Raw genomic sequence first — 56,296 nt, forward strand, 5'->3', positions numbered from 1 at the left:
CAACCCCGCCCCTGCTAAAGCCCGCCGCATGACGACGCCCCTCGACCACATCCGCAATTTCTCCATCGTCGCCCATATCGACCATGGCAAATCCACGCTTGCCGACCGGCTGATCCAGCTCACCGGCACGCTGGAGGAGCGCGATATGAAGGAGCAGGTGCTGGACTCGATGGATATCGAGCGCGAGCGCGGCATCACCATCAAGGCCCAGACCGTCAGGCTCAACTACCGCGCCAAGAACGGCGAGGACTATGTGCTGAACCTGATCGACACGCCCGGTCATGTCGACTTCGCCTATGAAGTGTCGCGTTCGCTGGCCGCCTGCGAGGGCTCGCTGCTGGTGGTCGACGCTTCCCAGGGCGTCGAGGCGCAGACGCTGGCCAATGTCTACCAGGCCATCGACAACAACCACGAGATCGTCGTGGTGCTGAACAAGGTCGACCTGCCGGCGGCCGAGCCCGAGCGCATCCGCGAGCAGGTGGAGGAGGTGATCGGCCTCGATGCCTCCAACGCCGTGCTGATCTCGGCCAAGACGGGCCTTGGCGTGCCCGACGTGCTGGAGGCGATCGTCCACCAGCTGCCGCCGCCGCGCGAGGGCGACATCGCGGCGCCCCTGAAGGCGATGCTGGTCGACAGCTGGTACGACGCCTATCTCGGCGTCATCGTGCTGGTGCGCATCATCGACGGCGTCATGAAGAAGGGCCAGACCATCCGCATGATGGGCACCGGCGCAAAGTATCTCGTCGAGAGGACGGGCGTGTTCAAGCCGGCCCGCGTCAATGTCGACGAGCTCGGCCCCGGCGAGTTCGGCTTCTTCACCGGCTCGATCAAGGAAGTGGCCGACACCCGCGTCGGCGACACCATCACCGAGGACCGCCGCCCGACGCAAAAGGCGCTGCCCGGCTTCAAGCCGGCGCAGCCGGTGGTGTTCTGCGGCCTGTTCCCGGTCGACGCCGCCGATTTCGAGGATTTGCGCGCCGCCGTCGGCAAATTGCGCCTCAACGACGCCAGCTTTTCCTATGAGATGGAAACCAGCGCCGCGCTCGGCTTCGGCTATCGCTGCGGCTTCCTGGGCCTGCTGCATCTGGAGATCATCCAGGAGCGGCTGGAGCGCGAGTTCAACCTTGATCTCATCGCCACGGCGCCCTCCGTCGTCTACCGCCTGAACCTCAATGACGGCTCGGTGAAGGAACTGCACAATCCGGCCGACATGCCCGACGTGGTCAAGATCGCCTCGATCGAGGAGCCGTGGATCCGCGCCACCATCCTGACCCCCGACGATTATCTCGGCGGCATCCTGAAACTCTGCCAGGACAGGCGCGGCATCCAGGCCGATCTCTCCTATGTCGGCAAACGCGCCATGCTCACCTACGACCTGCCGCTCAACGAGGTGGTCTTCGATTTCTACGACCGGCTGAAGTCGATCTCCAAGGGCTACGCCTCCTTCGACTATCACCTGACCGACTATCGCGAGGGCGACCTGGTGAAGATGTCGATCCTGGTCAATGAGGAGCCGGTCGACGCGCTGTCCATGCTGGTGCACCGCACGGCGGCGGAAAAGCGCGGCCGCGCCATGTGCGAGAAGCTGAAGGAGCTGATCCCGCACCACCTGTTCAAGATCCCGATTCAGGCCGCGATCGGCGGCAAGGTCATCGCCCGCGAAACCATCTCGGCGCTGCGCAAGGACGTCACCGCCAAATGCTATGGCGGCGACGTGACCCGCAAGCGCAAGCTGCTCGACAAGCAGAAAGAGGGCAAGAAGCGGATGCGCCAGTTCGGCAAGGTGGATATCCCGCAGGAGGCGTTTATCCAGGCGCTGAAGATGGGCGATTGAGGAGATTTGCATCCGCTCAATCCAACCTTAAGCGGTTAGACCCCCATCTGTTAGCGAGTGTACGAACGAGTGAACTGTGCCTCAAACGAGGGGCCGATTAGCTTTCCGTCATTCAACGCAGAAGCTACATCGTCTCGACTACGGTATTTGTTTCCCGTAGCGAGGGCTATACCGAAGGATTTCAGCGCATCCTTCAGCTCCAAGAGCTTCACGCTGTCGATCACGCGGAAATTCGCTGCGGGGGAAGCCTCTTGCCCGAATTTAAATTTAGGATGGATGATTATCGGAGTAGCAGTGTTTGCAGGCGGATAGTTTTGATTAAACCAGGAAACCGAGCCAAGCAGTTGGTTGCAATCCGCCTTGGAGATCGTCTCAGACACCACCGCACCGCTCTTGCATTCAATTATAAAATATCGGTGGGCCCCCACACCCCAAAGGTTGTCTGGTCCTTTTCCAGTCTCAAGCTCGGGCCGCTGCGATGAAAAGCCGAGTATCTGCCCCACATTGTCTATGGCAGCCTCAAAGCGCTTGGTTGTATGTAGGTCCCAGTCGAGATCATCCAACAAAGCATTGACCCAAAGGACGAGGTCGTTGCCATCAGGAAAGCGCTCCAGGAACTTGTGTGCGTTCAAAACCTGATCCTCTGGCGTCCCCAATTTTTTGTATTCAATGCCCTCGATTGGTTTAACAACCCGATTGTTGAGGGCAACTGCCGAGATCAGCGTTTTCTGTGCCTCCGTTCGATCAACATAATGCATGTATTCAGCAAGCTGTTGTTTAATATATCCTTTCACGCTATCCTCGGTTGAGTTATTGACTGCATTCTGCATAAAATCCACCGAGCGTTTATATTGCCGTATCCGAGCGCCGTCGAAAGACGCCCGTTGGTCACCTACATAACCTTCCATGTAAAAATAGTTGGTGTCGGGTGCATGCACGATGGCTTCCTTCGAGACCCGAACCCATGAAGCGTCCTTGTTGAAGGAATACTCCAATATTGGCAGTAAGTCGCTCATCGACTTCAAGTCGATCTGTCTCGCCAGCTGTCGAGCCACTCGTAACTGAGCCTTAGTAATTTCAGTGAAAAACTTGGCAGTTTCGTAATAATTGATCGCCTTTGTCAGATTTGCTCCCCAAAGTAGTACAACACATTGATCCTCGCTGGATCGAACGCCTCTGCCCATACCTTGTTCAATCCTTTGAACAAGATCGATGTTTGATCCTATTGTCCCTTCTAGGGCGGCAGCATTAACACGGGATATTAAGCTCGAATAGCCGGGTACGCCATCGAGGATGAGCATCTCGCATGCCGTACCAGGTAGGTCGACGCCATCGTATTTGTTAATCAAAACGGCAATCCCCACATGCCCATTCTTTAACTTTTCGACGCCCTCATGGATGTTGTCCTTGTCCAGTGTCAGACTCGCGACGTCTTTCCAATTGGAAGCCTGGTTCTTCGAAGGAACGATGACAACTACATTCCGTTTGCTCGCCACGCCGGCGCAGAACTTTTTCAGGTCATCGAATTTGATATCGCGGTTTAACTCCTGGGGGGCGATGATCATTCGATCACCCATATCACCAGCACCTTTGGGCTTTATGGGTTTTGATATCGCAGCGGGATCAGCCTTAAAGTGCGAAACCAGAATGCCGTCGTTGGCGAGCGTGGCGGTCATGAACACTTTCCGCTTTGCCCGGCTCAGCGCTGGAATTACATCGATAGGAATGCACCGGGGCGCTATTTCAATGCGCTTGGCGGAGATCACGCATTGGCAGAGGTCCACGACATCGATCAGCAAGTCGCGTTTAAATAGGAGCTCCTCCAGGTCCTTATGTTTCATCATTAGGGAAACGATATCTGCGGACCTGTCTTTCCATATCCAAAACGGGAGTTCAAATATCACCGTTGGGTCACCGCTCATGAGCCTAGCGTGGTCCATCGCGTTGTATTGGCGTATTGGTTCGGACAAAAGTGCCCAAAGGTCCTTATAAAGTGGAGATGCCGGGGTAGTTTCGATTCTGAATTGCTCCTCGATGCTTTGCAAGCATGCGTGAGCGTCGTCAATTACAACAGACTCGAGCGGTATCTTTACTTCCTTGACACCAAAGACGGATCGTCCATTTACAATCTTTCTTATGTTAGTGACGAGTATTTTCTCGCCCCTCATGAAACCCGCGTCATCCTCGGAGTCAGTAACCGGGATACCTAGGTCGCGCGCTTCCGCTATGACCTGCGAGGTTAGATATTTATCCGGCGTAATATAGACAGCAGGGCGTAAGCCTTCATTGAGACTGCTTTGTAACAAAAGTAGGCCGACCAGAGTTTTGCCAGAGCCCGTGTTCATTTTGACGGTAAGGTCGTTCTCGGCTCGTCTGGCGAACCATCCATCGAGCACCTCGCCCTGCTCGTCAGATGGGCGCTTAAATCGCGGAGCTCGAGTTAGGGTCGTGAAAATCTTTCGTGGTTCGAGGATGGTGCTGTCATTGCCACCAGATTTAAATAGGTCGAAGTTAATCACGGTTGCCCCTGCTAGGTTGCCATTTGCTCACAGATGGATAGGACGAAATAAGACTTAGAGCAATTGATACATGACCGCCGGATACGATCGTCGACGGCCACACCCGCGACCATGTCTGTGAAGGTGCAGCATTGCATGCGGTGGCATGCAGTAACCGAGGCGCCCGATGCCATTGACGGCTTTGCAGCGGACACTTGGCGACTCCTAAACTATTGGACAAACCACAGCTGCGGCGTATCCTCTCCTCGGCTTGGGGAGACATCACATGCGCTCCACCTTGGACACCGTCGCCGCGATCGGTCTCGCCATCGGCGGCGCTTTTGGCTTGGCGGGCACTTTCGTTGCGAGCGACGCGCTGCGCGAAACGGTCTGGACCATCGACGGCGTCGGCATCGTCGTCGCCACGGCGCTACTCGTGGTGAAATACCAGCGGCTGGGCAATGATCTCGTCGCGGCCGGCTTCCTTACGTTCCTTGCCGGCGAAAGCCTGCTTCTGGCCGGCAATGCGGCGGGGCTGCAGGCCAGCGTGCCGTCCTATGCCGGCGGCATCGCGCTCTGGGCGGCGGGGCTAGTGATGGTCAGCGCGCAAGCCACTTTCGCGCTGTGGATGCGGCTCACGGCGTCCGTCGCCGCTGTGCTGTTCACCGTTTCGGCCCTCATGATCCTGTGGGGCGCGCCGCTCTTGCCCACCTCGGCGCCGCTGCCGGCGCTCGGCTATCCGTTCCTGGTGCTGACCTTCATCGGCTGGATCTGGACTTTGCTGAAGCCGGAGCGTTGAGTGCAAGGGCGATGCCCGCGCCGCTCGAAATCCGTAACAGCCCGTCGGGAAAGATCCTGCCCGCCGTCGGGCCGTTCCTGCTCGGCGGCATTTTCGGCTTCGGCGCGCTACAGGGCGTGGCCTCGGGCGCGAACAGCGGGCATGTGCTGTGGATCGCGCTGCTCGGCGCCGCCTGCCTGGGGCTCGGCGTTTTCATCGCCCGCGGCGCCTTCGACGCTTCGGTCAAGGTGACGCTGGACAGCCACGGCTTCCGCGATGCTCGCGCCGGCGACGTGCTGGTGCCATGGAGCAAGGTGATAAGCGTGCGCCTCGCCGCCGGCGGCAAGGGCGCGGCGATGCTCAATTTCGAGCTCACCGAGGAGCCGCCCGCCGCAATCCGCTATTCCTCCGCCAACGCCTTCGGCCTGATGCCTTTCGGCCGGAACATTGTGCATATGGAAATCTCCTCGCTCGACGTGCGGGGAGAGGAGATGGTGGACGCAGTGAAGACATTCGCGCCGCATGTGGCGGTGAGGCGCTGATCTCCCCCCTCGAGGGGAGATGTCGCCGAAGGCGACAGAGGGGGTCACCGCGCGTGAAGTGCCCGCGCCCTGCGCGACAAGAAAGAGCGGCGGCACTCTAGGTGAGACGACCCCCTCTGGCCTGCCGCCGTAAAATGGAGGCTGGCGCTCCACGCGCGGCGACCCCCTCTGGCCGCTTTGCGGCCATCTCCCCCTCGAGGGGGAGATTACCGGCGCCACCCGTGCTCTACTTGCCCCGGGGGACCTCGCCATGATTCGCGCTCTGCTCGCCTTCCTTCTGCTCACCTCGCCGGCCTTGGCCGCGGACATGTCGGTCTTCGTGCGCAACCAGCGTTCGGACGGGGTCGCGGTCGAGCTGTTCAGCCGCGATAGCCAAAAAGTCTGGCCGGGCGACGACAAGGTGTTCCTCATCCGCCCGAAGGCACGAAAATCCGTGCCGATCTCCTGCGAGCCGGGCGAGCACATCTGCTGGGGCGCCTGGGTGAACGGCAATGACAAGGTCACCGCCGGCGTCGGCCCCGACAATGACCAGCCCTGCGACACCTGCTGCTTCATCTGCACCGAGCATTCCACCGAGACGGTGGATCTGGCGGAGTAGCGGGGCGCTTTCCCTTCTCCCCTTGTGGGAGAAGGTGGCTCGGCGCGCAGCGCCGAGACGGATGAGGGGTGCTCCAGCGGAGTGAGGCGCCGGATATTTGAGCGATCAGAAAAACCGGCTAATCTTCCGCCATGCCGCACCAGCCCATAACCGGCCAAACGCAATTTCGCCCGGTCGATGCGCCGCGAGCCGACAGAGGCGGAAGACCGCTTATGGCACGAATTGCGCGGCCGGCGACTGGACAATATCAAGTTCAAGCGGCAAGTGCCGATTGGTCGGTTCGTAGCGGATTTCCTTTGCGCCGAAGCAAAACTCATCGTCGAAATCGACGGCAGCCAGCATGCGGAGTCGCTCCGTGATCTGGAGCGCGACGCCGCATTGAAGGCGAGAGGCTTTCGCGTGCTGCGGTTCTGGAACGGTGATGTGCTGAAAGAGCTGGATGCGGTCTGCGATACCATTATTGCGTATGTGAAAGATAAGAGTTTGCAGCCCTGGCGGTAGCGGGGCGCACGCGTTCTTGCCAAGCTGGAACACCCCTCATCCGTCTCGGCGCTGCGCGCCGAGCCACCTTCTCCCACAAGGGGAGAAGGGGAAGTCGCGCCATTCCCCCAAATTGCGTCAGCCATTTTCGCCGCCGCCCCTTTGGCATACGCGCCGGTCATGTCATCATCCCGCGATCGGCCGTGGGGGCCGATTCTACCTCGGGGGTTCTCATGTCTTCCACCTTCGCGCGCCGCGTGGCCGCCGCGCTTTCGCTTGCCGTCCTCATCGCGCCCGCCGCCCGTGCCGGCGACGTCACCTTCCAGATCAAGAATGGCCATCCCAACGCCATGCGTGTCGAGCTCTACAGCCAGGACCGCGACTATGTCTGGCCGGGCGAGGGCAAGGACTTCTATCTCGACGACGGCGAGACCAAGCAATTGCCGATCTCGTGCAATGAGGGGGAGAAGATCTGCTATGGCGCCTGGGTCGACGGCGACGAGCAGACCTATTGGGGCGTCGGCCCCAACAACAAGGAGACTTGCGAGGACTGCTGCTACACCTGCAGCGGCGGCCAGACCGAGGAGATCGACCTGGAGGAGTAGGGGTGGGCCCCCGAAGCTGCTGATCTCCCCCCTTGTGGGGGAGATGCCTGGCAAGGCAGAGGGGGGCGCTGTCCCGCCAGCATCTCAACCCGCTAAAAGCTCCTGCCTTGGGAAACTTCTGCACATTCGAAAAGCGGTGGGCCGCGATCCTTCGCGCCCCCCTCTGTCCTGCCGGACATCTCCCCCACGAGGGGGGAGATTGGCCGTCACGCGGCCCTTCGCCAATCTCCAGCGAACTTACACAAGGGGAGAAGGGGAAGTAGTCATCCGGCCAGCTTGACGCCCCTCTCGCCCCCGCCCTAGCCTTGCCTCAACCCAACAGGAGACTCCCACCCAAATGGCAAGCACGGTCGAAGGCGAGAAGATCGACGTTTCTTTCAGCGGCAAGCGCTGCATCCATTCGCGCAATTGCGTGCTTGGCAACCCGCATGTCTTCGTGCCCAACGCGCCGGGCGAGTGGATCCATCCTGAAGCAGCCAGCGTCGAGCAGGTGGTGGCGCTGGCGGAAAACTGCCCGTCGGGCGCCATCACCTACAGCCGCAAGGATGGCGGCCCGCAGGAGAGGCCGCCGGTGGTCAACACCGTGCGGTTGAGGGAAAACGGCCCGCTGGCGGTGCATGCCGAGATCGTGCTCGGCGAGGACACTTTCTTCCGCGCCACGCTCTGCCGCTGCGGGCTGTCGCAGAACAAGCCGTTCTGCGACAACAGCCACATCAAGGCCGGTTTTTCCGCCACCGGCGAGCCGGCGCTGAAGGAAGCGCAGGTGCTGGAGGCGCGCGATGGCCCGCTCAATGTGACGCCGACCGTCAACGGCCCGCTTAAGGTCGAAGGCAATGCCGAGATCGTCACCGGCACCGGGCATACCATCGCCCGCACCACCAAGGTGTTCCTCTGCCGCTGCGGTCACTCGGCCAACAAGCCGTTTTGCGACGGGTCGCATAAAAGAGTGGGGTTCGTAGCATGACAAGCGCTGCGCCCGCCTTAGTTTTGGGGTGAGAACTCTCAGGAGGAATCCACCATGCGCACCATGCTCACCCTTGCCTTGCTTGCCGTCGCAATACCCGCCTTCGCCGCAAACCATGCGGTTGAGATCAAGGACATGAAATTCCACCCGGCCAAGATCAGTGTCGCCGTCGGCGACACCGTGACCTTCACCAACGCCGATTCCAAGACGCACACCGCCACGGCGGATGACGGCTCCTTCGATACCGGCCAACTCGCCAAGGGCAAGCGCGCCAAGGTCAAGATATCGGCCGCCGGCGCGCATCCGTTCCATTGTGCGATCCACAGCTCGATGACGGGCACCGTCACGGCGAAATAGGCGGCGACCGCGGAGCCGCCAATCTCCCCGTTGCCCGCACCACCAAGGTGTTCCTCTGCCGCTGCGGCCTTCGGCGAACAAGCGGTTCTGTGATGGGAGCCATAAGAGGGTGGGGTTCGTGGGGCAGGCAATCGCGAACGTTGGCGCGAGGCACCCCCCTCTGGCCTGCCGGCCATCTCCCCCGCAAGGGGGGAGATTAGCAGTTCGGGTGCCGGCGCCTCCTGCAAATATCGGCGATTGGCGAAGGCCGGTGCGACATCTGATCTCCCCCCTTGCGGGGAGATGTCCGGCAGGACAGAGGGGGGTGCTGTCCCGCCAGCATCTCAGCAAGCCGCGCCCTCCTCCCCCTTGGCCCACCTCTCCCGCCTTTATCCGCCAGCCGGTATCGGCTAAGGGCTTCGCAACAAGCCCTCTCGCCCCGGACTGCCTGCACGATGACCGCCAAGCCTCACCCTCTCTTCCTCGGCATCGACACCGGCGGCACCTACACCGATGCGGTGCTGTGGTCGGAGGAGGGCGGTCCTAAGGGCAAGGTTCTCGCCAAGGCCAAATCGCTGACCACGCGCCACGATCTCGCGGTCGGGATTTCCGGCGCGGTGGACGCGGTGCTTCAGGATTCCGCCACCGATCCGGCCGCCATCAAGCTGGTTTCGATGTCGACGACCTTGGCCACCAACGCGCTGGTCGAGGGCCAGGGCGGGCGCGTGGCGCTGGTGATGATCGGCTTTTCCGAGGCCGACCTGGCGCGTGACGGGTTGAAGACGGCTTTAGGCACCGATCCGGTGGTGTTCTGCCCAGGCGGCCATGACGTGCATGGCAATGCGGCAAAACTCGAGCTTTCCGGGCTCGAGGCGGCGCTGCCCGAGCTTGGGCGTTCGGTGTCGGGCTTTGCCGTCTGCGCCTATTTCGCCACCCGCAACCCGGCGCATGAGCTGGCGGCCCGCGACCTGATCCGCGACAAGACCGGCCTGCCGGTCACCGCCAGCCATGAGCTTTCGGCCAAGCTCGGCGGTCCGCGCCGGGCGCTTACCACCTTGCTCAATGCTCGTCTGATCTCGATGATCGACCGGCTGGTCGCGGCGACCGAAGGCTTTCTGGCCAAACGCGGCATCGCAGCACCCCTGATGGTGGTGCGCGGCGACGGCGCGCTCGTGTCGGCGGCGTTTGCCCGCCAGCGGCCGATCGAGACGATTCTGTCCGGCCCCGCAGCCAGCCTTGTCGGCGCTCGCCACATGACCGGGCTGGACGACGCCATGGTCTCGGATATCGGCGGCACCACCACCGATGTCGCGGTGCTCGATGGCGGCCGCCCGCGGCTTGACCCGGAAGGCGCTACCGTTGGCGGCTTCCGGACCATGGTCGAAGCCGTCGCCATGCGCACCTTCGGCCTTGGCGGCGACTCGGAAGTGACGCTGGAAGACGGCGCGCTCGACCCGAAGATCCTGCTTGGGCCGCGCCGCCTGGTGCCGCTGGCGCTGTCCGGCATGGTGCATGGCGAGGCGGTGACTGTCGAACTGGAAAGACAGCTCCGCGCGCCGAACACCGGCCGCATGGACGGGCGCTTCGCCCTGCGCACCGGCGTGCCGGACCGGCTCGCCGCCGGCCTCACCGCGCCGGAAGCGAAGCTCTACGAGACGATCGGCGCCACCCCACTGGCGCTCGACAGGCTGCTCGCTTCGAACGCGCAGAACGCCACGCTGAACCGGCTGGTCGCGCGCGGGCTGGTGCATATCTCAGGCTTCACGCCGTCGGATGCCGCCCATGTGCTGGGCAAGCAGGCCAATTGGGACGCCGCCACCGCCCGGCTCGGCGCCGAGCTTTTCGCCCGCCGCCGCGACGGCCGCGGCCAGACCATCGCGGCGACGCCGGAGGAGATTTCGCAGCGCGTGCTGGTGACGCTGACCCGCTGGTCGGCCGAATACATTCTCGAAACCGCCTTCGCCGAGGACGGGCTGGACGGCGCCGCCACCGTCGCGCACGCGCTGGTGCAGCGCGCCGTCGACGCGCATCCCGGCATCGCCCGCTTCACCGTCGCGCTCGACCGCCCCGTCATCGGGCTCGGCGCTTCCGCGCCGCTGCACTATGCCGGTCTGCCGCCGCTGATCGGCAATGGCTGCATCGTGCCGGAAGACACCGATGTCGCCAACGCGCTCGGCGCCGTGGTCGGCCAGGTGCGCGTCTCGGCCGAAGCCCGCGTCAGCCAGCCCAAGGAAGGCTTGTTTAGGCTGGCGTCAGGCCAGACGGTGCGCGATTTCACCGACGAGGACAAGGCGGTCGCGGCGGCTGAGGCCGATGTGCGGGCGTTCGCGGCCGATCGCGCTAAGGATGCCGGCACCGACAGCGCCGAGATCCACGTTTCCACCGAGTTCAAGGTCTCGACCATCGAGGGCCAGCGCATGTTCATCGAGGCGCATGTGGTCGCGGTGGCGTCGGGACGACCGCGGATTGCGGTGTGAGGGAGAGCGTAATCTCCCCCCTTGTGGGGGAGATGGCCGGCAGGCCAGAGGGGGGCGCTGTCCCGCCAGGGTCTCCGTTCTTCCGCCGCCCCGACGGCCCGTCTGGGTGACATTGCACGGGCAGAAAGCGACAAGGGTGGCGTTCCTTCGCGCCCCCCTCTGCCCTGCCGGGCATCTCCCCCACGAGGGGGGAGATCAGCAGCTTCGCCGCCCGGCCTAAATCACCCCTACACCCTAAGCCGAATTGACCCCGCAACCCCAAACATGCCAAAGGCCCGGCAAGCCACCTATCTGGAGACGTGCAGATGACCGACCGCATCGAGATCGCCGGGTTGCAGATTGCCCGGGAGCTCCATGATTTCGTCGCCGAGGAGGCCACGCCCGGCACCGGCATCGATCCGGAAAAATTCTGGACCGGCTTTTCGGCCATCGTCCACGACCTCGCGCCGAAGAACCGCGCGCTGCTCGCCAAGCGCGACGCCATGCAGGAGAAGCTCGACGGCTGGTATCGTGAGAACGGCGCGCCGATCGACATGGAGGCCTACAAGACTTTCCTGAAGCAGATCGGCTACCTCGTGCCGGAAGGGCCGGCCTTCAGCGTCAGCACGGAACATGTCGATCCCGAAATCGCGGTCGTTGCCGGGCCGCAGCTCGTCGTGCCGGTGATGAATGCGCGCTATGCTCTCAACGCTGCCAATGCGCGCTGGGGCTCGCTCTATGATGCGCTCTACGGCACCGACGCGATTCCCGAGACCGGCGGCGCCGAAAAGGGCAAGGGCTTCAATCCGGCGCGCGGCGCCAAGGTGATCGCCTGGGCGAAGGATTTCCTCGACCAGTCCGTTCCGCTGACCACAGGCAAATGGGCCGGCGTCAACGGGCTGTCGGTGGCGAATGGCGCGCTTAAAGCCGGCGAAGGCGCCGGCGCCACCACGCTGGCCGATCCAAGGCAGTTCGTCGGCTATCGTGGCGATGCCGCCACGCCGGAAGCCGTGCTTCTGGTCAAGAACGGGCTGCATATCGAAATTACAATCGACCGCGCCAACCAGATCGGCCGGACCGATCCGGCCGGCATCGCCGACGTCATCCTGGAATCGGCACTCACGACCATCCAGGACTGCGAGGATTCGGTCGCCGCCGTGGATGCCGAGGACAAGGTCGTCGTCTACCGCAACTGGCTTGGCCTGATGAAGGGCGATCTGGCGGAAGAGATCACCAAGGGCGGCAAGACTTTTGTCCGCAAGCTCAACCCCGACCGCCGCTACACGGCGCCCAATGGCGGCCAGCTTCTGCTACCCGGACGCTCGCTGATGCTGGTTCGCAACGTCGGCCACCTGATGACCAATCCGGCGGTCACCGACCGCGACGGCCATGAGGTACCGGAAGGCATCATGGATGCGGCCATCACCGCGCTGATCGCGCTGCACGATGTCGGCGACAACGGCCGCCGCGCCAATTCCCGCGCCGGCTCGATGTATGTGGTGAAGCCGAAGATGCACGGGCCCGACGAGGTCGCCTTCGCCGTCGAGATCTTCGATCGCGTCGAGGCGCTGCTCGGCATGGCGAAGAACACCATCAAGATGGGCATCATGGACGAGGAGCGGCGCACCACCGTCAACCTCAAGGAAGCGATCCGCGCCGCAAGAGAGCGCGTGGTGTTCATCAACACCGGCTTCCTCGACCGCACCGGCGACGAGATCCACACCTCGATGGAAGCCGGCCCGATGATCCGCAAAGGCGACATGAAGCAGGCCGCCTGGATTTCCGCCTATGAGGCCTGGAATGTCGATACCGGCCTGGAATGCGGGCTCGCCGGCCGCGCCCAGATCGGCAAAGGCATGTGGGCGATGCCGGATCTGATGGCGGCGATGCTGGTTGAGAAGATCGCCCATCCCAAGGCCGGCGCCAACACCGCCTGGGTGCCGTCGCCCACGGCCGCCACGCTGCACGCCACGCACTACCACAAGGTCGACGTGCACGCCGTGCAGGCGGCGCTGAAGAACCGGCCGAAGGCGAAGCTCGACGATATCCTGTCGGTGCCGGTCGCAAGCCGGCCGAACTGGACGCCGGACGAGATCCAGCGCGAGCTCGACAACAATGCGCAGGGCATTTTGGGCTATGTCGTGCGCTGGATCGACCAGGGCGTCGGCTGCTCGAAAGTGCCCGATATCAACGATGTCGGCCTGATGGAGGACCGCGCCACGCTGCGCATCTCCTCGCAGCACATCGCCAACTGGCTGCGCCACAAGGTGTGCTCGGAAATCCAGGTGAGGGACTCGCTGCAGCGCATGGCGGCCATCGTGGACCGCCAGAATGTCGGCGACCCGCTCTACCGCCCGATGGCGCCGGACTTCGACAATTCCATCGCCTTCCAGGCCGCCTGCGACCTGGTGTTCAAGGGTACGGTGCAGCCGAATGGCTATACCGAGCCGGTGCTGCATAAGCGGCGACTGGAGCTGAAGGCGCGCGAGCAGTAGCGCGGCGCAAGCGGGCGCCGATCACGTAAACGAGATATCGAGGTGATCGGCGACCGGCCCGCAAGGCATTGACGATTTTCAATCTACCTACTAGTTGGTAGGCAAATGAATGAAAGGAACCTTCATGCCTGCACGAATGAACCATGCCCAGTCCTCAAACGGCTGGCTCAAAAGCTACTATTTTCTGCGGTTTGCCGTGTCGGCGGCCTGGGTCGCGGTAGCCTTCACCGTCGCGAAGTCGGTTCCGACGCTCGCCGCGGTCATGCTGGTTGCCTATCCCCTCTGGGACGCGCTCGCGAACTATATCGACGCGCAGCGCAGCGGCGGCTTGGGCCGCAACAAGTCGCAGCTCCTCAATTTCGCCGTCAGCATCGTCACCGCAATCGCGGTCGCCATCGCGCTTGGCCGCAGCATGAACGCGGTGCTCGCGGTCTATGGGGTCTGGGCGGTCGTCTCCGGCGCGTTTCAGCTTCTCACCGCGGCGCGTCGCTGGAAGAGTAACGGCGCCCAATGGGCGATGATCCTGAGTGGCGCGCAATCAGCGCTGGCCGGCCTCTTCTTCGTCAAGATGGCAGGCGGCGCCGAGGCCATCGGCATCGCCAATGTCGCGCCCTATGCCGCTTTCGGCGCCTTCTACTTCCTCGTGTCCGCCGTGTGGCTGTCGGTCAGCGATATCCTTCGCAAGTCGCCGCAGGCCGTGCGTTGAGATTTCCTCCGCCGGAGGTTAGGCATGTCCATGGACAAGCCCTCGAACACCGCCGATGACATACTGGCCGCCGCGCGAAGCTTCATCGTCGCCGGCGGCTATAACGGGTTCAGCTATGCAGATATCGCCGACGTGGTCGGTATCCGCAAAGCCAGCATCCATCATCATTTCCCGAGCAAAGTCGACCTGGTGCAAAGCCTGGTCAGGCGCTACCTCGAGGATGCCGTGACGGGCATGACGGAGCTAGAGCGCAGTGTGCCTGCGCCGCCTCAGTTGCTGCGCACCTATGCCGACTTCTGGGCGCAGTGCATCGAGGATGCGAGCAGGCCGATCTGCGTCTGCGCGCTGCTTGCCAGCGAGCTTCCGGCCCTTCCGCCTGAGGTGGCCGCGGAGGTCCGGGCCTATTTCCGGTTTCTCTCGGGGTGGCTGACCGGCATTATCGAGCGCGGCGCCGCGCAAGGCACATTGACGATCGCCGCCGCGCCGCGCGTGGAGGCGGAAGCCTTCATGGCGACCGTGCACGGGGCGATGATTTCCGCGCGGGCCTATGGCGATGGATCGAGCTTCGCCATGATCCTGGCACCGACGCTGCAGAAGCTGATCCCGGCGCAAGATTGAAGAGGGATGAAAGCCCGATACGCCCGCTTCACGCCGCCTGCGCCATGCGCTCCGCGCTCATCCTATAGGAGATCGCCTCGGCGAGATGGATGCGGCCGACGGTTTCGCTGGCGTCGAGGTCGGCCAGCGTGCGCGCCACCTTCAGCACGCGGTGATAGGCCCGTGCCGAAAAGCCGAGCTTTTCGCTGGCGTCCTTGAGCAGCGTCAGCCCGGCGCTATCGGGCTTGGCGATCTCCTCGATGATCGAGGGCGGGCAGTGCGCGTTGGTGGTGGCGCCCGCACCCAATCTTTCCAGCCTTTCGCGCTGCATGGCGCGCGCACGCGCCACGCGCTGCGCCACCGAAGCGCTCGTCTCGGCCTTGTCCGGCCGGATCAAGTCGCTTGCCGAGACCGCCGGCACCTCGATCCTGAGGTCGATGCGGTCGAGCAGCGGGCCGGAAATGCGCGCCTGGTACTCGGTGCGGCAGCGGTCGCCGCGCAGGCAGCGATAGCCGGGCTCGCCCGACATGCCGCAGCGGCACGGATTCATCGCCGCCACCAGCTGGATGCGCGCCGGATAGGTGACGCGGTGGTTGGCGCGCGCGATCATGCAGTCGCCTGTTTCCAGCGGCTGGCGCAGCGCATCCAATGTCTGCGGCGTGAATTCCGGTAACTCGTCGAGGAACAGCACGCCGTGATGGGCGAGCGAGACCTCGCCCGGACGTGCGCGCAGCCCGCCGCCTACCATCGCCGCCATCGAGGCCGAATGATGCGGGGCGCGGAACGGCCGCCGGTCGGTCAGCTTGCCTTCGCCGAGCTCGCCGGCGACGGAAGCGATCATCGACACTTCGAGCAGCTCCTTCGGCGCCAGCGGTGGCAGGATCGAGGGCAGGCGCTGCGCCAGCATCGACTTGCCCGAGCCGGGCGGCCCGACCATGAGAAGGTTGTGGCCGCCGGCGGCAGCCACTTCGACCGCCCGCTTGGCGCTCTCCTGGCCCTTGATGTCGGCGAGATCCGGCAGGTCGTGCGCGGCAAGCTGGATGCCGGCCTCGGGCCGCGACAGCACCTGCGTGCCGCGAAAATGGTTGGCGACGGCAATCAGGCTGCGCGGCGCAAGGATGTCGAAATCCTTGCCTGCCCAGGCCGCCTCCGGGCCGCAGGCGAAGGGACAGATCAGACCCTTGCTCTCCGCATTGGCGCCGATCGCCGCTGGCAGCGCGCCGGCAACGCCGGCGATGGTGCCGTCGAGCGACAATTCGCCAAGCACCACATAGCCGGCCAGCATATCGCCGGGGATGGCGCCGAGCGCCGCCATCAGGCCGAGCGCGATCGGCAGGTCGTAATGGCTGCCTTCCTTGGGAAGATCGGCCGGCGCGAGGTTCACCGTCACCTTCTTCGACGGCATCGACAGGCCCGACGCATGCAGCGCTGCCTGCACGCGCTCGCGGCTTTCGGCCACCGCCTTGTCCGGCAGGCCGACGATCTGCATGCCGACCTTGCCCGGACCGACCATCACCTGGACATCGACCGGCAAAGCCTCGATGCCCTGAAAAGCGACCGTGCGAACCCGCGCTACCATTTATCCAAAACCCCCGCCTCAACGCGCCCGTATCCACCATCGGGCCGCGAGCGCCTACAATGCAGACAACCATAGATTTTCGAAACACGCAAGAACATTACAGGAACATCTATCCGCGAAGATGGTGGATTTCGGCCAAAGCTTCTTCTGGGCTAAAAGGCCGAGGCGCGCCCGAGCAGCCGCTATCGCCGCGTGCTCTCGACCTGTTGAACAAGGCGAGCAGTCCCTCCGGCAATCCGGGCTGTTGCCGTCTAGGCGGTGATGAAGGCATCGACCGTGCCTGAAAGCGATCGATCGATTGCGATGTGGGGTGGAAGCCACTCCATGACAGGATATCGGAAAGGCCAAGGCATGGCGAGCCGGCGCAAAGAGCCGCTTTCCAGAAAAATCTCATTTACAAGGTCTATGAACCGCCGGCGGTCTCGCTCAACTCGTTTCAAAGTTTGCGAACGAATGTAAGCCCGGGGGATTCGTCGCTCCTTCAGCGCTAAGACAGCCTCCGCGATGGATCGAGGGTCGGGTGGAACTGTAAGCGAATATTCGTCATCGAGATAAAGGTCTCGACCCCCATGGTTCGGGGTCGTGACAACAGGTAGCCCCGCGAGAAGATACTCTGTGCTGGCGAACATTGGTCCCTCTATTGCAGAGAGACAAATTCCCACGGCTGCACGATTTAGATGCATGTTCACATAAGCCGGCGCCAATCGAACAGGTTTGCCGGTGCTGTCAAACTCATTAATAAACACGTGACCCGGCGCGAGCTCCCTGTGCCGATTTATCCGCGCCCTTTCCGACTCCGTCGTGGATGACCCCACTGAATCACGATAAAAGACAAATGCACAACGCTCGATGCCAAGGGACAAGTCGTGGCGTTTCCACGAAGCCAGTTGCGCATTGTATATTGCATCGAATTCTACAGGGATGTCCTCGAGGGGCCTGAATATGTATTCGGAGGTTGTTGAAGTCTTGTTATGCAGGACGGCGGCCTCACCGGACTGATTCAAGAGATCAGCCTCGGCTTGTGTGTTGGATAGGAAGATTAGCGAGTGACGGGGGTTCCCAAGTCTATGCAGAACGGCATAGGTCCGGATCATTTTGACGCTGGAATTGTTTTCGATGGACCAGGTTGGCGAGATGAGAAACCAGGCACGGTGACTGCGTGGAAGGAGAGGCATGTGACTTGCCAATCCAAGGGGCGTACCGGACATTCCCGAATAGGATATGAACGGATCATCCGACAGCAAACTTGCCTGAAGAGCAGGTTGCGACTTCGCGGAAGAGTACCACCCTTTCCGGAGATAGCGGCGATGACGCAACATTGCTCCGACAATCTCGGATACAGTAGGAGGCCGATATCCGTGCTGCAGAGTCAACATGCGGCAATTACGCGGCCGATTTCAGCCGCTTCCCCTCAACGCAATCCCAGAACAGGCTGGCGATATCCGCGCCACCAAAACGCTGCACTTCGCGCACGCCGGTCGGCGAGGTGACGTTGATCTCGGTCATGTAGTCGCCTATCACGTCGATGCCGACCAGGATGAAGCCGCGCTCCCTGAGCGCCGGTCCGATGCGGGCGCAGATCTCGCGCTCGCGCTCCGTCAGCTCGGTCTTCTCGGCGCGGCCGCCGACATGCATGTTGGAGCGGGAATCGTGCTCGGCCGGCACGCGGTTGATGGCGCCCACCGGCTCGCCGTCGATAAGGATGATGCGCTTGTCGCCCTTGCGCACGTCCTTGAGATAGCGCTGCACGATATAGGGCTCGCGGAACAGCTGGCCGAACATTTCGAGCAGCGAGGCGAGATTGCGGTCGGCCTCGTGCAGATGGAAGATGCCGGCGCCGCCATTGCCGTAGAGCGGCTTGACGATGATGTCGCCGAACTCCTTGCGGAAGGCCGCCACTTCCTGGGGGTCCTTGGTGATCAGCGTTTCCGGCATCAGGTCTGGGAACTCGGTGACGAAGATCTTCTCCGGGCTGTTGCGCACCCAGGCTGGGTCGTTGACCACCAGCGTCTTCGGATGGATGCGCTCCAATATGTGCGTGGTGGTGATGTAATTCATGTCGAAGGGCGGGTCCTGGCGGAGCAGCACGACGTCCATCTCGGAGAGGTCGGTGCGCACCTTCTCGCCCAGCGCGTAATGGTTGCCCTTTTCGTCGCGCACCTGCATCTCCTCGATGCGCGCGAACACCTTGCCGCCCACCATCGACAGCCGGTCGGGCGTGTAGTGGAAAAGCTTGTGGCCGCGCCGCTGCGCCTCCAGCGACAGCGCGAAGGTCGTGTCGCCGGCGATCGACACGGTGGAGACATGGTCCATCTGGACGGCGATCTTCAACGGCATTTGCGGTCTCCGGGGAACTCAGACGCCCGATATAAGGAAATCGGCGGCGCCTGCCAATCGTGCTCGCTTGGTGCAGACGCTCAGCGGTCGAAGACCAGCCTGGAGTAGCCGAGGAAGGACAGCGCCATCGCGACGATCGAGGCAAAGGCCAGCGCCGCCAGCGGCGGCAGGGCGGGCAGCGCGAAGAGCAGAGCGCAGTAGACCAGGTAATTGACGATGCTGGTGGCGATGCCGACGCTGCCATAACGCACGCCTTCCTGCGCGATGCCCCGGCTCGACGGCGCGAAGGTCAGATGGCGGTTGATCTGCCAGGTGAAGCAGAGCGCGAAGCCGATCGACAGCAGGCGCGCCGCCATCGGGCCGAGCGGCGTGGCAGCAAGAAGCAGCCAGAGCGCCGCGGCGTCGGCGACGAAGCCGATGCCGCCGGTAAGGATGAAGCGGACGAGGCGGTCCACTATGCCGCCCGCGAGGACTTGCCCGGTTCGCCCTTGGGCGAGGCCTGCCCGGATATCCCGCGCTCGGCGCGGCCGGAAGAAATCGACAGATAGAAGATGCGCTTCTGCTCGGCCCGGCCGCGCGAGACGGAATCGAGGATCAGCCCGGTCATCATCGACAGCATGGCCAACAGCAGCATGCCGATCGACAGCACCCAGGTCGGCATGCGCGGCACCAGCCCCGTCTGCGCGAACTCGACCAGTACCGGGATCATCAAGCCGATGCTGGCCGCCAGGAAGAACAGCGCGAACGTGCCGAAGAAGCGCAGCGGCTGCGTCTCCTTCACCAGCATGGCGAACATCCACAGTATCCTGGCGCCGTCGCGGAAGGTCGACAGCTTCGATGACGAGCCTTCCGGGCGGCGGCCGTAATCGAGCGCCATCTCGCTCACCGGCAGCTTGAGCTGCGAGGCATGCACCGACATCTCGGTCTCGATCTCGAAGCCGCCGGAAACGGCCGGAAAGCTTTTGACGAAGCGGCGCGAAAACACCCGGTAGCCGGAGAAGATATCAGTGAAGTCGGTCCCGAACAGGCCCTTGTAGAGGCGGTTGAAGATGCGGTTGCCGAAAGCGTGGCCGTTGCGGCCGGCATCGTCGCTCACGCCGCGCCTGGTGCCTACCACCATGTCGGAGCGCTCGGTCTGCAGGACGTTGATCAGCTGCGGCGCATCCTCCGGCGCATAGGTGCCGTCCCCGTCGGCCATCACATAGATATCCGCGTCGATGTCGGCGAACATGCGCCGCACCACATTGCCCTTGCCCTGGCGCGGCTCGCGCACGACGACGGCGCCGGCGGCGCGGGCTTTCAGCGCAGTGAGGTCCTTGGAATTGTTGTCGTAGACATAGATCGCGGCCGAGGGCAGCGTCTCGCGGAAGCGCCGCACGACCTCGCCGATCGTCAGCTCCTCGTTGTAGCAAGGCAGGAGCACGGCGATGACCGGCTCGTGGCGGACTGCATGCGGCATGTCTGTCTCCGGACGCTCGATCCAGCCTCCGGCCGTGCTCATGCCGGCCCTGTCGAGCCGTTTTACTATTTATTGAAGCCGTTAAGGCTAGGTTTAAAACCGATCCTCTCCCTTCAAAGGCCACCGCAATGGGCACAGCCGAGACCGGCGCCGCCTGGAAGTCCGATCTGACGCTGGCGCTGCTTGCCGCCCTGCTCGCATTCGTTATCGATGCATGGGCCGGCTTTGGCCAACTGACCGATGCCGGCGGCGACAACGACAATCTGCTGCGCCTCGTCGAGGTCCGCGACCTGCTCGCCGGCCAGGGCTGGTTCGACCTGCACCAATACCGGATGGGGCTGGAAGGCGGCTTCGTCATGCACTGGTCGCGGCTGGTCGACGCGCCGATCGCCGCCATCGCATTTGCGGCCTCGGCGCTCACCGGCAGCAGGCCGCTCGGCGAGGACGTGGCGCAGGTGATGTGGCCGGCGCTGCTCTTCTGGTCGACCTTGTTCTTCACCGCCCGCGCGGCGCGCAGCTTCGGCGGTGGCGGCGCGGTGCTGCCCGCCATCCTGATCGGCGCCGCCGGCTATTATTTCATCGGCATCTACGATCCCGGCGCGCTCGATCACCACAACGCCCAGCTGATGCTCACCCTGGCGAGCCTCGCTTTGCTGCTCGAGGCGCCCTCCCGACGCTGGGCCGCGTTGTTGTCCGGCCTCTGCGCCGCGCTGACGCTCGCCGTCGGCATGGAAACCGTGCCCTACGTCGCCACTGTCGGCGTGTGCGTGGCGCTGCTATTCGTCGCCGATCCAGGCGGCGAACGGGCGATCGCCCGGGATTTCGGCCTCGGCTTCGCCGGTGTCGCGGCGCTTGTCTTCGCCGTCACCGTTCCGCCTTCCGCATGGGGCGGGGCGCAGTGCGACGCCTTCTCGGTCGCGCAGTTCGTCGTCGCGGCCATTGCCGGCGTGGGGCTTGCCGCTATCGCCTCCGTCGAGCCCGCCGCCGGCAGCTGGCCGCGCACGCTGGGGTCGCTTGCCCTTCTGGGGGTCGTGCTCGGCGTGGTCGTGGCGGTGCTGTTCCCGCAATGCCTCTCCGCGCCTTATGCCTCCCTCGATCCGCGCCTCAAGGAACTGTGGCTCGACCATATCGACGAGGCCCAGTCGCTGCTCGCGCTGCTTGTCCGCGATCCGGCGCGCGTGGCGGCGCGTTACGCGACGCCGCTGGTCGCGATCGTCCTGATGGCCCGGCACTTGCGCCGCGGCGGCTGGCGGCGGCAGGACAGCCTCGTTGCGGCACTGCTCGTCGTCGCCTTCGCGGTCGGCGCGTGGCAGGTGCGCGGCACCACCTTCTCGATCGCCTTTGCCGTCGTTCCGTTGTCGGCCTGGATCGCAAAATGGCGGGCGCGGGCCGAAGCCAGCTCCTCGCTCGGCGTGGCGCTGCGCCTTGCGGCCGTCTGGCTGGTCTCGATCAACCCGGTCTGGACGGGCGTCGCCGCGGCCGCCTCGGTCGCGTTGGAGAAAGGCAAGGCCGTCGCCGACGGCGGCACCGCGGACAAGACTTGTGAGAAGAAGGCCACCTTCGCACCACTCGGCGGCATGGCCGATACCACCGTGCTGACGATCTCCAATCTCGGAGCGCCGGTCCTCGCTTATAGCGGCCATCGCGTTTTCGCCGGCCCCTATCATCGCAACGTCGCCGGCAATCTCCTGGCGCTGGACGCCTTTCTCGGCTCGGCCGATGACGCGCGGGCAATCGTCGAGGCGCATCGCGTCGGCCTCGTCGCCATCTGCCCCGGCAATGTCGAGACCCTGATCCTGACCCGGAAGGCGCCGCAGGGTTTCCTTGCCGGCCTGCTGCGCGGCTCCGTGCCGGACTGGCTCGAGCCGATCGGCGAGAAAGGCAGCCCGATCGAGCTCTATCGCCTAAAGCAAGCTGGCTAAAGCAATTCCCGAAGGTGCGAAACGGCGTTTGCTGCGCAATTGCATTCCAGAAGAGACCGTTCGATACTTATATTAGCAATTGTGCATAAACGAATATTGGAGGTTGGGCTGCCATTTCTTGTCCAAAGCTGAGCCGGCGACGTGCCAAGCAGCTTCTGGACGATGGAAAAATCGATTTTCCGATACTTTTCCTAAACGCTTTGCTGCCACTCTGGCCATAAATACCGACATCAGAACAGAGGCATGATGCAAACGACGTTTGGCACCGGCCAGCCAGGCAAGGAAAATACGGATCTGGCCTTCACGGATTCGTTGACCGGGCTCGGCAACCATCGTCGCTTCTTCGACAAGGTCGATCGCCTGATCAGCGACCGCGCCGACGATCCCGCGCCCTTTGCCGTCGGCATCCTCGACCTCGACGGCTTCAAGCCGATCAACGACCTGTTCGGCCACAAGGCCGGCGACGACATCCTGATCCAGGTGGCGATGCGGCTGCGCGCTTCGATGGACGGCTATTCCACGGTCTGCCGCATCGGCGCCGACGAGTTCGCCTACCTCTATCCGATGGTGTTCTCGGAGGAGCAGGCGGCCGAGACGTCGCGCATGCTGATCGAGATATTGTCGGCGCCCTATGATGTCGGCGAGCGCACCGCAAGGCTTTCGGCCTCGGTCGGCTGCTCGCTGTTCTATTCCGGCGACGAGACCACCGAGATCCTTCTCAACAAGGCCGAGACTGCGCTCTATCACGCCAAGCGTTCGGGCCGCGGCCGCGTCGTCGTCTACACCCGCGAGATGGAAGAGGCGGCCAAGCGCGTCACCCGCATCGAGCAGGCGCTGCGCCGCGCCGTCTCGGCCGGCGAGGTCGAACCGCATTTCCAGCCGATCGTCGATTTGAGCAGCCGCCGCACCATCGGCTTCGAGACGCTGGCGCGCTGGACCGACCGCGACCTCGGCGTCGTGCCGCCATCCGTCTTCATCCCGATCGCCGAGGAACGCGGCATCATCGGCCCGCTGTCGCAGCTGGTGCTGCGCAAGGCGGCGGAGGCGGCGCGCAGCTGGCCGAAGGAGCTGTTCTTGTCCTTCAACCTGTCGCCCTCGCAGCTCGTCGATCAGAACACCGGCCTGCATATCCTGGCCATCCTCGACCGCACCGGCTTCGATCCGCGCCGGCTGGAGATCGAGATTACCGAGACTGGCCTGATGAACGATCCGGCCTCGGCCGAGAAGATCGTCGAGGACCTGCGTCGCGTCGGCATCCGCGTCTCGCTCGACGATTTCGGCACCGGCCAGTCGTCGCTCGGCCGGCTGCGCGAGTTCCATTTCGACAAGCTCAAGATCGATCGCGCCTTCGTCTCCTCCATCCTCGACGACCGGCCGTCGGAGCACATCATCCGCGCCATCCTCGCAATGTGCGAAGGGCTCGGCATGGATGTCGTCGCCGAAGGCATCGAGGACGAAGCGCAGGCCGACCGCCTCGTCCAGTTCGGCTGCGCCGGCGGGCAGGGCTATCTGTTCGGCAAGCCGGCCGATGCCGACGCCACGCTCGGCTATCTGCGCGATTCCTATCGCGGCGCGCTGCATGCCAAGGCGATCTGACAAGGTCTGTTGATATTCAGGTGAGGCCGGTCTGCAAATGGCGGTCTCCTGCGCTTCCGGTGCTCACGTACTTTAAGTACGCTCCGCTCCGGTTCTCGGAACCCACCATTTTCGATTCGGCCTGACCTGAATCTCAACAAACCTTGAGCTGCCTCCGGGAGGCGGAGGTGCAGACCTCATTTGTCGGACATAAGCTGCCGAAACCGCCATTTCGTCCTTGCTCCCGGGCCCGGCGTGGCTAGGATGCGCGCCGGCAAAACGGGAGAACGGATCATGATGCCATCGGCGCGTTTCGCCGACCTCGACGGCGCCTCGGTGCTGATCACCGGCGGCGGTTCCGGCATTGGTGCTGCGCTCACCGAAGGCTTTGTGCGGCAGGGCGCCAAGGTCGCTTTCATCGACATCGCCGACAAGCCAAGCACCGCCCTTGCCGACCGGCTGGAGAAGGAGCTTGGCCGCCGCCCGCTCTACCTCAGCGCCGACCTGCGCGACATCGACGCGCTGCGCGCCGCCGCCGCGAAGGCGGCCAAGGCGCATGGCGACGTCACGGTGCTGGTCAACAATGCCGCGCTCGACGAGCGTCACGCGGTGGAAGACGTCACCGTCGAATTCTGGGACAACAACCTTGCGATCAACCTGCGCCCGCATTTCTTCACCGCCCAGGCCGTGGCGCCCGGCATGAAGCGGGCCGGCGGCGGCTCGATCATCAACTTCACCTCCACCTCCTATCTGATCAACCACCCCGATATGCCGGCCTACACCGCGGCCAAGGCGGGCATACTCGGCCTCACCAAGGGCCTTGCCGGCAAGCTTGGGCAGGACCGCATCCGCGTCAACGCGGTGGCGCCAGGCTGGGTCATCACCGAACGGCAGCGCAAGCTCTGGGTCACCGACGAGGCGCTCGGCGCCCATGTCGCCAAGCAGTGCATCAAGGATGTCATGCAGCCCGACGACATGGTCGGCACGGTGCTGTTCCTGGCGTCGGACGCCTCGCGCATGCTGACAGCCCAGATGCTGATCGTCGATGGAGGCTTCCTGTGAGCCCGGCACCAGCGGTCGCTGCGCTCGACTGGGGCACGACCAGGCTCAGGGCCTGGCTGCTCGACGGCTCGGGCAAGGTGCTTGCAGAGCGGCGCGGCGATGACGGGTTGATCACCGCCCGCGAAAAGGGCTTTTCGAACGTGTTGGAAGGCCATCTTGCCGCGATGGGCGCGCCGGACATGTTGCCGGTCATCATCTGCGGCATGGCCGGTTCGCGGCAGGGCTGGATCGAGGCGCCTTACGTCACCGTGCCGGCGCCGATCGGCGCGATCTTGCGCGGCGCCGCCCGCGTCGAGGGCTCGGGCCGCGACATCCGCATCGTGCCCGGCCTCGCCCAGCGCCTGGCCGACGCGCCCGACGTCATGCGCGGCGAGGAAACCCAGCTTGCTGGCGCCGGTTTGCCGGCAAAGGGGCGCCACCTCGTCTGCATGCCCGGCACGCATTCGAAATGGGTCGCGGTCGCGGACGGCGCGGTCACGGGCTTCGGCACCTGGCCGACCGGCGAATTGTTCTCCGTGCTGGCAACGCACTCGATCCTGAAACACTCGCTGGGCGAACATCCCGCTCCGGTTGCCGCGGGCAGCCGGTTCTTCCGGCAATGGTGCGAGCGGGCTTTGGGCGAAGGCGGCGACGTCACCTCGAAACTGTTTGCCATCCGCGCCGCCGGGCTTCTGCAGGATCTGCAGCCCAATGACGCGGCGGCCTGCCTGTCCGGCCTACTGATCGGCGGCGAGATCGCCTCGGCAAGGCGCCGCTATGGCGCCAGCGATGCGCCGGTGGCGCTGATCGCCTCCGGCGCGCTGGCCGAGCTTTATGGCGCAGCGCTGGGCCTCGCCGGCCTTGCCTTTCGCAGCGTGGACGCCGATGAAGCGGTGCGCGCCGGCCTCGTCGAAGCCGCGCGCGAGAACGGCATGATTGGAGGCGCTTCATGAGCCAGACCGCACCCTTCCCGAAGCTCAAGCGCGGGCTTGTCGCCATCCTGCGCGGCCTGAAGCCCTCCGAGGCGGTGGCGATCGGCCGGGCGGTCCACGACGCTGGCATCGAGGCGATCGAAGTGCCGCTCAATTCGCCGGAGCCGTTCCTCTCCATCGCCGATCTGGTCAAGGCGCTGCCGCAAAGCGCGCTGATCGGCGCCGGCACGGTGCTGACGACGGCAGACGTCGACGCCTTGCATAAGGCCGGCGGCAAGTTGCTGGTCAGCCCCAACATCGACGCCGAGGTCATGGGGTGCGCCATGCGTTACTCCATGGTGACGATGCCTGGCGTGTTCACGCCCACCGAAGCCTTCCAGGCGATCCGGTTAGGGGCCTCGGCGCTGAAATTCTTCCCGGCGAGCGTGCTTGGATCGAGCGGCATTGCGGCCATTCGCGCCGTGCTGCCGGCAACGACGCTTGTCGGCGCCGTCGGCGGCGTTTCCGACAAGGATTTCGCCGGCTACAAAGCGGTCGGCGTCAGTGTCTTCGGGCTGGGATCGAGCCTCTACAAGCCGGGCGCGAGCGTCGAGGACGTGGCGCAGCGCGCCCGCGCCGCGGTCGCCGCCTGGGATGAAGCTTTCGGAGTGGCGTGATGAATGGCGTTTCGGTTTTTTCCGACCATATCTGCGAGCTCGGCGAGGGCCCGAGCTACGATTCCGCCACCGACACGCTGTTCTGGTTCGACATCGTCAATGGCAAGCTTCTGGAAAAGCCGCTCGCCGGCGCGCTGAAAGTGCATGATCTAGGCGTCATGGCCAGCGCCATCGCGGTCATCGACGCCGACCGGCAGCTCATTGCCACCGAAGTCGGCCTGCAAGTCCGGGACGTCAAGACCGGCAAGCTGACGCTGCACACGCCGATCGAGGCCGACAATCCGCTGACGCGCTCCAACGATTCGCGCGTTCATCCCTGCGGCGCCTTGTGGACCGGCACGATGGGCAAGGACGAGCAGAAGGGCGCCGGGTCGATCTACTGGTTCTTCAAGGGCGAATTGCGCCGGCTGTTTTCGGGCATCACAGTCTCGAATTCCATCTGCTTCTCGGAGGACGGCAAAATCGCCTACTACACCGACACCGCGACCGGGCTTCTGATGCGCGTTGCCTGCGATCCGGCGACCGGCCTGCCGGCCGGCGAAGTGAAAGTGTTCGTCGATCATCGCTCCTCGAAAGGCTATATCGACGGTTCGGTCGTCGACCGCGACGGCGTGCTGTGGAATGCCGTCTGGGGCGGCAAGGCGGTGAAGGCCTATGCGCCAGACGGCACGCTGCTGCGCGAGATCGCCATGCCGGTGACGCAGGCCTCCTGCCCCGCTTTTGTCGGTTCAAAGGCCGACCGGCTGGCGGTGACCTCCGCCTGGAAAGGCAAGGACGAGAAGCAGCGGGCGCTCGACCCGCAGGCCGGCATGACCTTCCTGCTCGACATTCCAGTCAAGGGGCGCTTCGAGCCGCGCGTGCTGATCGCATAATTCCTCGACACAGGGGTTTTGAAAGCGTCCTGGTTGTCGGCAGGCAAGGTTTTTACCGTTCATTCCATGAAATCAGCCCAAACCCTGGAGATTGGCCGAAGCCTCTCAAACTCGTCATTCCAGGGCGAAGCAGCCGCGAAGCGGCGTCGCGCAGACCCTGGAATCCATTCCGTGACCTGAGCTGTGGAGTGCAGCCGAGCAGAATTCTGCACCGTGAGCGGCGCTTCGACGTAACGGAATGGATCCTCGGGTCTGCGCGCGTCGCTTCGCTCCTTGCTCCGCCCGTGGATGACGATCGTGATGGGGGTTTCGGCTAATCTCCAAGGCCGCTCCCCAAGGCAAACATAGCCCGCGGTCAAATCCGTGCTGGGGTATTGGGAGCAATCTTCGCCGGAGTGTTCCATCCGGAATTGCATCAAGACAAGAGATGCGGCGGCCGGCTTACTGTCGCGCAATCGCCTCGGTTCGGTCGGTTTCCCGCAAGCCGGCCACTTCGGGCATGCGATGGTACGCGCCTGATTTCCCGGAGCTTTCGATGCCGCAGCCGACCTTGATCCTTGTCTACGAACCGGAAACGGCCTGTTTCGACCGGCTGGTCGCCCAGGGTTATCCAGCGGAGCGCGCCATCGAGATCTCGTCCTATCTGGCGCAGTCGACCGACTTGGCGCCGGAATTCAACCAGCTTGCCGAGGCTTGCGAAAGGCGCGGCCTCGCCTTCAGGCCTGTCGAGCTCGACAACGCGGCGCCGGTTCTGGCGGGGGCCGATCCGGCAACGACGCTGGTCTGGACGCTTACCGACGGTATCGCCTACTTCCGTGGCGGCGCAGCACCTGCTCTGGCGCGGCTAAAGGGGCTGCGCACCATCGGCGCGGACGATTCGCTGTTCGCGCTCTGCCAGGACAAGCTGCGTTCCGGCGCCGTGCTCGGCGCGCTCGGCCTGCCGGCGCCGCAGGCCGGCCTTGCGCGCAACGGCACATGGCTGGTCGAGCCACCGGCCTCGCCCAAGGGCTGGTTCGTGAAACCCAACCGGCTCGGCGCCAAGATCGGCATTTGGCCGGATTCGCGCACCGCCGATCTCGGCCATGCGCTGGAGCTTAGCCGGCGTATTTTTTCGCATTACCGCGACGATGTCGTCGTCCAGCCCTATGTCGCCGGCCGCAACGTGCGGGCGAGCTTCCTCGGGCTCAAACAGGAAACCGGCACGGACGCGCTCGGCATCGTTTTTGTCGATTCCGGCGGCGATTTCCAGACCATGGCCGATTCGATGGCGCTCTATGGCGGGACCGGCCAGGCGGCGAAGGATGCCGGCACCTATGCCGAGCCGGAGCTCGAGGCCGTCGGCGCGAGTCAGCCGGAGGCGGACCGAAGAATCCGCGCCATCGCGCAGAAACTGATAAGCGCTCTTGGGCTGCGGGATGTCTTTTCCGTCGATTTCAGGGTCGAGGCCGACGACACCGTCCATCTCATCGAGTTCGAAGTCTGCCCCGGCCTGCCTTGCTTCGATTTCCGCGACTATTGCCGCAAGCAGTGGGGCCTGAGCCTCGCGGACGCTATGGCGGAGACGGCTGGCAACCGGCTCTTGGGTTAACAGGTCGACGTTATGACATTCACGATTGGCTGAGCCCTAACGACTTCGTCATTCCAGGGCGGAGCAAGGAGCGAAGCGACGCGCGCAGACCCTGGAATCCATGCCGCTACCTTGGCCACGGAGTGCAGCGGAGCAGAATTCTGGACCGTAGCGGCGCGTTGAAGTCACGGAATGGATCCTCGGGTCTGCGCGCGTCGCTTCGCTCCTTGCTCCGCCCGTGGATGACGACAGCTGGGCGTTTTCGGCAATCTCCAATGTAAGCCGCGCAGCAACAGCCGATCTGCCTGCTTCGCCGAACCTAGACGCCCTCGACCAGCACGATCTCGCCATCGGCGACTTTCTGGCGGATGGCGGCGGCGCGCTGGTATTCCGGCGAGTGGTAGCAGTCATGCGCCACGGCCAGCGATTCGAACTCGATGATGACGTTGCGGGCGCGCCCCGGCCCTTCGGCCTTTTCGTGCTCGCCGCCGCGCGCCAGGAACTTCGCGCCGAAGCGGTCGAAGGCGAGCTTCGCGGCGGCGACATAGTCCTTGTAGCCCTCGGCGTCGCGCACATCGACACGGGCGATCCAATATCCCTTCGGCATTCTTTTTCTCCTGTTTGTTTTTCGCGAAAGAGGGCCGGTCCTCAGGCGGATTGCATTTCGGCGAGGATCGCCTCGGCCGCAGCGCGCCGATCCGGCGCGGCGACGATCGGCCGGCCGACGACCAGGTGGCTGGAGCCGTTGCGGATCGCTTGCGCCGGCGTCACCACGCGTTTCTGGTCGCCATGCTCGCTGCCGGCCGGCCGGATGCCCGGCGTCACAACCGCCAGGTCGGGTCCGACGATGCGGCGCACCGCCTCGGCCTCCTCAGCCGAGCAGACGATGCCGCCCATGCCGGCATGCAGCGCCTGTTCGGAGCGCCGGAGCACCAGCGTGTGCGGGTCGTATTCATAGCCGGCGTCGATAACGTCCTGCTCGTCCATCGAGGTCAGCACCGTCACGCCAAGCAGGCAGAGCTCGCTGCCCCTGGCCGCCTCGACAGCCGCTCTCATGGTTTTTGGATAGGCATGCAGCGTCAGCATCGTCATGCCCATCTTGACGATATTCTCGACGCCCTTGGCGACCGTGTTGTCGATGTCGAGCAGCTTCATGTCGAGAAACACCTTCGTGCCGCCGCTGGCGAGCTCCCGCGCGAAGTCCAATCCGCCGGCGAAGGCGAGCTGGTAGCCGATCTTGTAGAAGGAAACGGCGCCTTCGAGCTCGCGCACCGCCTTCTCGGCCTCTTTCAGCGTCGGCAGGTCCAGCCCAACGATCAGCCTGTCCCGCATGGTGTCGGCCTCCGCGAAATTGATCACGCCTCGATCCGGGTGGACAGCATGCGCGAGGTTTCGATCAGTGTACGGCATAGGCGCTCCATCGATTGCTGTAGTCTGGCGTCCCTGAATTGTCCGTCCTCGGCGAAGGCTTCGCCGGCCTCGGAGACCGAGCATTCGGGCGTGATCACCTCCATCTGGCAGCGCACCAGCACCGCGCGCAGATGGTTGATGCAACGTATGCCGGCGAACTTGCCCCCGGAGGACGAACAGAGCCCGACCGGCTTGCCGGCAAGCGGCCTGAACGTATGGCTGCCCTCGCGCCGTACCCGGCTCACCCAATCGATCGAGTTCTTGAGCAATGGCGGGATCGAGCCGTTATATTCGGGCGTCGCGATCAGCAGCCCGTCATGCGCGGCGATCTGCCGGCCGAGCTTGATGGCGTTTTCGGGGATGCCTTTTTCCTTTTCCAGGTCCTCGTCCATGATCGGCAGCGGATAGTCGCCGAGCGAGATGCGCGTCACCTCCGCGCCCTGCATGGCCAGTTCCTTCTGCGCCACATCGGCGGTCCGGCCGCTGAAGGCGCCGCTCCGGGCCGAGCCGGCGAAGACGAGGATTCTTGGGATCACTGGCATTGGCCACCCTTGTTCGGGGACAGGTACAGCCAAGGAGCATTCAAATCAACGAGGGGTGGCGGAAAACGTTCGAGGATTGGTCGCCACCTACCAACTTCGTCATCCACGGGCGAAGCAGCCGCGAAGCGGCGTCGCGCAGACCCGAGGATCCATTCCGTTACCCCAATCGCAGAGCGCAGCGGGGCAGAATTCTGGATCGTCGCAACGCTTCGAAGTCACGGAATGGATCCTCGGGTCTGCGCCGCGTCGCTTCGCTCCTTGCTCCGCCCGTGGATGACGAAGCGAGGGGCGTTTCGGCCAGTCGCCAGGACGCTGCCGCCACTGGCGATGCGCGAACACTTTCGCAAGTAGAAACTAATGCGCCGCGCGCCGGTAGATCCACAGCTGCGTCGGCGGGATGTTGCGGAAGATGAAATCGAAATGCTCGACCGTGTAGTCGCCACGCCCGGCCGGGATCGGCGACATCGGGCCATAGGTCAGCTGCACAATCGGCCGTCCAGCGGGAATACGGTCGAGCAGGCTTTCGATATAGGCGATGCGCTGGGCGACGGGGAAATTGAGCAGCGGCACGCCGGAGACGACCGAATCGAACACCATGTCGCGCTTGTCGCCGAGCGTGGCATTGAGATTGAAGGCGTCGCCCTCGATCACGTTGACGCCGGGATAGAGCCCGCGCAGATGGCGCACGAAGTCGGTCGAATATTCGACCGCGTAGAGATTTTCGGGCTTCACGCCCTGGGCCAGGATGGCGCGGGTGATGACACCGGTGCCGGGCCCGACTTCGAGCACCGGCAGGCCCGATCCCGGATTGACGATCGACGCCATCTTGCGGGCGGTGATGGAACTGGTGGGAACGATCGAGCCGACCGTTTTCGGCTTGTCGATCCAGCCTTTGAAGAACTTAAGCTCGTCGTCGAATTTTTCGGCCAGCGCTTTGCGCAACCCGGGACTACGTGCCATCACGAGCTCTCCTCAATGCTCAGCCTCCCGCTCCGCTACTTAGCAGGTGGGTGGGACAAGGCAAGGCGTCAAGCTGGCATAAGGTGTTGATGACGCTTGGGCACCGGATCGCCCCCGACGCCGTGCGAAATGCGCGCCTGCGGCAAATCAGTTTTCGCCGAACGACTCGAAGAAGTCCTTCATGCGCGCGAAAAAGCCGCTCGACTGGGGCGAGTTGTCCTTCGAGGAGATCTGCTCGAACTCTTCCAGCAGTTCGCGCTGGCGGCGTGTCAGGTTCTGCGGCGTCTCGACCGCCGTCTGGATGTAGAGGTCGCCGACATTGGGCTGGCGCAGCACCGGCATGCCCTTGCCCTTCAAGCGGAACTGGCGGCCGTTCTGCGTGCCTTCCGTCACCTTGACCTTGGTCTGGGTGCCATCGAGCGTGGTGACCTCGAAGGAGCCGCCAAGGGCTGCCGTCGTCATCGAGATCGGCACCTTGCAATAGAGATCGGCGCCGTCACGCTGGAAGAATTCGTGCGGCTTGACCGCCAGGAAGATGTAGAGGTCGCCGGGCGGTCCGCCGCGCAGGCCGGCCTCGCCCTCATTGGCCAGCCGGATGCGGGTGCCGTCCTCGATGCCGGCCGGGATGTTGACCGACAGCGAGCGTTCCTCGGTGACGCGGCCCTGGCCGGCGCATTTCGGGCAGGGGTCCTTGATGGTCTGGCCGCGACCCTGGCATTGCGGGCAGGTGCGCTCGATCGAGAAGAAGCCTTGCGTGGCGCGCACCTTGCCGTGGCCGTGGCACATCGAGCAGGTCACCGGCTGCGTGCCGGGCTTGGCGCCGCTGCCGGAGCATTCCGAGCAGGAGATCGAGGCCGGCACGCGGATCTGCGCCGTCTTGCCGGAAAAGGCTTCTTCCAGCGTGATTTCCATGTTGTAGCGCAGGTCGGCGCCGCGCTCGCGGCCGCCCGACGAACGGCGCTGGCGGCCGCCCATCATGTCGCCGAAAATATCCTCGAAGATGTCGGCGAAGCCGCCGGCGCCGAAACCGTGCGCGGCGCCGTTCATGCCGCCCTCGAAGGCGGCGTGGCCGAAACGGTCATAGGCGGCGCGCTTCTGCGGGTCCTTCAGCGTCTCGTAGGCTTCGTTGATCTCCTTGAACTTGTGCTCGCAGGCGTGGTCGCCGGGGTTGCGGTCGGGATGGAACTGCATGGCGAGCTTGCGGAAAGCGCTCTTGAGTTCCTTGTCGTCGGCGCCTTTTTGCACGCCCAGCGTTTCGTAGAAATCAGCTTTCATTTTTTCCCGCTGTCCGGATGCTCAATGTCTTCAAGCATTGTTGGCGACGTTTGCCGGCACGTTCTTGGATTTAGGAGCGATGTTTCCCGGATGCTAGTACTAAGCCGGGCCGCTCCGGGTTTTTCTGTCACTTTTTCGACTGGGGTTGCAAAAAAGCCCGGCCTTCCGCCGGGCTTTTCGCATGATCCGCCGTCAGCCGGCTCAGGCCGACTTCTTCTTCTCGTCGTCTTCGTCGATTTCCTCGAAGTCGGCATCGACCACGTCCGAATCCTTGGCCGCGTCCGCCTTGGCGTCGGCTTCGGCCGCTTCCTTCTGCGAGGCCTCGTACATGGCCTGGCCGAGCTTCATCGACACTTCGGCGAGCGACTGCGACTTGGCCTCGATGTCGGCCGGGTCGTCGCCTTCGGCTGCGGTCTTCAGCGCGGCGATCGCATCCGAGATTGCGGTGAGGTCAGCCTCCGAGACCTTGTCGCCATAGTCCTTCAGCGACTTCTCGGACGAATGCACCAGCGCTTCGGCCTGGTTGCGGGCCTCGACGAGGGCACGGCGCTTCTTGTCCGCGTCGGCATTGGCCTCGGCGTCCTTCACCATCTTCTCGATGTCGGCGTCGGACAGACCGCCCGAAGCCTGGATGCGGATCTGGTGCTCCTTGCCGGTGCCCTTGTCCTTGGCCGAGACGTTGACGATGCCGTTGGCGTCGATGTCGAACGTGACCTCGATCTGCGGCACGCCGCGCGGGGCCGGCGGAATGCCGACGAGGTCGAACTGACCGAGCATCTTGTTGTCGGCCGCCATCTCGCGTTCGCCCTGGAAGACGCGGATCGTCACCGCCGACTGCGAATCCTCGGCGGTCGAGAAAGTCTGGCTCTTCTTGGTCGGGATCGTGGTGTTGCGCTCGATCAGCCTGGTGAACACGCCACCCAGCGTCTCGATGCCCAGCGACAGCGGCGTCACGTCGAGCAGCAGCACGTCCTTGACGTCGCCCTGCAGCACGCCGGCCTGGATGGCGGCGCCAAGCGCCACGACCTCATCCGGGTTGACGCCCTTGTGCGGCTCCTTGCCGAAGAACTGCTTCACGATCTCCTGGATCTTGGGCATGCGGGTCATGCCGCCGACCAGGACCACCTCGTCGATCTCGCCCGCCTTCAGGCCGGCATCCTTGAGCGCCGCCTTGCAGGGGTCGATGGTGCGCTGCACGAGATCCTCGACCAGGCTTTCGAATTTCGCCCGGGTGAGCTTCATCGTCAGGTGCTTCGGGCCGCTGGCGTCGGCGGTGATGAAAGGCAGGTTGATCTCGGTCTGCGTCGTCGACGACAGCTCGATCTTGGCCTTTTCCGCGGCCTCCTTGAGGCGCTGCAGCGCGAGCTTGTCGGCCTTGAGGTCGATGCCCTGTTCCTTCTTGAACTCGGCCGCCAAGTACTCGACGAGGCGCATGTCGAAGTCCTCGCCGCCGAGGAAGGTGTCGCCATTGGTCGACTTCACCTCGAAGACGCCGTCGCCGATTTCGAGCACGGAAATATCGAAGGTGCCGCCGCCAAGGTCATAGACGGCGATGGTCTTGCCGTCCTTCTTCTCCAGGCCATAGGCAAGCGCCGCGGCCGTCGGCTCGTTGATGATGCGCAGTACCTCGAGGCCGGCGATCCTGCCGGCGTCCTTGGTCGCCTGGCGCTGGGCATCGTTGAAATAGGCCGGAACGGTGATGACCGCCTTCTCGACCTTCTCGCCGAGATAGGCTTCCGCCGTCTCCTTCATCTTCTGCAGGATCATGGCCGAGATCTGGCTGGGCGACTGCTTCTTGCCGCCGGCCTCGACCCAGGCGTCGCCATTGTCGCCCTTGACGATCTTGTAGGGGACGAGCTTCTTGTCCTTCTCCGTCACCGGGTCGTCATAGCGGCGGCCGATCAGGCGCTTGACCGCGAAGATGGTGTTTTCCGGATTGGTGACCGCCTGGCGCTTGGCCGGCTGGCCGACGAGACGTTCGCCGTCGCTCGAAATGGCGACGATGGAAGGCGTCGTGCGCGCGCCTTCAGCATTCTCGATCACCTTGGGGTCCTTGCCATCCATGATGGCGATACACGAGTTGGTGGTGCCGAGATCGATACCGATAACTTTTGCCATTGTTCTAATCTCTCCTCTAAGCAGGCTCTCTGGACCCTTCAAAAGGCGTTCCGACGAAAGCCCCTGTTCACAAGAAATCCCGTCATGGTCCCCGCTTTTTAGGGCTGGACGGCTGGCGCGTATATAAGAACAGGCGACACAAGGCGCAAGCATCCTGCGCAAGCTGTCCATCGTCTCGGCAGCGAGCCGGAAGACACCCGCCGCGCTCTGCGCCTGAGCCAGTCTGAGGTCAATCTATCTCACTGTTCCAGCTTGGTTTTTTTGAAACGGCGCCGCTTAGGGCACACAGATCTGCCGACCGCGAAGGTCAGGACTTGCTGTTTCGGGCGTGACTTTCGGTCGCGAAAGAGCGGAAAACCAGCATTGCGGCGACGCTTCGCGCATCCGGCGGCAAGCTGTGGGGAGCGCCTGGCGCTCGGGCAAAGCCCTGCCGGGCGCGTGGCCCGGCAGGGGTTGCGGACTTCAAGCAATTCCACGAAAAGCCGCAGCGGTTTTCCGTTCGGAATTGCGTCAAACAGAATCTAGAGCCCGTTGTCCTTCAAGATCTTGGCAGCGTTGTCCTTGGTGATCTTTTCCGTCGGCAGGGTGATGGTCTTCTCGACCTTCTCCCCTTTCAGGAACTTGATCGCCTGGCGCAGGCCCTCGGCGCCCGGCGTGACATAGGTGAAGGTCGCCGTCAGCTCGCCCTTGTTCACCATCTGCACGCCTTCGTTGGGCAGGCCGTCGATGCCGATGAACTTGATGTCCTTCTCGCGCCCGACATCCTTGGCCGCGAGATAGGCGCCATAGGCCATCGGATCGTTGTGGCCGTAGACGAGATCGATCTTCTCGTTGGTCTTCAGCGCGTTGGCCATGATGTTATAGGCCTGGTCCTGCTTCCAGTCGCCCGACTGCTGGTCGAGCAGGTACTTGATGCCCGGCTCCTTGTCGGTGAATTCATGGAAGCCGTCATGGCGGTCATGCGCCGGCTGCGTGCCCATGCCGCCCCAGATCTCGACGACGTTGCCGGCCGCCTTGCCCTTGCCGCCCAGGAGCTCGACGGCATATTCGCCAGCCGCCCGGCCGATCAGCTTGTTGTCGCCGCCGACGAACTGCGTGTAGTCCTTGGTTTCGACATTGCGGTCGAGCACGAAGACCGGGATCTTGGCGTCGATCGCCTGCTGCACCACGCCGGTCAGGCCGGCCGATTCCTTTGGCGAGACCAGCAGCGCGTCGACCTCCTGGCGTATCAGGTTCTCGACGTCGGCGACCTGCTTTTCGGTCTTGTCCTCGCCGTCGGTGATGATCAGCTCGACCTCCGGGTGCTTGGCGGCTTCCGCGATGATGTCCTTGTTGAACTGGGCGCGCCAGGGTTCGATGGTCGTCACCTGCGAGAAGCCGATCTTCCACTTCTTGTCCTGGGCAAAGGCATGGTTGCCGGAAAAGAGCGCGGTGGTCGTCACAAGCGCCGCCGCGAAGGTGGCGAGCTTCAGCATATCACGTCGTTTCATGGTCCTGTTTCCTCCGGATTATAGAGACGAGGTCTCCTGTGACGGCCGCTTGGCTGCGGCCGTTTCCTTTTGCGCCGTCCGTCCGCCGGGCAGGCGCAGATAGCTGAGAAGATCGCCGGCGTTGCGCTCCTGCACGAGCACGGTGCCGATGATGATCGCCCCCTTCAGCACCAGCTGAAGGTTCGAATTGATGTTGTGCAGCTGCAGGATGTTTGACAGCAGGCCGAAGATCAGCACGCCACAGAAGGTGCCGACCAGGCTGCCCCGCCCGCCCATCAGGCTGGTGCCGCCGATGACCACGGCGGCGATGGCGTCGAGCTCCAGCCCGGCGCCGGCATCGGGCTTGCCTTGGCGGTATTGGGCCACGTAGAGCACCGCCGCGATGCCGGCGAGCAGGCCCGACACCGCATAGGTGGCTATCTTGACGCGCCCGGCGGCGATGCCGGAAAGCCGCGCCGCCTCCTCATTGCCGCCGATGGCGTAGACATAGCGGCCGAAGGGCGTGAAGCGCAGCACCGCGCCGTAGATCACGACCGCGCCGAGGAAGAACAGGCCCGGCATCGGCACGATGCCGAACACCAGCGAGCGCAGGATCTCGAAATCGGCGGTGGCGTTCGAGCCGGTATAGACCGGCAGCACGGCGTTGTTCTGGCCGGCGGTGAGCCTGGCGATGCCGAGCGCCGTCACCATCATCGCAAGTGTCACGATGAAGGGCTGCAGCCTGCCGGCGACGATGATGAAGCCGTTGATGGTGCCGAACAGAAGGCCGACGCAAGGCGCCACCAGCAGCACGCCGAGCACGCCGAACTTGGTCTCGACCTGCGGCAGCAGGTACCACAGCGAAAGGCAGCACAGCGCCACGCCGACGACGCCCGGAATGATCAGCCCGCGCGCCTTGTCCAGCCGCGCGTCGCGCCCGGCTTCCGTCCCGGCGCGGGATTTCTCGATGTTGAGCAGGATGAAGCGGGTGGCCAGCACGCCGAGGCAAAGCGCCGCCAGCGCGGTCGTCGGCACGCCGAGCGCCGCCGACGGCGTGACACCCGGCACGGTGAGCAGCATGGCGCAGACGACCGAGCAGATCGCCATCAGCGAGCCGACGGAAAGATCGATGCCGCCGGTCAGGATCACCGCCGTCATGCCGGTGGCGATGAGGCCGGTGGTCGACACCTGGCGCAGCACGTCGAGCAGGTTGCCGTAGGACAGGAAGATGTTGTTGCCCTTGGAGCTGATCGGCGAGCCGAACACGCCGATCAGGAAGATGGCGATCAGCCCCCAGTACAGCTTGGTGCGGGAAACAAGGCTGATAAGATTCATGCGGCTGGTCTCGCTGCCCGTCTTGGTGTGCCAAGTCTTGGCGCGGCAAGCCGCATGATCGCCTCCTCGCTGGCCTCGGCGCGGGACAGGATTCCACGCTGGCGGCCCTCGACCATGACCAGGATGCGGTCGGCCAGATGCAGAAGCTCGGGCAGTTCGGAGCTGATCACGGCAATCGCCAGCCCGTCGCCGGCCAGCTTGAAGACGAGGTCGTAGATTTCGCGCTTGGCGCCGACATCGATGCCGCGCGTCGGCTCGTCGAGCAGAAGCACGCGCGGCCGGGTCGCCAGCCACTTGCCGATCACCACCTTCTGCTGGTTGCCGCCGGACAGCGTGCCGGCGGCCTGCTCGATGCTTTCGCAGCGTATGCCGAGCGCGCCGACCGCGTCGCGTGCCAGGCCGCGCTCGCCCGAGCGCGAGCGCAGGCCGAAGCGCGCCAGCGCGCCGACCAGAGGCAGCGCGACATTGTCGGTGATCGAGGCTTGGAGATGCAGGCCTTGGGTCTTGCGGTCCTCGGTCACCAAAGCAATGCCGAGCCGGCGGGCCTCGCGCGGCGAGCCGATCTCGACCGGCACGCCGTCGAGCCGAATCTCGCCGCCGGTACGGCCGTCGCTGGAGCCGAAGATCGCCTCCAGGATCTCGGTGCGGCCGGAACCCAGCAGCCCGCCGATGCCGAGGATCTCGCCGGCCGCAAGGTCGAAGCTGACGCCGTCGATCATCGTGCGCCAGCCATGCCGGTCGGGCTTCGACAGCGACAGGTCCCTGACCGAGAGCACCGCTTCGCCGCCCGGGCCGCGCTCATGATCGGAGGACGCGAGAAGGTCGCGCCCGACCATGGCCGTGATGATGGCGTCTTCGTCCAGCTTTGCCATATCCCGCGTCAGCACGTGGCGTCCGTCGCGCAGCACCGTCACCCGGCTGGCCAGATGCATGACCTCGTCGATGCGATGCGAGATGTAGACGATCGCAACGCCGCTTGCCGCGAGCTGGCCGATGATGCGGAACAGTCTCTGGCACTCGGCCGGCGAAAGCGCCGAGGTAGGCTCGTCCATGATCAGGATGCGCGCCGACTTCGACAGCGCCTTGGCGATCTCCACCAGTTGCTGCTCGCCGACCCTCAGCGTGCCGACACGCGCCTCGGGATCGAGCTCGATGCCGAGACGCTGCAGCAGCGCGCTGGCAGTGCGGCTGCTCGCCTTGCCGTCGACCACCAGCCCGGCGATCAGCTTTTCGCGGCCGAGGAAGATGTTGTCGGCGACGCTGAGCTCGGGGACGAGGTTGAGCTCCTGGTGGATGATGGCGATGCCGGCGTCCTCGGCGTCGCGGACGCCGGTGAAACGAATTGTCCGGCCGTCGATGGCCACGGCGCCTTCGTAGTCGGTATAGACGCCCGACAGGATCTTCATCAGCGTCGACTTGCCGGCGCCGTTCTCGCCCATCAGCGCATGCACCTCGCCGGGCCTGAGGTCCAGGCTCACATCGGACAGCGCGGCGATGCCGCCGAACCGCTTGGAAATGCCGGTCGCGCTCAGGACGACGGTTGGACCGTCGGCGGCCGCATTGCCAGTCGTGGTGGAATCAACGCGCTGCATGGCAAAGGACGGCCTCCCTCCGTCGTCTTCGATGGTTTGAACGCTAATCTAAACGTTTCGAATGTGTCAAGCGCATATCTGGTTGCTGAGGATTGATGCATTTCAATTCTTGCGAAAAAAGCCGGGTTTGCGTAGGTTTGGCCAAATAGGGGCGGTTAAACGTTTCGAAAATGACGGTGTCAGGGCGGAAAAAACAGCGGAAATCCACGGCACCGACCATGCTGCATGTGGCTGAGGCGGCGCGTGTGTCCGTGGCCACCGTGTCGGCAGTGCTCAACGGCACCGCCACCGTCAGTCCGGAGCTTACCCAGCGCATCGAGCAGGCGATCCGCGACATCGGCTACAAGCGCAACGCCATTGCCCGCAGCCTCAAGATGGGCACCACGCGGACCATCGGCCTGACCGTGCCGCATATCACCAATCCGTTCTTCACCGATGTCGTTTCGGTCATCCAGCAGGCGTTCGACCGCGCCGGCTATGCCGTCATGCTGTGCTGCACGGACGAGGACCTGAACACGCAGGACGACCAGATCCGGCTGCTGCTCGACCGCATGGTCGACGGGCTGATCGTGGCGCGCGTCGGCGACGGCGGCATTCTGAAGGGCATCGTCGGGGACGCCAACGTGCCGGTGGTGCTGCTCGACCGCCTCTGCGAAGGCGTCGACACCGATGCGGTGGTGCTGGACAACCAGCGCGCGGTGTTCGACGCCGTCACCTATCTGATCCATCTCGGCCATCGCCGCATCGGCTATATCACCGGCGCCTCCGACATATCCCCCATGCATGACCGCATGATCGGCTACCGCGAGGCGCTGCAGGCCGCCGGCCTGCCCGTGGCGGAGGAGCTCATACGCTCCGGCAATTTCCACGAGATCGACGGCTATAACGCCACAATGCAGCTGCTTTCGCTGCACGACCGGCCAAGCGCGATCTTCTCGGCCAACAATCCGATGGTGATCGGCACCATGAAGGCGATCCGCGACATCGGTCTCAGCTGCCCCGAAGACATTTCGGTCGCCTGTTTCGATGATTTTCCCTGGTCGGACGTGTTCGTGCCGCAGCTGACCACCGTGGCGCAGCCGGTGCAGGCGATCGGCGAGCAGGCGGCGAACCTCCTGCTTGACCGGCTTGCCGGCAACAGGGAGGCGCCGCCGCGCAAGCTCGTACTGAAGGGCCGGCTGATGATCCGCAATTCCTGCCGGCCGCTGGGCGCGCTCGCGCAGAGCGTCAGCGCGTAAATCCGAAGGAGCTCTCGCCTAGCAGCTGCAGCCTCGGAAAGATGCCCCGGCCGCCGGCGACCACACGGGTGCCTTTGCCGATCACCGTCTTGGGGTCCGCTTTCAGCACCGTGCCGCCGGCCTCTTCGACCAGCAGCATGCCGGCCAGACAATCCCAGGCGTTCATGTGCTCCTCGAGATAGCCGAGCAGCCGGCCGGCCGCCGCATAGGCAAGCATGAGCGCTCCGGAAGCATTGCGGTAGAAGACGCCGCCCTCGCCCATGATCAGGCCGATGAGAATGACGACATTCGTGGTCGAGGCGCGGTTGGAGAGCCCGGTGCCGACGGCGCCGTCGGAAAGCGACGCCGCATTGCTGGCCTTGATCGGCTTGCCGTTGAGAAAGGCGCTGCCGCCGCGGCGGGCGTAGAACGTTTCGTCTGTCGAGGGTTCGTGGATAACGCCGACGATCGTCTCGCCATCCCTGGCACAGGCGATCACCACGCACCAGGCGGGAATCCCGCGCACGAAATTGGCGGTGCCGTCGATCGGGTCGATCACCCAGACATGACCGGTTGTTCCGGTCACCGCCGCGTGCTCCTCGCCGACGATGCCGTCTTGCGGATAGGCCTCGGCAATCGCGGCGCGGATGAACAGCTCGACCTCGCGGTCGGCCTCGGAAACCAGGTCCTGGTGGCCCTTGCTCTCGACGGCCAGGTTGTCGAGGTCGCGAAAATATTTCAGCCCCAGCTCGCCGGCGCGCCGCGCCAGGTCGATGGCAAAATGCATGCGGTCGTCGAGATCATGGGTCATGTGCAGGCTCGCGCGTTGGCGGGGAGCCTGCCCTTAACAGATGGGCATGTCAGAAGCCATGGCGCCGTCAGGCCGCCTTCGACATCGATTTGTGCACGTCAGCGAGGATCTCGAAGGAGCGCACGCGCGCCGCATGGTCGAAGCACTGCGCCGTCACCATCAATTCATCGGCGCCGGTGCGGCTTATGAAGGCGTCGATGCCTTGGCGCACTGTCTCCGGCGAGCCGACGACGGCGCAGGACAGCGCCTGGGCAAGCATGGCTTTCGCCGCAGGATCGAGGTCGCGGTCGTAATTCTCGACCGGCGGCGGCAATTGGCCGGGCCGGCCGCTGCGCAGATTGACGAAGGCCTGCTGCAGCGAGCTGAACAGAAGCTTCGCCTCGGCGTCCGACGGCGCGGCGAAGACATTGAGGCCGAGCATGACATAAGGCTTGTCGAGTTGCGCCGACGGCTGGAAGCGCGTGCGATAGACCTCCAGCGCATGATCGAGCTCGGCCGGGGCGAAATGCGAGGCGAAGGCGTAAGGCAGGCCGAGAAGGGCTGCAAGTTGCGCGCCGTAGAGGCTGGATCCGAGGATCCAGACCGGCACGCTCTGGCCTTCGCCGGGCACGGCGCGGATGCGCTGGCCTTCTTCGGCCGGCTGGAAATAGCCCATCAGCTCGACGACGTCCTGCGGGAAATTGTCGGCGCTTTCGAGATTCCGCCGCAGCGCCCGCGCGGTCAGCATGTCGGTGCCCGGCGCGCGGCCGAGGCCGAGATCGATGCGGCCGGGGAAAAGTGCGGCCAGCGTGCCGAACTGCTCGGCGATCACCAGCGGCGCATGGTTGGGCAGCATGATGCCGCCGGCGCCGACGCGGATCGACTTCGTCCCGCCGGCGACATGCGCGATCACGACGGACGTCGCCGCGCTCGCAATGCCCGGCATGTTGTGGTGCTCGGCCAGCCAGTAGCGCCGGTAGCCCAGCCGCTCGGCATGGCGGGCAAGGTCGAGCGAATTGGCAAGCGACTGCGAGGCGGTGCTGCCTTGCGTGATCGGCGACAGGTCGAGAACCGAAAGGGCCGTCATTGGTCAGGTCTCCACGATGCGTTTTTCCCGCAGCCTCGCCTCGAAGGCGGCGCGGTCGGGAATGACGATGGCGAGCTGGTTCTCCAGTACGCCGGCGAGCTCAGCGGCGGTCGCGATCTCGCGCTGCTCGCTGCGGCCGCCGGCATGATGTGTCGACAACCGGTTGTTGCGCAGCGCATAGCGCCGGTCGGGCAAGGCGAGCGCGGCAACCAGCGTGGTCAGGAAATGCGAGCTCGGATGCGTCGACAGGAAATGGCTTCCGACCAGGTAGTCGACCTCATAAGCCTGGCTCATGTCGAAGCGGTAGAGCGTGCGCCAATCGCTGCCAATGCCTGCTTGCAGGCGAAGATCGTCGCCGGTCTCGACGATGCGGAAGGCCTCGTGCGGTGTCTGCTGCACCAGCCCGGACTCAAGCAGCAGCGGCGCCGTCAGCGTCAGGCCGCCGAAGCCGACATCGGCAATGTAGGTGCGGCCGCCGAGCTCGACGCGCAGCAGCATATGGCTGCGCGCGGTGACGGCATCATCCGGCTGGCCCCACAACACGCGCGCCGCCAGCCCGCTGGTCGTGAAGCCGAGCGCCTTCAGCGCATGCATGAAGATGAGATTGTGCTCGAAGCAATAACCGCCGCGGCCCTGGCGAAGAATCTTGTCCTGCAGCGAGGCGATGTCGAGCCCGACGGAAACGCCCATCAAGGCGTCGATGTTCTCGAACGGGATCGCCTGCGGGTGGGTTGCGTGCAGCGCCTGCAGCGTCGCCAGCGAAACGTCGGTCGGCCCGTCATAGCCGATGCGGGCGAAATAGCCATCGAGATCGAAGTCGCTCATTCAGGGGCAGGTCCGGCTTGACCGGCCCGATATAGGCACTGCCCGCCAACGCTGCAAATAACGGCCACGCTTTGCGATTGGGCCACATGCCAATGCATGTCGCCCGGAAGTGCGCAGCGGTTCTCGGACTTTTCAGCGCGACGTGCTTCAGGCCGGTTTGTGATTGTTTTCGGCCGGCTCTTCCTCGATGGCCATGGACTGCTGCGCCGCCAGGAAGTTGCCGACATGGCTCAGGCCCTCGAAATGGTCGCAGAAGACCTTGATGACGACCAGCAACGGCACCGCCATCAGCGCGCCGACGAAGCCCCACAGCCAGGACCAGAAGGCGATCGCGATGAAGATCGCCACCGCATTGATCTCGAGGCGCCGCCCGACCACCGTCGGCGTCACGAACTGGCCTTCGATGATGTCGCACAGCACCACGAAGGCCGGCGCCAAGAGCGCATAGGCGATCGTGTCGAAGCTGATCAGCGCGATGACGGCGACAATCACGACCGTCATCAGCGCGCCGACATAGGGCAAGAAATTCAGCAATGCCGCCATCGCCCCCCAGACGAGCGGGTTGGGCATGCCGAGCCCCCACAAGCCCAGCCCGATCACCGTCCCGAGACTTACATTGATGATGGAGACCGTGAGCAGATAGTGCGAAATCTCGCGCTCAACGTCATAGACGATGCGCAGCGCCCGCTTCTTCTGCGTCATGCTGGCGAAGGATTGGACGATCTTCTCGTAGAACAGCGTGCCGGAGGCGAGCAGGAACAGCGACAGCACGAATACGATGGTGATCGCAGTGCCTGCTTCCAGGATGTTGCTGGCCGCCGTGGACAGGATGCCGGAAGGCGCTACCGCGACCCGCTGAAGGCCGGGTTCCTGAGACGTCTCCGTCAGCGCCTCCAACTGATGTGCGAGGTCCATCATTCGTTCGAGCGGCCGCTTGAACGGCGCCAGCCGCTCGGTGAGCCGCTGGCCGATCGAGTAGCTGTTGTTGATGAGGTCGATGACCGGACCGCTGAGCAGATAGCCTGCGGCGGCGAAGACGAAGATCGAAAGCAGCACCAGCAGCGTCGCCGAGACAACCTCAGGGATGCCGTGCTTGCGCAGCAAACGCACGATCGGCGTCAGCGTCAGCGCCAGCAGAAAGGCGAGTATCACCGGCATGAAGAAGGCGCGCGCGAAGTACAGCGCCGCCGCCGTCATCAGAATGAAGATCCCGATCACCAGCGACCGCGTCAAGCGCATGTCCGCCCGGGCGCTGGCACGCGGATCAGGGCTTTCGGCAACGCTCGCGCCCGAAACGATCGGCTCGGCTTTCATCGGTTCCCCTTGCAAGCCCACCACCCAAACAATGAATGCATGGCAGGCTTCCGGGCGAAACGCGGGAGTTCCGGGCAAGGTTCCATGAGCCGGCTGTCCGCGGCATCGCACATGCGGTCGCGCTATTACATGACGTGTAATTGAGCCGCTGCGCCGGCCAGGCCTAATACGGGGCAGGCTTTTGCGACGACAGAGCAGAAGGCTGGCGCGGCGAGACTTCGTCCGCGCGATCACATCCGATTTTGCAAGAGGACGTTACAATGCAAAGGTTCAACCTCCAGACGATTGGCTCGGCACCCGAAAAATCCAGGCCTGCGCTCAAGGCGTTGGAAGAGAAGTTCGGCTTTCTTCCGAACGTCATGGCGACTATGGCCAACAGTCCGGTGCTTCTCAACGGATTCGTCGCCACCTTCGGCAGTTTTCACGGCGGCAGCTTCGATGAAATCGAAAAGCAGGTCCTGCTGCTTACCAATGCGGTGACGATCAAGTGCCCCTGGACCGTTGCCGCGCATTCGACATTCGCCATCGAAGACGGCATCGACGAGGGCGAAGTCCAAGCGATCCGAAAGGGCAGGCTGCCAGCCAACCCGAAATACGCGGCGCTCTCGGCGTTGACCAAGACGTTGATCGAAAAAAAGGGAAACGTCACCGATGCCGACATCGATGCGTTCACCGCGGCGGGTTACTCGAAAGCCCAAGTTCTGGAGGTGGTGACCGGCGTCGGCGTTTCGACAATGGCGGCAACCACGACCAACATGGCCGGTACGCCGATCGAGGAGCGCTTCCGGGCGCAGGCATGGTCTCCGCTCGCGGTGGCAGCCTGACCCGCACAAAAACCGAGACCTGGAGCGCGACGCACTTCAGCGTGATTGGCGGCGCATGGATCGGCACGATCCCTGCGCCGCCAAAACTTGAGCCGGATTGAAGCGTATCGCAGGTAGTGTCTCAGTTTGAAATTTGACGCAACTGTTTCAAGAGCAGGGCTATCTTCTTAGGCGTATCGGTTGGCGCACGAAAAACCGCATGCGAGCGGAAGTGTTTCGCTACTTGCGGGCGAACTCTTCGGTCCCCGATGACCACAGGCGGATTACGTTTCACGGTCGCACGTCCCTAAAACAGGGAAAGCCGAAGAAGCGCCACCCGGGGCTCCCTCAGCTCTCGACCTTCCCGATGGGTTTACGATAAGCAACCAACGGGACTAATAACCACAACACCCAATGTGCACTATCGTTCCGGTCCTTAGTGAGTATTTTCGGCCGCGCGCTTTTTGTAGGTGCCGCGCTTGCCCGGCTTCGGCGCAACGGCGTCCATCTTCTCGCAAAGATCTTCCATTGACCAGAGCGTCTTGGACACGCCAGCGGCCATAGCCGGCGTCATCTTCAACGTCTTGTGCATTTTCACGAAGTTGTACCAGACAGTGTAGATCGCGACCATGTGTACATGGTTGTCGAACTTCTTTGAGAACGCATTGGTAAGGCGCGTGAAGCGACGGTTAGCCATGCGCATCGTGAGGTTGGCGCGCTCGATATGCGACGTGCTGACATGCACCGGATCGGGATTGCCTTCGATCCGCGTCTTGGTCGCGCCAGTGCACACAGCCGGGCTATATCGGCGCTCTGGCGACTTGTTGCTTTCCGGCTCGCCGTACTGCTTCACAAGCATGGCGTAATCGATGTCGGCACCAAAGGCTTCTTCGACCGCATTGAGATAGGCGCGGTGGCCATCCGTCGTAAGCTGGACGCGGTTGGCGAGACGGTCCTTCACGTCGTCCATGAAGGCCAGTGCGTATTCGCCATCGCGACCGCCGACCAGCCAGGAAATGATGAGCTTGCTGTCGCTGTCCAGAGCGGTCCAAGTCCACACGTCGCCAGCGCCATCGACAGGTTGCTTCATGCTGGAAACGTTCTTCGCCTTCGCGCCGACGAACGACCAGATTTCATCGCACTGGACGCGCCTGGACGTGACGTTGCGGACTTCGCGGTCGTGCAGATCGGCGCAGAACTTGCCGGCATCAACAAGCAGCTTCGAAACTGTGTTGATCGACACATCGGCAACGCGAGAGATCGACCGCATCGAGCTACCCTCGCAGAGCATCGAGAGGATTTGGACGCGGGTTTGCAGGGGCAGCTTGTTCATGCCCCTAATATGTGAACTTTTATGCTTAGTGTCAAGCATATTTGTCACATTTGTGCAGACACATCCCCCTACCGCACGGGGAAACGACCGATTTCCCCATCTCTCGCTCGCCATTTTGGCATATAATGCTGCACCAATATCAGTTAATTGACAAAATAGCGAGCGCCAGCTACGGATATCGCACGATAAACCGAGCGGGAGAAGTGTGGTGGCGCTTAGCCGGGAAGTCAGACGTCTTGAACGGTCATGGCAGAATGAATCAGCGTGGCCGAAGCGCTTGGACTGGGTGGAGATCGAAAACATTCGCGGATGGCAGGGGCAGCGGATTCGCTTCCCGTTTCCTATCGTTGCGATTGCGGGCGAGAACGGGTCGGGCAAATCAACGATCATTCAGGCGTGCGCGGCGGTCTATCAAGGCCATCTCAGCAAAGGCTCGGTCAAGCAGAAAGGCACCAAGTATGCGTCGGACTTTTTCCCAAGCACGTTTTGGGATCAGATCACCAATGCGGCTGTCAAATTCGGCTACACTGAGGGGAAGGAAATCAAGGAAGGCAGCATCCGCAAGCACACGGAACGATGGAAGGGCAATGTGGAACGGCCCGTGCGACCCGTCCAATGGCTCGACCTTAGCCGGATTGTTCCGATAGGCGGTCGTGTTGGCTATGCCAAGATAGCCCGATCAATTCATATCGAAGCGACTGCCGTGACTTTCGATGAAGATCGCTTAGGGCGCCTGTCGTCTATTCTGGGGCATAAGTATGATAACGCGAAAATGGCCCTTACGGACGTTGACCCAGAAAGGCCGATTTCCGTCCTTCATAGAGCCAATGCCGCGTATTCTGGCTATCATCAAGGCCAAGGCGAGATCACCATCGCCGAACTAATTCAGGCCGATCTCCCGAAGTACAGCCTGGTACTGATTGACGAGATCGAATCGTCACTTCATCCCAGAGCGCAGCGCCGCCTGATCCGCGATCTCGCTACTGTTTGCCGCGAAAGAGAGCTGCAAATTATCCTAACGACCCATTCTCCGTATGTATTGGAGGAACTGCCAAGGGAAGCCCGACTCCAAATCTTTGAGCAAGATGGCGTCAGGCAGGCGATGATCGGCGTAAGTCCAGAGTTCGCGCTTAGTCGAATGGACGACGTAACGCACCCAGAATGCGAACTCTATGTTGAGGACGACGTGGCCCAAACATTGGTTCGCGAGATACTATCGCAGCGTGCGCCAGATATCGGGTCGCGCGTGTTCGTAACCCCCTACGGGGCTGCTTCTGTCGGATATCAGCTTGGTCAAATGGTTGACGGTAAGCGGTTCCCCAGACCAGTGGGCGTGTTCTTAGATGGGGATTGCAAACCGGGAGTGGGCTGCTGCGTCCTTCCGGGCGAGGATGCGCCGGAGCGCGTCATCTTCGAAGACCTTGCAAAAATCAATTGGGGCGATCTCTGGGTGCTGCTTTTGCGCGATACATCGATTGTGTCGGACGCTTGTAACTCTAGTCTGGCGCTATCAGAGCATCACGACTGGATACCAGAGGCCGCGAAGCGGCTGATGATTGGCGGCAACATTCTATGGCATGCTATGTGTGCGGCTTGGGTCAAGCGGTGCATGGTGCAGGCAGATTTCGAGCGTATCCGGCAATATATCGAGGACAGGTTTGCCGATTACGACTAGCGTTTCCAACGGCTTTGCGCCGCCTTCTTAGCGATCTCTGCGCGCCGCTCCGGTGTCATGTTGGCGGCGCGCTTCCTTCCGCCCTTCGAACCAAGTTCTTTGGCGGCGGCGCTCTTGCCGTCATCCGGCGCATCGTCGGTTTCCTCGCCCGTAGCAATGCGCATGACGCGGACGGCATTGCCGATCACGTCGGCGGGGCGCTTTTGGCCTTTAGGTCCGGTTGGCATCGCGTGGCTCTTCGCAACCTTCTGTGATGATAATGTCGGCAATAGCCTTGCCTTCTCGCATTGATATAGCCTTCGCGTATTCCGGGGAGTGGTAGCAAGCAAGAGCGGTGGCGAAATCCTTGAACTCCATTATGACTATCCTCGACCGTCCCTGGCCTTCCACCACTTCGGCCTTGCCGCCGCGAGCTAAGTATCGAGCGCCAAACTTCCGAGACGCGTTGGCTGTCTCTGCGATATAGAGCTTATATCCTTCAGGATCGCTCACATCGACCGACACCACCCAGTAGCCCTTAGGCATTACCTGCTCCCATGCTTTCCGCTAAGCATATAGGAGTTCGGCCCGTGGCGCGACAGGTTGGTCGATGGCCGGCGATAGCCGTCAAATTTCAAACTGAGACACTACCGTATCGCAGCGGCGGTGCCCGAGGATTGCTGACCATGAACCCGTCGAATATCAGGACAGGCATGACCCTCGATCTGGGTGTGCTCTTGCGCCACTGGCGCGATTTGCGCGGCACAAGCCAGCTCGATCTGTCGCTTGATACCGGCATCTCCCAACGACAGATCAGCTTCATCGAAAGCGGACGCAGCGTGCCCAACCGCGAAACCCTGATGGCTATCGCCCGGGGGCTCGATGTGCCTTTACGCGAGCGTAACACATTGCTGCTCGCCGCGGGCTATGCGCCGATGTTTTCCGAAAGCGCGTGGGATTCGGTGGAAATGAAAAGCGTTACCGACGCCCTGACGCGCATCCTGCGGCAGCACGAGCCCTTTCCAGCAGTCGTGATGGATCGCTACTGGAACGTGCTCATGGCCAATGAATGCGCGCCGCGCTTCTTCGGCTGCTTCATCGACATGTCCGCCCGCCAGGGACCGCGCAACATGTTGCATCTGATGTTTGATCCGCAAGGCATGCGTCCGTTCATCGCCAATTGGCCCGATGTCGCCAGGAGCTTGTTCGAGCGTGTCTATCGCGAATCCATCGGCCGCGTTGTCGACGAGAAGACGAAGGCCCTGCTGGCGGAATTGCTCGCCTATCCGGATGTTGAAAACCAATGGAGAAACCCGGTGGCACTGGGCTTCACGCCAGTCATTCCGCTGGGGTTCGTCAGGGAAGGCAGGGTTCTCAACTACTTTTCGATGGTCACCACGGTCGGGACGCCGCAAACCGTCGCTGCCCAGGAACTGCGTGTCGAGTGCATTTTCCCGGCCGACGAGGCAACCGAGGCGCTTCATGCCGAAATGATGGCCGTCGGCGCCGGGCATCCAGCGGCCTAGCATCTGGAGACCGGCGTCGACTACCGCTCAGTCGACCGGCGCCGCGAGGGCGGGCGCGGTTTTGGCCGTCTCCTTGCGCACGATCGGCGCCACCCTGGTGCCGTAAAGCTCGATAGCCTTCATGATCTTGGCGTGCGGCATGGTGCCGATCGCCATCTGCAGCAGGAAGCGGTCGTTGCCGAAGATCTTGTGCTGGGCGACGATTTTTTCCGCCACGGCCTCAGGATTGCCGACGAAGAGGGCCCCGCTGGGACCCCGCGCGTGATCGAAATGCGCGCGCGAGGTCGGGCCCCAGCCGCGCTCGCGGCCGATGCGGTTCATCACCTCGGCCTGCGGTCCGTAGAAATCGTCGGCCGCCTGTTCGGTCGTCTCGGAGATGAAGCCGTGCACGTTGATGCTTGTGGCGAGGCTGGCCGGATCGTTGCCGCCGCGCCGCGCGGCCTCGCGATAGATATCGAACAACGGCGCAAAACGCGCCGGCTCGCCGCCGATGATGGCCAGCGCCAGCGGCAGGCCGAGCACGCCGGCGCGCGCGGCGGATTGCGGCGTGCCGCCGATGGCGATCCAGACCGGCAGTTTTTCCTGCAACGGACGCGGATAGACGCCGCGGCCGTTGATCGGCGCGCGCAGCTTGCCCTGCCACGTCACTGTCACCTGGTCGCGGATGGCGAGCAAGAGGTCGAGCTTCTCGGCGAACAGCTCGTCATAGTCCTCGAGATTGTAGCCGAACAGCGGGAAGGATTCGATGAAGGAGCCGCGCCCGGCCATGATCTCGGCGCGGCCGCCGGACAGAAGGTCAAGCGTCGCGAATTGCTGGAAGACGCGCACCGGATCGTCGGAGGAAAGCACCGTGACCGCGCTGGTCAGGCGGATGCGCTTCGTGCGCTCGGCCGCCGCGGCCAGCGCCACCACCGGCGCCGAGGCGGCATAGTCTGGGCGGTGATGCTCGCCGAGGCCGAACACGTCGAGGCCGACCTGGTCGGCCAGCTCGATTTCCTCGACGAGGTTGCGCAGCCGCTCATGCGGGCCGATCGCGCCGGGGCCTGGCTCCGGGCTGACATCGGCGAAAGTGTAGAGACCGAGTTCCATCTGGTTGCGTCCTCAATGTTCACGTGGGCTTTTGCTGTCGGCGCTAGAGGTAGCCATCCGCCGTTCTGCCCGCCAGACGCGCGATCTGTGAACAGTGCATCGCGCTGCCGGGCCGTATCCCTGCGGCAACAAGCCCGGATTTTTCATGGCTGCCATACCGTTTTGGCGCTTGAACTTACCGCTTTCACGCGTATGTAAGCGTCGCGAATAGACTGCAGGGAAGTACACTTGGCTATCTACAGGGAAAAAGACATTTTCGAGCGGCGCAATGCCGCGAACGAGGCAAAGAAGGCGCTGCTCGAGCGCTTCAAGGCAAAGCCGGCGGCGGATGATCCGACAGTGCTGGCTCGCCAGGCCGAACGCAAGGCGATCCTTGAGGCCCGCGCCATCCGAGAGGCGGAAAAGGCAAGGCTGAAGCAGGAAAAGCTGGCACGCGAAGCGGCCGAGAAGGCCGAGCGCGAGGCGATTGCCGAAGCGGCGCGTCTCGCGGCGGAAGCGGCGGCGGCCGAAGAGGCCAAGCGCCGCGAGGCCGAGGAATCCGAGCGCATCGCTTTCGAGCTTGCCGATGAGGCCGCGCGCAAGGCCAAGCGTGACGCACGCTACGCCGCCCGCAAGGCACGTGTCGGCCGTACGCCTCCGGGCTTCTCCGCCCGCTAGGTTCGGATTCGTTGGAAATTAAGTCAGGGTCGCCGAAAGCGGCCCTGAATGCGTTTGTGCTACGGATAGCAGGCTAGGCGACCAGTTTAAGCCCGACGATGCCGCAGACGATCAGGCCGATACAGGCGAGCCGGACGATCGTCGCCGGCTCGCCGAGCAGCCAGATACCGAGCAGCGCCGTGCCGACGGTGCCGATGCCGGTCCACACCGCATAGGCCGTGCCGACAGGCAGCGTCTTCAGCGCCAGCCCGAGCAGGCCGAGGCTTACGATCATCGAGGCGATGGTGAGAAGGGTCGGCAGCGGCTTGGAGAAGCCGGCGGTATATTTGAGGCCGATCGCCCAGCCGATCTCGAACAGGCCGGCGAAGAAAAGAAAAATCCAGGACATCGAAGACACTCCGTCATTCCAGCATCGCCTGAGATGCTTGGTGGCGAGTCGTCCCGGCCGATTTTCGGGGAAGCGAGGTCGTCCTCGCCCTTTGATATGGGGTGGCCTCGATCAACAAAACACCGGCAGCATTGTCATGCCGCCGGTTCAAAGTCAGCATTGAGCCGGGTCGACCGAATTCGGCCGCTTACTTTTCCTTGATACGCAACGCCTTGACCGGCGGCGCTTTCGGAGCCGGGGCCGCGGCGGGCTTCTTGGCGTCCTTCTTCGGCTTGCGGGCTTCCTTGCCCGCCTTCATCGCACCTTTAGCCATGATTCGCTCCTCCGATTGTGGACGTGCGAGTGAAACAAGAGAAATGCCCGGCTGCAAGAGGCTGTGCCGCTTTGCGAAGCCGGTCGGCCGGCTGTCAACCGATTTCCGGCACAGCGCTGTTCGAAACCTCGCACGGGCTGGTGCATTGTCTGTGAGGCGGGCCGCTAGGCTCGGGCGCGGGGCAGCTCGGAGATCGGATGGCAGGACATAGCGGGTCGAGACGGGTGATCTACGCCGCGCTCGCCGGCAATTTGGCGATCGCGGCGACCAAATTCGCGGCGGCCGCCCTCACCGGTTCGTCCGCCATGCTGTCGGAAGGCGTGCATTCGCTGGTCGACACCGGCAACGGCGCGCTGCTCCTCCACGGCATGCGTCGCGCCGCGCGGCCGCCCGACCGCACCCATCCGCTCGGCCACGGACGCGAGCTCTATTTCTGGAGCTTTATCGTGGCGCTTCTGGTGTTCGCGCTCGGCGCCGGCGTCTCATTCTATGAAGGCGTCATCCACATCATGGCGCCCGAGCCGTTCGTCGACGCCAAGGTCAACTACATCGTGCTTGCCCTTTCCTTCGTCTTCGAAGGCAGCTCATGGCTGTTAGCGCTGAAGGAGTTCCGGCAGCAGAAGGGCAAGCAAGGCTGGCTGCAGGCCGTGCAATCGAGCAAGGATCCCAGCGTCTATACGGTGCTGTTCGAGGACAGCGCCGCGCTGCTCGGGCTGGCAGTCGCTTTCGCCGGCATCCTGTCGGCCCAGCTTCTGGAAATCCCCGAGCTCGACGGCCTCGGCTCGATCGGCATCGCTATCATCCTCGGTGCGACCGCCATCTTCCTGGCGCGCGAGAGCAAAGGGCTGCTGCTGGGCGAACCTGCCTCATCCGAAGTGCAGAAGAAGGTGCTGGCGATCGTCCAGGACGATCCGGCGGTGCAGCGCGCGAACGGAATCCTGAGCGTCCATATCGGGCCGGAGGAAATCGTCGCGGGCTTGAGCATCGAATTCGAGGATCATCTCAGCGCGCCCGATATCGAGGCCTGCGTCGAGCGCCTGGAAGCCAGGCTCAAGAAGGAAATGCCGCAAATATCGAGGCTCTTCGTCAAGCCGCAGGCAACTGGCACATGGGAGCGGCGGCGCAAGGCCATGGCCGAGGCCTCGGAGGAGGGATAGATTTTGACAACGCGAACTTGTCAGGAGGAAGGCCTATGAAGATCGACGGCGGATGCCATTGCGGCGCCATCGCCTATGAAGCGGAGGTCGATCCGGAAAAGACCTCGATCTGCCACTGCACCGACTGCCAGCAGCTGACCGGCACGGCCTTTCGCGTGACGGTTCCGGCGCCGGAAAGCGACTACCGTATTACCCGCGGCGCGCCGAAGGTCTATATCAAGACCGGGTCGAGCGGCGCCAGGCGGGCGCAGGGCTTTTGCGGCGAGTGCGGATCGCACCTCTATGCCACGTCGGTGGGAGATGGGCCCAAGATCTACGGCATCAGGGTCGGCACGGCGCGTCAGCGCGAGGAACTCGTCCCGAAAAAACAGGTCTGGCACCGTTCGGCCTTGCATTGGCTGCTGGAGTTTGAAGGCATGGCGACCATCGAGGAGCAGTAGCACTGTCGGATCGGCCCGTTGACGGAAGCCTCGGCGATTGGCTGACTGTTTCGCGCCTTCGTCATCCTCGGGCATGACCCGAAGATCCATGCCGTGACCGATATGAGGGGCTCGGCGGAGCAAAATTCTTAGCCGTCTCAATGCGTTAGCCTCATGGCATGCAAGTGATCGGCGTTCCAGACAATCTCCAAGGGATGCGACCTCGCCAGCGAAGGAAGAATCGGTCGTTCCAACGTCGGCGTCGAGCGACTACTCGTCGCCCTCGACGACGCGCAGCCTGAGCTGACCCGTCTTGGAGTCTGCTACCCGCGAACCGCCTTCGGCCTTTGGCGCGGCACCTCGTGCGGCCTCGGTCTCGCCTTCCGCGAATTCCAGCGCCTCGATCTTCTGGCCGCGCTTGGTCACCTTCGACGTCGACACCAGGATGTCGTCGATGTCGCGCGCCGCCTGGCCGAAATGTGTCTGCAGCCGACGTACCCGCTCGTCGACCCGACCCACATCTTCCATCAGGCGGATGACCTCGCCCTGGATCAGATGCGCCTGCTCGCGCATGCGCGCGTCCTTGAGGATCGCCTGGATCACCTGGATCGACAGCATCAGCAGCGAGGGCGAGACGATGACGACGCGAGCGCGATGCGCCTTCTGCACCACCGCCTCGAAATTCTCATGGATCTCGGCGAACACCGATTCCGACGGCACGAACATGAAGGCGGTGTCCTGTGTCTCGCCCTGGATCAGGTATTTTTCGGCGATATCGCGGATATGCACCTCGATGTCGCGGCGGAAAGCCTGCGCCGCCGCCTTCTGCATGGCCTCGCCCTCGGCTGCGCGGATGGCGTTCCACGCCTCCAGCGGAAACTTGGCGTCGATGGCGAGTGACGGCGCGCCGTTGGGCATCCGCACCAGGCAATCGGGCCGGCTGCCGTTGGAGAGGCTGGCCTGGAACTCGTAGGCGCCGTGCGGCAGGCCGTCGGCGACGATCGCCTCCATCCGCGACTGGCCGAAGGCGCCGCGCGTCTGCTTGTTGGAGAGGATCGCCTGCAGCTGCACGACCTGGCCGGCCAAGGACTGGATGTTGCCTTGCGCGGTGTCGATCACCGCCAGCCGCTCCTGCAGCTTGGCCAGGCTCTCATGCGTCGACTTGGTCTGCTCGGCCATGGTCTGGCCGAGACGCCCGGTCATGGCGTCGAGCCGTTGTCCGAGCGACTGGGTGAGCTCGGCCTGCCGCGCCCCGAACACCTCGGCGATCGCCCCCATGCGCCCCTGCATCTCGGCCTGCGCTTGCATGATGTCGGCCATCCTTGCCTCAGCATCGCGGGCATGGTCGGCGGCTTCGGCGGCCGCCGCCGCGCGTGCCCCGGCCGCGCGCCACAAGGCGACGACGAGCGCCACGGACAGCGCAAGCAGAAGGATCGCGCCGAAAGCCAGCGCCTGGCCAAGCGTCACGGTCGTGGCGCCAAGCCGCGCGATGGGCTCGGAAAGGACGGAGGTCATGTCGTTCATTTGGGCAGCATAACCGATTCGGCCTCCTGGCACAGATCAAAACGTGAACAGGTCAAAGATGCCCCGGTTGACGCTTTTCAAGCGAGGTCTTAGGTGAGACGCCATGTCGATCAAGCCGCTCATCATCCTTCCCGATCCCGTCCTGCGCCAGGTTTCCAAGCCGGTCGAGCGCGTCGATGCCGATTTGCGCAAGCTGGCCGACGACATGCTGGAGACCATGTATGACGCGCCGGGCATCGGCCTCGCGGCGATCCAGGTCGGCGAGCCGCGGCGGCTGCTGGTCATAGACCTTGCCAAGGAAGGCGAGGAGCCTCAGCCGCATGTCTTCATCAATCCGGAAGTGCTCGAAAGTTCCGACCAGCGGTCCGTCTATGAGGAAGGCTGCCTGTCGATCCCCGACTATTACGCTGAGGTCGAGCGCCCGGCTTCGGTGCGGGTGAAGTATCTCGACCGCGACGGCAAGCTGCAGGAGATGCAGGCGGAAGGCCTGATGGCCACCTGCCTGCAGCACGAGATCGACCATCTCAACGGCGTTTTGTTCATCGACCACATCTCGAAGCTCAAGCGCGACATGGTGGTGCGGAAGTTCAAGAAGCTCGCCAAGGACAAGGCGCCGGGCAAGATGGTGGGCTAGGCGACGCCTTTCCGCGCCTGAAAGAACCCTGGATCA

At 63.6% G+C, this 56,296-nt stretch carries 52 protein-coding genes; 27 read left to right on the forward strand and 25 right to left on the reverse strand.

Annotation, left to right across the window (positions count from 1 at the left end):
• The first annotated feature begins 28 nt into the window (after positions 1–28).
• Positions 29–1,834 carry a translation elongation factor 4 gene (gene lepA, locus CK219_RS25735; RefSeq protein ID WP_095769428.1) on the forward strand — a complete coding sequence of 602 codons (1,806 nt, stop codon included), beginning with the start codon at positions 29–31 and terminating at the stop codon, positions 1,832–1,834.
• 50 nt (positions 1,835–1,884) lie between these two features.
• On the opposite strand, the gene CK219_RS25740 is transcribed toward lepA, so the two are convergent.
• A complete protein-coding gene (locus CK219_RS25740; protein ID WP_095769429.1) occupies positions 1,885–4,353 on the reverse strand; it encodes a DEAD/DEAH box helicase in 2,469 nt (822 codons plus the stop codon).
• A gap of 265 nt (positions 4,354–4,618) precedes the next feature.
• On the opposite strand from CK219_RS25740, the gene CK219_RS31840 reads away from it, so the two are divergent.
• From CK219_RS31840 to CK219_RS25800, 11 genes are all read left to right on the forward strand, one after another.
• Entirely contained in the window at positions 4,619–5,131 is a 513-nt protein-coding gene (locus CK219_RS31840) for a hypothetical protein (RefSeq protein WP_176477150.1), read from the forward strand.
• Positions 5,128–5,652, forward strand: coding sequence for a hypothetical protein (locus tag CK219_RS25750; protein WP_210200018.1), 525 nt, complete (start codon positions 5,128–5,130; stop codon positions 5,650–5,652). The genes CK219_RS31840 and CK219_RS25750 overlap by 4 nt, the downstream gene beginning before the upstream one ends.
• A gap of 250 nt (positions 5,653–5,902) precedes the next feature.
• The gene (locus CK219_RS25755; protein ID WP_095769431.1) at positions 5,903–6,250 is read left to right on the forward strand and encodes a hypothetical protein; all 348 of its coding nucleotides are present in this window, start codon (positions 5,903–5,905) and stop codon (positions 6,248–6,250) included.
• A gap of 177 nt (positions 6,251–6,427) precedes the next feature.
• Positions 6,428–6,751 carry an endonuclease domain-containing protein gene (locus CK219_RS25760; protein WP_176477151.1) on the forward strand — a complete coding sequence of 108 codons (324 nt, stop codon included), beginning with the start codon at positions 6,428–6,430 and terminating at the stop codon, positions 6,749–6,751.
• A 212-nt stretch (positions 6,752–6,963) separates the two neighbouring features.
• Entirely contained in the window at positions 6,964–7,335 is a 372-nt protein-coding gene (locus tag CK219_RS25765; protein WP_095769432.1) for a hypothetical protein, read from the forward strand.
• A 337-nt stretch (positions 7,336–7,672) separates the two neighbouring features.
• Positions 7,673–8,299, forward strand: a complete 627-nt coding sequence (locus tag CK219_RS25775; protein ID WP_095769434.1) for a CDGSH iron-sulfur domain-containing protein — start codon at positions 7,673–7,675, stop codon at positions 8,297–8,299.
• Between the two features lie 54 nt (positions 8,300–8,353).
• A complete protein-coding gene (locus CK219_RS25780) occupies positions 8,354–8,656 on the forward strand; it encodes a cupredoxin family copper-binding protein (RefSeq protein WP_095769435.1) in 303 nt (100 codons plus the stop codon).
• A gap of 434 nt (positions 8,657–9,090) precedes the next feature.
• Positions 9,091–11,112 (forward strand): hydantoinase/oxoprolinase family protein, encoded by a 2,022-nt coding sequence (locus CK219_RS25785; RefSeq protein WP_095769436.1) that lies wholly within the window; start codon positions 9,091–9,093, stop codon positions 11,110–11,112.
• Positions 11,113–11,417: 305 nt separating this feature from the next.
• On the forward strand, positions 11,418–13,586 hold the full coding sequence (locus CK219_RS25790; RefSeq protein ID WP_095769437.1) for a malate synthase G: 2,169 nt from the start codon (positions 11,418–11,420) through the stop codon (positions 13,584–13,586).
• Positions 13,587–13,710: 124 nt separating this feature from the next.
• Positions 13,711–14,292 carry a DUF308 domain-containing protein gene (locus tag CK219_RS25795; protein WP_095769515.1) on the forward strand — a complete coding sequence of 194 codons (582 nt, stop codon included), beginning with the start codon at positions 13,711–13,713 and terminating at the stop codon, positions 14,290–14,292.
• A 30-nt stretch (positions 14,293–14,322) separates the two neighbouring features.
• Positions 14,323–14,910, forward strand: a complete 588-nt coding sequence (locus tag CK219_RS25800) for a TetR/AcrR family transcriptional regulator (RefSeq protein WP_095769516.1) — start codon at positions 14,323–14,325, stop codon at positions 14,908–14,910.
• A gap of 28 nt (positions 14,911–14,938) precedes the next feature.
• Here the strand turns inward: CK219_RS25800 and CK219_RS25805 are convergent, their stop codons facing one another.
• From CK219_RS25805 to CK219_RS25825, 4 genes are all read right to left on the reverse strand, one after another.
• Positions 14,939–16,468, reverse strand: coding sequence for a YifB family Mg chelatase-like AAA ATPase (locus CK219_RS25805; protein ID WP_095769438.1), 1,530 nt, complete (start codon positions 16,466–16,468; stop codon positions 14,939–14,941).
• 1,383 nt (positions 16,469–17,851) lie between these two features.
• Complete coding sequence (gshB, locus tag CK219_RS25815; protein WP_095769440.1) at positions 17,852–18,805, reverse strand: glutathione synthase; 954 nt, start codon at positions 18,803–18,805, stop codon at positions 17,852–17,854.
• Positions 18,806–18,885: 80 nt separating this feature from the next.
• Complete coding sequence (locus tag CK219_RS25820) at positions 18,886–19,260, reverse strand: GtrA family protein (protein ID WP_095769441.1); 375 nt, start codon at positions 19,258–19,260, stop codon at positions 18,886–18,888.
• Positions 19,260–20,264 (reverse strand): glycosyltransferase, encoded by a 1,005-nt coding sequence (locus CK219_RS25825; protein ID WP_095769517.1) that lies wholly within the window; start codon positions 20,262–20,264, stop codon positions 19,260–19,262. The genes CK219_RS25820 and CK219_RS25825 overlap by 1 nt, the downstream gene beginning before the upstream one ends.
• A gap of 128 nt (positions 20,265–20,392) precedes the next feature.
• Between CK219_RS25825 and CK219_RS25830 the strand changes: the two genes are divergently transcribed.
• The 7 genes from CK219_RS25830 (at position 20,393) to CK219_RS25865 (ending at position 28,850) form a co-directional block, all read left to right on the forward strand.
• Positions 20,393–22,186, forward strand: a complete 1,794-nt coding sequence (locus CK219_RS25830; RefSeq protein ID WP_095769442.1) for a polysaccharide biosynthesis protein GtrA — start codon at positions 20,393–20,395, stop codon at positions 22,184–22,186.
• 246 nt (positions 22,187–22,432) lie between these two features.
• Entirely contained in the window at positions 22,433–23,782 is a 1,350-nt protein-coding gene (locus tag CK219_RS25835) for an EAL domain-containing protein (protein WP_095769518.1), read from the forward strand.
• A 273-nt stretch (positions 23,783–24,055) separates the two neighbouring features.
• On the forward strand, positions 24,056–24,823 hold the full coding sequence (locus tag CK219_RS25840; RefSeq protein ID WP_095769519.1) for an SDR family oxidoreductase: 768 nt from the start codon (positions 24,056–24,058) through the stop codon (positions 24,821–24,823).
• On the forward strand, positions 24,820–25,755 hold the full coding sequence (locus CK219_RS25845) for a 2-dehydro-3-deoxygalactonokinase (RefSeq protein WP_095769443.1): 936 nt from the start codon (positions 24,820–24,822) through the stop codon (positions 25,753–25,755). The genes CK219_RS25840 and CK219_RS25845 overlap by 4 nt, the downstream gene beginning before the upstream one ends.
• Positions 25,752–26,390 carry a 2-dehydro-3-deoxy-6-phosphogalactonate aldolase gene (locus tag CK219_RS25850; protein WP_095769444.1) on the forward strand — a complete coding sequence of 213 codons (639 nt, stop codon included), beginning with the start codon at positions 25,752–25,754 and terminating at the stop codon, positions 26,388–26,390. Before CK219_RS25845 ends, CK219_RS25850 begins: the two co-directional genes overlap by 4 nt.
• The gene (locus tag CK219_RS25855) at positions 26,390–27,262 is read left to right on the forward strand and encodes an SMP-30/gluconolactonase/LRE family protein (RefSeq protein ID WP_095769445.1); all 873 of its coding nucleotides are present in this window, start codon (positions 26,390–26,392) and stop codon (positions 27,260–27,262) included. Before CK219_RS25850 ends, CK219_RS25855 begins: the two co-directional genes overlap by 1 nt.
• A gap of 535 nt (positions 27,263–27,797) precedes the next feature.
• Positions 27,798–28,850, forward strand: coding sequence for a D-alanine:D-lactate ligase-like protein (locus CK219_RS25865; protein ID WP_095769447.1), 1,053 nt, complete (start codon positions 27,798–27,800; stop codon positions 28,848–28,850).
• A 298-nt stretch (positions 28,851–29,148) separates the two neighbouring features.
• On the opposite strand, the gene CK219_RS25870 is transcribed toward CK219_RS25865, so the two are convergent.
• The 9 genes from CK219_RS25870 to CK219_RS25910 form a co-directional block, all read right to left on the reverse strand.
• The gene (locus CK219_RS25870; RefSeq protein ID WP_095769448.1) at positions 29,149–29,436 is read right to left on the reverse strand and encodes a DUF1330 domain-containing protein; all 288 of its coding nucleotides are present in this window, start codon (positions 29,434–29,436) and stop codon (positions 29,149–29,151) included.
• A gap of 41 nt (positions 29,437–29,477) precedes the next feature.
• Positions 29,478–30,161, reverse strand: coding sequence for an orotidine-5'-phosphate decarboxylase (pyrF, locus tag CK219_RS25875; RefSeq protein ID WP_095769520.1), 684 nt, complete (start codon positions 30,159–30,161; stop codon positions 29,478–29,480).
• A 23-nt stretch (positions 30,162–30,184) separates the two neighbouring features.
• A complete protein-coding gene (locus CK219_RS25880; protein ID WP_095769449.1) occupies positions 30,185–30,781 on the reverse strand; it encodes an NADPH-dependent FMN reductase in 597 nt (198 codons plus the stop codon).
• A gap of 354 nt (positions 30,782–31,135) precedes the next feature.
• Complete coding sequence (gene pmtA / locus CK219_RS25885) at positions 31,136–31,741, reverse strand: phospholipid N-methyltransferase PmtA (RefSeq protein ID WP_095769450.1); 606 nt, start codon at positions 31,739–31,741, stop codon at positions 31,136–31,138.
• A 147-nt stretch (positions 31,742–31,888) separates the two neighbouring features.
• A complete protein-coding gene (gene dnaJ, locus CK219_RS25890) occupies positions 31,889–33,016 on the reverse strand; it encodes a molecular chaperone DnaJ (RefSeq protein ID WP_095769451.1) in 1,128 nt (375 codons plus the stop codon).
• 201 nt (positions 33,017–33,217) lie between these two features.
• Positions 33,218–35,134, reverse strand: coding sequence for a molecular chaperone DnaK (gene dnaK / locus CK219_RS25895; protein ID WP_095769452.1), 1,917 nt, complete (start codon positions 35,132–35,134; stop codon positions 33,218–33,220).
• 521 nt (positions 35,135–35,655) lie between these two features.
• Positions 35,656–36,624: a substrate-binding domain-containing protein gene (locus tag CK219_RS25900; RefSeq protein ID WP_095769453.1), complete on the reverse strand. Its 969-nt coding sequence runs from the start codon at positions 36,622–36,624 to the stop codon at positions 35,656–35,658.
• Positions 36,625–36,642: 18 nt separating this feature from the next.
• Entirely contained in the window at positions 36,643–37,938 is a 1,296-nt protein-coding gene (locus CK219_RS25905) for an ABC transporter permease (RefSeq protein WP_095769454.1), read from the reverse strand.
• Positions 37,935–39,530, reverse strand: a complete 1,596-nt coding sequence (locus CK219_RS25910; RefSeq protein ID WP_095769455.1) for a sugar ABC transporter ATP-binding protein — start codon at positions 39,528–39,530, stop codon at positions 37,935–37,937. Before CK219_RS25910 ends, CK219_RS25905 begins: the two co-directional genes overlap by 4 nt.
• A 218-nt stretch (positions 39,531–39,748) precedes the next feature.
• Here CK219_RS25910 and CK219_RS25915 point away from each other — a divergent pair, with 218 nt between their 5' ends.
• Positions 39,749–40,768, forward strand: a complete 1,020-nt coding sequence (locus CK219_RS25915; RefSeq protein WP_095769456.1) for a LacI family DNA-binding transcriptional regulator — start codon at positions 39,749–39,751, stop codon at positions 40,766–40,768.
• Here CK219_RS25915 and CK219_RS25920 read toward each other — a convergent pair.
• From CK219_RS25920 to CK219_RS25935, 4 genes are all read right to left on the reverse strand, one after another.
• Positions 40,758–41,558, reverse strand: coding sequence for an inositol monophosphatase family protein (locus CK219_RS25920; protein WP_095769457.1), 801 nt, complete (start codon positions 41,556–41,558; stop codon positions 40,758–40,760). The two genes, CK219_RS25915 and CK219_RS25920, sit on opposite strands and share 11 nt — an antisense overlap.
• A 67-nt stretch (positions 41,559–41,625) precedes the next feature.
• Entirely contained in the window at positions 41,626–42,624 is a 999-nt protein-coding gene (locus tag CK219_RS25925; RefSeq protein WP_095769458.1) for an LLM class flavin-dependent oxidoreductase, read from the reverse strand.
• 3 nt (positions 42,625–42,627) lie between these two features.
• Complete coding sequence (locus CK219_RS25930) at positions 42,628–43,449, reverse strand: arylamine N-acetyltransferase (protein ID WP_095769459.1); 822 nt, start codon at positions 43,447–43,449, stop codon at positions 42,628–42,630.
• Between the two features lie 147 nt (positions 43,450–43,596).
• Entirely contained in the window at positions 43,597–44,763 is a 1,167-nt protein-coding gene (locus CK219_RS25935) for an AI-2E family transporter (RefSeq protein ID WP_095769460.1), read from the reverse strand.
• Between the two features lie 260 nt (positions 44,764–45,023).
• Between CK219_RS25935 and CK219_RS25940 the strand changes: the two genes are divergently transcribed.
• A complete protein-coding gene (locus tag CK219_RS25940) occupies positions 45,024–45,587 on the forward strand; it encodes a carboxymuconolactone decarboxylase family protein (protein ID WP_095769461.1) in 564 nt (187 codons plus the stop codon).
• A 415-nt stretch (positions 45,588–46,002) separates the two neighbouring features.
• On the opposite strand, the gene CK219_RS25945 is transcribed toward CK219_RS25940, so the two are convergent.
• On the reverse strand, positions 46,003–46,899 hold the full coding sequence (locus CK219_RS25945) for a DDE-type integrase/transposase/recombinase (protein ID WP_210200019.1): 897 nt from the start codon (positions 46,897–46,899) through the stop codon (positions 46,003–46,005).
• Positions 46,900–47,107: 208 nt separating this feature from the next.
• Here CK219_RS25945 and CK219_RS25950 point away from each other — a divergent pair, with 208 nt between their 5' ends.
• Complete coding sequence (locus CK219_RS25950; RefSeq protein ID WP_095769463.1) at positions 47,108–48,574, forward strand: AAA family ATPase; 1,467 nt, start codon at positions 47,108–47,110, stop codon at positions 48,572–48,574.
• Here the strand turns inward: CK219_RS25950 and CK219_RS25955 are convergent.
• Together CK219_RS25955 and CK219_RS25960 are read right to left on the reverse strand one after the other, a co-directional pair.
• Complete coding sequence (locus CK219_RS25955) at positions 48,571–48,762, reverse strand: RNA-binding protein (protein ID WP_245340619.1); 192 nt, start codon at positions 48,760–48,762, stop codon at positions 48,571–48,573. The genes CK219_RS25950 and CK219_RS25955 overlap by 4 nt on opposite strands.
• Before the next feature lie 22 nt (positions 48,763–48,784).
• Positions 48,785–49,099 (reverse strand): DUF1330 domain-containing protein, encoded by a 315-nt coding sequence (locus tag CK219_RS25960; protein ID WP_095769465.1) that lies wholly within the window; start codon positions 49,097–49,099, stop codon positions 48,785–48,787.
• 140 nt (positions 49,100–49,239) lie between these two features.
• Between CK219_RS25960 and CK219_RS25965 the strand changes: the two genes are divergently transcribed.
• Positions 49,240–50,079, forward strand: coding sequence for a helix-turn-helix transcriptional regulator (locus CK219_RS25965; protein WP_176477152.1), 840 nt, complete (start codon positions 49,240–49,242; stop codon positions 50,077–50,079).
• A 27-nt stretch (positions 50,080–50,106) separates the two neighbouring features.
• On the opposite strand, the gene CK219_RS25970 is transcribed toward CK219_RS25965, so the two are convergent.
• Positions 50,107–51,168 (reverse strand): LLM class flavin-dependent oxidoreductase, encoded by a 1,062-nt coding sequence (locus CK219_RS25970; protein WP_095769467.1) that lies wholly within the window; start codon positions 51,166–51,168, stop codon positions 50,107–50,109.
• Positions 51,169–51,396: 228 nt separating this feature from the next.
• Between CK219_RS25970 and CK219_RS25975 the strand changes: the two genes are divergently transcribed.
• Positions 51,397–51,825, forward strand: coding sequence for a DUF6481 family protein (locus tag CK219_RS25975; protein ID WP_095769468.1), 429 nt, complete (start codon positions 51,397–51,399; stop codon positions 51,823–51,825).
• 73 nt (positions 51,826–51,898) lie between these two features.
• Here CK219_RS25975 and sugE read toward each other — a convergent pair whose 3' ends face one another.
• Positions 51,899–52,213, reverse strand: a complete 315-nt coding sequence (gene sugE / locus CK219_RS25980; RefSeq protein ID WP_095769469.1) for a quaternary ammonium compound efflux SMR transporter SugE — start codon at positions 52,211–52,213, stop codon at positions 51,899–51,901.
• A gap of 187 nt (positions 52,214–52,400) precedes the next feature.
• Positions 52,401–52,526: a hypothetical protein gene (locus CK219_RS32660; protein WP_095769470.1), complete on the reverse strand. Its 126-nt coding sequence runs from the start codon at positions 52,524–52,526 to the stop codon at positions 52,401–52,403.
• Between the two features lie 197 nt (positions 52,527–52,723).
• Here CK219_RS32660 and CK219_RS25990 point away from each other — a divergent pair, with 197 nt between their 5' ends.
• Both CK219_RS25990 and CK219_RS25995 read left to right on the forward strand, forming a co-directional pair.
• Entirely contained in the window at positions 52,724–53,683 is a 960-nt protein-coding gene (locus tag CK219_RS25990; protein WP_095769471.1) for a cation diffusion facilitator family transporter, read from the forward strand.
• A 35-nt stretch (positions 53,684–53,718) separates the two neighbouring features.
• Positions 53,719–54,123 carry a GFA family protein gene (locus CK219_RS25995; RefSeq protein ID WP_095769472.1) on the forward strand — a complete coding sequence of 135 codons (405 nt, stop codon included), beginning with the start codon at positions 53,719–53,721 and terminating at the stop codon, positions 54,121–54,123.
• A 249-nt stretch (positions 54,124–54,372) separates the two neighbouring features.
• Here CK219_RS25995 and CK219_RS26000 read toward each other — a convergent pair whose 3' ends face one another.
• On the reverse strand, positions 54,373–55,626 hold the full coding sequence (locus CK219_RS26000) for a DNA recombination protein RmuC (protein ID WP_095769473.1): 1,254 nt from the start codon (positions 55,624–55,626) through the stop codon (positions 54,373–54,375).
• Positions 55,627–55,729: 103 nt separating this feature from the next.
• Here CK219_RS26000 and def point away from each other — a divergent pair, with 103 nt between their 5' ends.
• Complete coding sequence (def, locus tag CK219_RS26005; RefSeq protein ID WP_040984875.1) at positions 55,730–56,260, forward strand: peptide deformylase; 531 nt, start codon at positions 55,730–55,732, stop codon at positions 56,258–56,260.
• Positions 56,261–56,296: the final 36 nt, after the last annotated feature.

The sequence above is a fragment of the Mesorhizobium sp. WSM4313 genome (genome assembly GCF_002294725.1).
Lineage (GTDB): Bacteria > Pseudomonadota > Alphaproteobacteria > Rhizobiales > Rhizobiaceae > Mesorhizobium.

Coding starts and splice junctions, on each gene's coding strand:
- CK219_RS25935 (WP_095769460.1), bottom strand. CDS start 44,763: ATGAAAGCCGAGCCGATCGTTTCGGGCGCGAGCGTTGCCGAAAGCCCT.
- CK219_RS25915 (WP_095769456.1), top strand. CDS start 39,749: ATGCTGCATGTGGCTGAGGCGGCGCGTGTGTCCGTGGCCACCGTGTCG.
- CK219_RS25775 (WP_095769434.1), top strand. CDS start 7,673: ATGGCAAGCACGGTCGAAGGCGAGAAGATCGACGTTTCTTTCAGCGGC.
- CK219_RS26000 (WP_095769473.1), bottom strand. CDS start 55,626: ATGAACGACATGACCTCCGTCCTTTCCGAGCCCATCGCGCGGCTTGGC.
- CK219_RS25825 (WP_095769517.1), bottom strand. CDS start 20,264: ATGCCGCATGCAGTCCGCCACGAGCCGGTCATCGCCGTGCTCCTGCCT.
- CK219_RS25910 (WP_095769455.1), bottom strand. CDS start 39,530: ATGCAGCGCGTTGATTCCACCACGACTGGCAATGCGGCCGCCGACGGT.
- sugE (WP_095769469.1), bottom strand. CDS start 52,213: ATGTCCTGGATTTTTCTTTTCTTCGCCGGCCTGTTCGAGATCGGCTGG.
- CK219_RS25995 (WP_095769472.1), top strand. CDS start 53,719: ATGAAGATCGACGGCGGATGCCATTGCGGCGCCATCGCCTATGAAGCG.
- lepA (WP_095769428.1), top strand. CDS start 29: ATGACGACGCCCCTCGACCACATCCGCAATTTCTCCATCGTCGCCCAT.
- CK219_RS25835 (WP_095769518.1), top strand. CDS start 22,433: ATGCAAACGACGTTTGGCACCGGCCAGCCAGGCAAGGAAAATACGGAT.
- CK219_RS25930 (WP_095769459.1), bottom strand. CDS start 43,449: ATGAGCGACTTCGATCTCGATGGCTATTTCGCCCGCATCGGCTATGAC.
- pyrF (WP_095769520.1), bottom strand. CDS start 30,161: ATGCGGGACAGGCTGATCGTTGGGCTGGACCTGCCGACGCTGAAAGAG.
- CK219_RS25960 (WP_095769465.1), bottom strand. CDS start 49,099: ATGCCTAAGGGCTACTGGGTGGTGTCGGTCGATGTGAGCGATCCTGAA.
- CK219_RS25855 (WP_095769445.1), top strand. CDS start 26,390: ATGAATGGCGTTTCGGTTTTTTCCGACCATATCTGCGAGCTCGGCGAG.
- CK219_RS25920 (WP_095769457.1), bottom strand. CDS start 41,558: ATGACCCATGATCTCGACGACCGCATGCATTTTGCCATCGACCTGGCG.
- dnaK (WP_095769452.1), bottom strand. CDS start 35,134: ATGGCAAAAGTTATCGGTATCGATCTCGGCACCACCAACTCGTGTATC.
- CK219_RS25965 (WP_176477152.1), top strand. CDS start 49,240: ATGAACCCGTCGAATATCAGGACAGGCATGACCCTCGATCTGGGTGTG.
- CK219_RS25785 (WP_095769436.1), top strand. CDS start 9,091: ATGACCGCCAAGCCTCACCCTCTCTTCCTCGGCATCGACACCGGCGGC.
- CK219_RS32660 (WP_095769470.1), bottom strand. CDS start 52,526: ATGGCTAAAGGTGCGATGAAGGCGGGCAAGGAAGCCCGCAAGCCGAAG.
- CK219_RS25840 (WP_095769519.1), top strand. CDS start 24,056: ATGATGCCATCGGCGCGTTTCGCCGACCTCGACGGCGCCTCGGTGCTG.
- CK219_RS25925 (WP_095769458.1), bottom strand. CDS start 42,624: ATGACGGCCCTTTCGGTTCTCGACCTGTCGCCGATCACGCAAGGCAGC.
- CK219_RS25905 (WP_095769454.1), bottom strand. CDS start 37,938: ATGAATCTTATCAGCCTTGTTTCCCGCACCAAGCTGTACTGGGGGCTG.
- dnaJ (WP_095769451.1), bottom strand. CDS start 33,016: ATGAAAGCTGATTTCTACGAAACGCTGGGCGTGCAAAAAGGCGCCGAC.
- CK219_RS25795 (WP_095769515.1), top strand. CDS start 13,711: ATGCCTGCACGAATGAACCATGCCCAGTCCTCAAACGGCTGGCTCAAA.
- CK219_RS25805 (WP_095769438.1), bottom strand. CDS start 16,468: ATGGTAGCGCGGGTTCGCACGGTCGCTTTTCAGGGCATCGAGGCTTTG.
- CK219_RS25755 (WP_095769431.1), top strand. CDS start 5,903: ATGATTCGCGCTCTGCTCGCCTTCCTTCTGCTCACCTCGCCGGCCTTG.
- CK219_RS25880 (WP_095769449.1), bottom strand. CDS start 30,781: ATGCCAGTGATCCCAAGAATCCTCGTCTTCGCCGGCTCGGCCCGGAGC.
- CK219_RS25945 (WP_210200019.1), bottom strand. CDS start 46,899: ATGAACAAGCTGCCCCTGCAAACCCGCGTCCAAATCCTCTCGATGCTC.
- CK219_RS25940 (WP_095769461.1), top strand. CDS start 45,024: ATGCAAAGGTTCAACCTCCAGACGATTGGCTCGGCACCCGAAAAATCC.
- CK219_RS25760 (WP_176477151.1), top strand. CDS start 6,428: ATGCGCCGCGAGCCGACAGAGGCGGAAGACCGCTTATGGCACGAATTG.
- CK219_RS31840 (WP_176477150.1), top strand. CDS start 4,619: ATGCGCTCCACCTTGGACACCGTCGCCGCGATCGGTCTCGCCATCGGC.
- CK219_RS25830 (WP_095769442.1), top strand. CDS start 20,393: ATGGGCACAGCCGAGACCGGCGCCGCCTGGAAGTCCGATCTGACGCTG.
- CK219_RS25780 (WP_095769435.1), top strand. CDS start 8,354: ATGCGCACCATGCTCACCCTTGCCTTGCTTGCCGTCGCAATACCCGCC.
- CK219_RS25865 (WP_095769447.1), top strand. CDS start 27,798: ATGCCGCAGCCGACCTTGATCCTTGTCTACGAACCGGAAACGGCCTGT.
- CK219_RS25800 (WP_095769516.1), top strand. CDS start 14,323: ATGGACAAGCCCTCGAACACCGCCGATGACATACTGGCCGCCGCGCGA.
- CK219_RS25970 (WP_095769467.1), bottom strand. CDS start 51,168: ATGGAACTCGGTCTCTACACTTTCGCCGATGTCAGCCCGGAGCCAGGC.
- CK219_RS25850 (WP_095769444.1), top strand. CDS start 25,752: ATGAGCCAGACCGCACCCTTCCCGAAGCTCAAGCGCGGGCTTGTCGCC.
- CK219_RS25765 (WP_095769432.1), top strand. CDS start 6,964: ATGTCTTCCACCTTCGCGCGCCGCGTGGCCGCCGCGCTTTCGCTTGCC.
- CK219_RS25900 (WP_095769453.1), bottom strand. CDS start 36,624: ATGAAACGACGTGATATGCTGAAGCTCGCCACCTTCGCGGCGGCGCTT.
- pmtA (WP_095769450.1), bottom strand. CDS start 31,741: ATGGCACGTAGTCCCGGGTTGCGCAAAGCGCTGGCCGAAAAATTCGAC.
- def (WP_040984875.1), top strand. CDS start 55,730: ATGTCGATCAAGCCGCTCATCATCCTTCCCGATCCCGTCCTGCGCCAG.
- CK219_RS25870 (WP_095769448.1), bottom strand. CDS start 29,436: ATGCCGAAGGGATATTGGATCGCCCGTGTCGATGTGCGCGACGCCGAG.
- gshB (WP_095769440.1), bottom strand. CDS start 18,805: ATGCCGTTGAAGATCGCCGTCCAGATGGACCATGTCTCCACCGTGTCG.
- CK219_RS25990 (WP_095769471.1), top strand. CDS start 52,724: ATGGCAGGACATAGCGGGTCGAGACGGGTGATCTACGCCGCGCTCGCC.
- CK219_RS25790 (WP_095769437.1), top strand. CDS start 11,418: ATGACCGACCGCATCGAGATCGCCGGGTTGCAGATTGCCCGGGAGCTC.